This is a genomic window from Citrobacter sp. MGH 55 (genome assembly GCF_016906145.1).
GTDB lineage: Bacteria > Pseudomonadota > Gammaproteobacteria > Enterobacterales > Enterobacteriaceae > Citrobacter_A > Citrobacter_A amalonaticus.
On sequence record NZ_CP070239.1, the window covers coordinates 3,863,791 to 3,906,390 of the forward strand.

Here is a 42,600-nt window from a genome sequence, read left to right on the forward strand (position 1 = left end):
CACATGACCAAATGCGACGGCTGTCATGACCGGGTGGCGGAAGGCAAGAAACCAATCTGTGTCGAGTCTTGTCCGCTGCGTGCGCTGGATTTCGGTCCTGTCGACGAACTGCGTCAGAAACACGGCGATCTGGCGGCGGTTGCTCCGCTGCCTGGCGCGCACTTTACGAAGCCAAGTATTGTGATCAAACCGAATGCCAACAGCCGCCCGACCGGGGATACCACCGGTTATCTGGCGAATCCGAAGGAGGTGTAAAATGGGAAATGGATGGCATGAATGGCCGCTGGTGCTGTTTACCGTACTCGGCCAGTGCGTCGTAGGCGCGCTGATTGTTAGTGGACTTGGCTGGTTGGCAATGAAAGACGATGCCGCCGCCCGGCAACGTCTGGTTCGCAGCATGTTTTTCCTCTGGCTGGTGATGGGGCTGGGATTCCTGGCGTCAATCATGCACCTGGGGTCGCCGATGCGGGCATTTAACTCCCTCAATCGCATTGGCGCATCCGGGTTGAGTAATGAAATTGCCGCTGGCTCCGTCTTTTTCGCCGTAGGTGGAATCTGGTGGCTGGTCGCCGTTCTGGGTAAAATGCCGCTCGCGCTGGGGAAATTCTGGCTGCTGGTCAGCATGGTACTGGGGATCGTCTTCGTCTGGGCGATGACCCGCGTTTACCTGATTGATACCGTGCCGACCTGGTATACTGGCTATACGACGCTGGCGTTCTTCTTGACGGTGTTGCTCAGCGGCCCGCTGTTCGCAGCATTGCTGCTGCGGGCGTCCCGCGTCACCTTTAATGGTACCCTGTTTGCCAGTATCAGCGTGCTGGCCTTGCTGGTCAGCGTGGCGGTCATCGTCCTGCAGGGCATGTCGCTGGCAACCATTCACAGTTCGGTTCAGCAGGCTTCCGCGCTGGTGCCGGATTACGCCTCTCTGCAGGTATGGCACGTGGTGCTGGTCGCTGCCGGACTGGGCTGCTGGATCTGCCCGCTGGTACGCCGTAAAGAGCCGCATGTCGCCGGGTTGCTGTTGGGGCTGCTCCTCGTACTTGGCGGCGAAATCATTGGCCGCGGCCTGTTTTATGGCCTGCACATGACCGTCGGTATGGCGGTGGCAGGTTAACAAATCCGTGCGGGGAAACCCGCACTTTTCAGGATGTTTCAGATGACTGATTTTACTCAACGTGATGATTTTGCGATGACGGCACGCGTGCTGGGGGCGCTGTTTTACTATGCCCCCGACAGCGCCGAAGCCGCGCCTCTGGTGTCAGCGTTAACCGCTGATGACTGGCAGACACAATGGCCGCTGGCAGCGGAAACCCTGTCCCCGCTGGCAACGGACTTTACACGCGTCAGCGATGAGTCACTTCCCGAGGCATTCCAGCGCCTGTTCGTGGGACCCTACGCGTTACCGTCGCCGCCCTGGGGATCGGTCTGGCTAGATCGTGAAAATGTCCTGTTTGGCGAATCGACGCTGGCCCTGCGTCAGTGGATGCGCGACAACGGTATTCACGTCGAGACAGAGCAGAACGAACCCGAAGATCATTTCGGCTCGTTATTGCTGATGGCGGCATGGCTGGCGGAAAGTGGCCGACACAGCGAATGCGAACAACTGCTGGCTTGGCATCTGTTCCCCTGGTCATTCCGCTTTCTCGACGTGTTCATTGAGAACGCCGGACATCCTTTTTATCAGGCGCTTGGTGAACTGGCCCGCCATACTCTGGCACAGTGGCAGTCTCAGTTATTGATGCCGATCGCGGAAAAAACGCTGTTCCGCTAACGTTTATAAGGCAGGTTTTTCCTGCCTTTTCTGATACCTGCATTATTTTTAATTGTTACAGCGTCACTTTTTATCAGCGTTTTTAAGACAATTCTTTACATACCCTGCTTATCCTTTACGGCATAAGGCCAAATCGCGTTTGGCGATTAATCGTCTGCGTATCTAATTCACCTTCCCGCTGGAATCCTTCCCACCCTGTTGCTATAGCTCAAAACACCCTGCCAAACCATGGCATAACAACATGCGACGATTTTTCGCCGCCATAACGCATGCAAACAGGGAGACACACTGCAATGCACACATCCACGTTAACCCGCGTGCTGGGCTTTAGTATTGCCATCATTCTGCTACTGGCGCTGCTGGTATGGGGAATTGGCATCGATACCCTCAAATCGCGTCAGGTTGATTTGCTTTATCTCGGTCAACAGCACCTGATTTTGGTCCTTACCTCGATGTTTTTTGCCCTGCTGGTCGGTATTCCAAGCGGTATTTTGCTTAGTCGCCCCGCCGCCCGCGGTATTGCCGAATATGTCATGCAGATCTTCAATATTGGCAATACACTGCCCCCGCTGGCCGTTCTCGCGCTGGCGATGGTGATTATCGGCATTGGTGACATGCCTGCCATCGTTGCGCTGTTTCTGGCGTCGTTGCTCCCGATTGTGCGTAACACCTGGGCAGGATTGAGTTCTGTACCGTCGTCGCTGATTGAAGCGGCAAAAGGCATCGGTATGACGAAATGGCAACGGTTGCGTCAGGTAGAAATCCCCAACGCCTGGCCGGTAATACTTTCCGGGATTCGCATTGCCACGGCGATCAACGTCGGTACTGCCCCGCTGGCGTTTCTGATTGGCGCCAGCAGCTACGGCGAATTGATTTTCCCTGGCATCTATCTTAACGACTTCCCGACATTGATTCTGGGAGCCACCGCCACCGCGCTATTCGCCCTGATCCTCGACAGTCTGCTCGCCTGGCTTGGGCGCGTCCTGAGCCCCCATACGGCCTGATGGCAATGATAAGAACAAGGAGCGCTAAATGAATCTCAAGAAAAAATGGCTGGGATGGTTCGCCGCCGCGCTGTTCATCAGCACCCAGGCTCAGGCGGCCCCGATTATTCTTGCCACCAAAAGTTTTACCGAGCAGCACATTCTCTCGGCAATGACCGTTCAGTATCTGCAAAAAAAGGGATTTCAGGTTCAGCCGCAGACCAATATCGCCACAGTGATTTCGCGTAATGCAATGATCAATAAACAGATTGATATGACATGGGAATACACCGGCACTTCACTGATTATTTTCAACCACATCAATAAGCGAATGAACCCGCAGGAGTCATACGACACGGTAAAACGCCTTGATGCCAAACTGGGACTGGTATGGCTGAAACCGGCAGATATGAACAACACCTACGCCTTCGCCATGCAGCGCAAACGTGCCGAAGCGGAGAACATCAACACCATGTCGGAGATGGTGGCGAAAATTGAACACATTCGCCAGACCGATCCCGATAACAACTGGCTGCTGGGTCTCGACCTGGAATTTGCCGGACGTAGCGACGGAATGAAGCCGTTGCAGCAGGCCTATCAGATGGATCTCGACCGGCCGCAAATCCGCCAGATGGACCCCGGACTGGTTTACAACGCCGTACGTGATGGCTTTGTTGACGCTGGTCTCATCTACACCACTGACGGCCGTGTGAAAGGGTTTGATCTCAAAGTACTGGAGGATGATAAGGGCTTCTTCCCAAGTTACGCTGTCACGCCGGTGGTGCGTAAAGAGACGCTGGAAGCCCATCCGGGACTTGCTGAGGCGCTCAATACCCTCTCGGCCCAGTTGAACAATGACGTGATCAGTTCGCTGAATGCGAAGGTCGATATCGATCACCAGTCACCTCAGCAGGTTGCTCGTGAATTCCTGCAACAAAAGAACCTGCTGTAAGGAGCGCATATGGATACGATTCACTACATGATGGATAACGCGGGTTATCTGGCGATGCTCACCTATCAGCATCTGTGGCTAGTGGCGCTGGCGGTTGGGTTGGCGATTGTGATTGGCGTGCCGCTGGGGATCCTGATTGTCCGCCACAAATGGCTGGCAACGCCGGTGTTAAGCGTCGCGACGCTGCTGCTGACGATTCCCTCTATCGCCCTATTCGGGTTGATGATCCCCCTGTTTTCGCTGATTGGTCACGGAATTGGCGCACTGCCCGCCATTACCGCCGTGTTTCTTTACTCGCTGCTGCCTATCGTGCGTAACACCCATACCGCGCTGGACAACCTCCCGCCGGGCTTACGCGAAGCGGGTCGCGGTATCGGCATGACCTTCTTGCAGCGCCTGCGTTGGGTGGAGATCCCGATGGCATTACCGGTGATTTTCGGCGGTATCCGCACCGCCGTGGTCATGAATATCGGCGTCATGGCAATTGCCGCGGTGATCGGCGCAGGCGGCCTGGGATTACTGTTACTGAACGGCATCGGCGGCAGCGACATTCGCATGCTGATTGCCGGTGCATTGATGATTTGTTTTTTAGCGATTGTGCTCGACTGGCTGTTACACCGCCTGCAAGTCGTTCTGACACCTAAGGGGATACGATAATGATAAAACTGGAAAACCTCACCAAACAATTTTCACAGAAAAAGGGTCAGCCGCTGAAGGCCGTCGATAACGTTAATCTGAACGTGCCGGAGGGAGAAATGTGTGTTCTGCTGGGGCCGTCGGGCTGCGGTAAGACCACCACCCTGAAGATGATTAACCGCCTGATTACCCCGAGCAGTGGCAACATCCTGATAAACGGTGAAAATACCAATGAGATGGATACCGTGACCCTGCGCCGTAATATTGGCTATGTGATCCAACAGATTGGCCTGTTTCCCAATATGACGATTGAAGAGAACATCACGGTCGTCCCCCGCATGCTGGGCTGGGACAAAGCCCGCTGTAAAAGCCGCGCCGAAGAATTAATGGAAATGGTGGCGATGGATGCCAAAAAGTTTCTGCATCGCTATCCGAAAGAAATGTCCGGCGGTCAGCAACAGCGTATTGGCGTGATTCGCGCCCTGGCGGCGGATCCGCCGGTCCTGCTGATGGACGAGCCGTTTGGCGCCGTCGACCCCATCAACCGCGAAGTGATCCAGAATCAGTTCCTTGAGATGCAACGTGCGCTGAAAAAAACCGTGATGCTGGTGAGTCATGATATCGATGAGGCGCTGAAACTTGGCGATCGCATTGCCGTGTTCCGTCAGGGACGGATTGTCCAGTGCGCCAGCCCCGATGAACTGCTGGCCAAACCGGCCAACGATTTTGTCGGTTCATTCGTCGGTCAGGACCGCACGCTTAAGCGTCTGCTGCTGGTTTCGGCGGGCGATGTGACCGATCAACAACCGACGCTGACTGCTCAGCCGTCCACGTCGCTGAAGGAAGCCTTTGGCATTATGGATGACAACGATATTCGCGCCATTACGGTGGTGGATGGCGAAGGAAAACCACTGGGCTTTGTGAAACGTCGCGAGGCGCGCCAGGCAAGCGGCACCTGCGCAGATATCCTTCATCCCTTCCGCATTACCGGTAAAGCCGAAGATAACCTGCGGATTGTGCTCTCCAAACTGTATGAAAGTAATACCAGTTGGATGCCGATCGTTGACGAGGAAGGACGCTACAACGGTGAGATCTCACAGGATTACATCGCCGATTATCTCAGCTCAGGACGCACCCGCCGGGCGTTGAACATTCACGAAGAGTGAGGGGTTGTGAAATGACCGGGGAGTATCGTCTGCTCCCCGGTTTATTGAAGGCCTGGGTGTTTGCGTCTGTCCTGTCGGGAACGTTACGCCATGATTCTGTCAACCGACAGCACGCTACCCAGCATTGACAGGCGAATGTACTGTCCGAGTTCACGCTGCTCGGCACGCGGTAAATAAGGCAGTTCGCCAATCAGCGGTGCTGGCAGTTTTTTGCTCAGTACATCGATAATCTCTGCGTAATGTGCCAGACCCGGATTAATACGGTTAGCGACCCAACCGATCAGCGGTAAACCGTCATTGGCGATCGCCTGAGCCGTCAGCAGCGCATGGTTAATACAGCCTTCCTGAATACCGACCACCATCAACACCGGTAACTGCTCCTGCACCACCCATTCGGACAGTGGACGCAGATCGTTCATCAGGCTGCGCCAGCCACCCGTGCCTTCAACCACGACATGATCAACCTTTTCGCTCAGGCTAGCCAGCCCGTTAGAAAGCAATGTGTAATTGATTGGGCCACTGTGGGCCACGCTACTTTCATCTTCGCTCAGGGCGATGGGGTTAACCGCCTCATAGGGTAATTCCAGCGTCGACACACTTTGCAGCACCAGCGCATCCCGGTTGCGTAACCCTTCGGGCGTCTCTTTGCTGCTCTTCGCAACCGGTTTATATCCCGCAACGCTTTTCCCTCCCGACGCTAACGCTTGTAGCAATGCGCGGGAAACAACCGTCTTCCCAACAGAAGTGTCTGTACCTGTAATAAAGAAACGCTTCAGCATCACCAACTCCACCGTTATGCTTCGAAAATATAAGCCAGGAAAATAATACAGTGGAGAAAGTCTAAGGTATGCCCGGTGGAATCAGCTTGAGTTAGCGCAATTTTTGGTAGAACAGTTAAAAAATGTTAACCCTGTAATAGACGAATCAACAAAGAACCATTATACATCGCGTCTTTTACCAGCGCGGCTCCCGCCATTGTCCCCTGATTAGAAAACTGTGTGCTCTCAACGACCATATTTTTACTGTAGGCCGGTAGCGCCTGCTGGCGGATGCTGTCCGCAATCGCCGGAAACAACACGTCTGCGGCTTTACTGAGCGGCGATCCAATCAGTATTTTTTGCGGATTGAACAGATTGACCATAATGGCAAGGATACGGCCAACGTGGGTCCCCACGCCGCTGATAATGTCTTTTGCCAGCAAATCACCCTGCAACGCCGCCTGACACAGCGAATCGACCGTCAACGGCTGGCCGTGAAGCGAAGAGCTCATGGATTGCGCCAGTCGCAGTTGCGCCAGCTCCAGCACACTTTCCACGCTGGCGATGGTTTCCAGACAGCCGTGGTTGCCGCAGTAGCAGCGTTTTCCGTAAGGATCGACCTGAGTGTGGCCAATCTCCACCAGGCTGCTGCTACCCGCATGCAGTAAATGACCGTCGGTAATCACCCCGGCGCCAACGTTATGATCGATGACCACCTGAATGACATCGCGCGCACCGCGGGACGCGCCAAACAGCGCCTCTGCCATCGTCCAGGCGCTGATATCATGCTGAATGTAGACCGGCACGCCGGTGTGCTGCGCCAGCGTATCACCGAGCGGCATCTCTTTCACATCGGCATAAAACGGCATACGATGCACGATCCCATTCTCGGTATCGATAATGCCGGGTAAGGTAATGGCAATGGAAGTCAGACGTTCGAGCTTCTGCTGATGACGAATAAAAAACTGATCGACCAGCGTGACAATACGCGCCAGCAACGGCGTTTCATCGTTGAGCGGCAGTTCAAGACAGTCTTCCACGACCAGCTTGCTGCTGAGATCGCGCAGGGCGAGAAAGATTTCTCCACGACTGATGCGAAGGGACAGATAGTGCCAGGCTTCGGTTTCCACCACCAGCCCCACTGCCGGGCGTCCGCGACTCCCCGCTTCTTTAATTTCCAGTTCCTGGACCAGATGCGCTTCCAGCATTTCACGCACAATCTTCGTGATACTGGCGGGTGCCAGTTGCGCAAGACGCGAAAGATCAATACGCGATACCGGTCCCAGCTGATCAATCAGCCGATAAACGGCGCCCGCATTGGTCTGCTTTATTTGATCGATGTGCCCAGGCTGACTATCAGCAACCACCTCTGACTCCCTTTATTTTCGCGCTCCGAAATAATCTGTAGGCTATGGTGAAGCACTTCAATACACAACGTCAACTTTTTACTTAGCCGTGTGATTAACTGCACATTTTCAGCCGTTATTAAATTAATTTAAGCGTTCCTGACGGCCTGAATTAATTGCTGACGAAAGCGTAGCGCCGCCTGGCTTGGTTCATGATGCGCTGACCAGACCAGCCACATTTCCGAAACCGCATCGTCTTCCGCAATCGGTACCCAACACATCTCATTGAGCTGCACTTTTTTAAACGAGGCCGGAAGGATCGACACCCCTAATCCGGCAGCGACCAGCCCAATGATCGTCATTGCTTCACCGACCTCCTGGGTAATCACCGGCGTCAAATGGTAACGGCGCATCATGCCGAGAATATCGTCATAAAGACCCGTTCCGACGTGCGGGTCAAAGAAGACAAACGGCTCTTTCGCCAGTTCGGCCAGCGTCACCACCGGCTTTTGCGAAAGCGGGAAAACCCTGGGGATCATCGCCATCAGCGGTTCATGCAAAATCACCTCATGATGCAAGCTCTCTGGCAACGGGGTATTGCGCATCAGGCCCAGATCCAGCGCCCCTTCGCTCAGCGGCGCCAGCTGTTCGCGGGTATTCATCTCGCGGGTCTGCAAATGCATATCCGGGTATTTCTGGCGGAACAGCGACAGGGTATCCGACACCGCGCGGATAAACGGTGCCGACGAGGTAAAACCGATGCGCAGCTCTCCGGCTTCCCCCTGATGCAGACGCTCCGCACGGGCGGCGGCATCATTGACCAAACCAAGGATCTGCCGACTGTCGGCGAGAAATTGCTTGCCAGCGGCGGTCAGGGCGACACTACGGTTAGTTCTCGCGAGCAGGCGAGCCCCGACCTGCTGCTCAAGCATCTGTATTTGCTGGCTCAGCGGTGGCTGCGAAATGTTCAGTCGGGTTGCGGCGCGCCCAAAATGCAGTTCTTCCGCCACGGCAACAAAGTAACGAAGGTGACGCAGTTCAATATTCATATTTTAAACGTATTATTTGAGACTATTAATATATTAGACAGAATAATGAGATTTTCCTACTCTACTCAACAAGGTTATGCCCGTCCCCTCAAAACACGGGTTTGTTGCGCAAGGATTTCCAGTGAGTCGTACTACTACTGTCAATGACGCGACGGCGAGCGATATTGACGACCAACGCATTTCTCAGCCGGTTCAGTTTATTCAACGCGGTACTTCTGCCTTTATGCGCGTCACGCTGGCGCTCTTTTCTGCCGGACTGGCGACTTTCGCCCTGCTGTACTGCGTCCAGCCTATTCTGCCGGTGTTGTCCCATGAGTTTGGCGTATCTCCCGCCAGCAGCAGTATTTCACTGTCGATCTCCACCGGAATGTTAGCCGTTGGTCTGCTGTTTACCGGTCCGCTTTCTGATGCCATCGGGCGCAAGCCGGTGATGGTGACCGCGTTGCTGCTCGCCTCCTGCTGTACGTTGCTCTCGACAATGATGACCAGCTGGCATGGCATTCTGGTGATGCGCGCGCTGATCGGCCTTTCACTCAGCGGCGTGGCGGCGGTCGGGATGACCTATCTGAGTGAGGAGATTCACCCCAGTTTTGTCGCGTTTTCAATGGGGTTGTACATCAGCGGCAACTCGATTGGCGGGATGAGCGGACGTCTGATTAGCGGCGTGTTTACCGATTTCTTTAGCTGGCGTATTGCGCTGGCTGCTATTGGCTGCTTTGCGCTGGCATCAGCCCTGATGTTCTGGAAAATACTGCCAGAATCACGCCACTTCCGGCCCACGTCGCTGCGCCCCAAAACGCTGTTTATTAATTTCCGGATCCACTGGCGCGACCAGGGACTGCCGCTGCTGTTTGCCGAAGGTTTTCTGTTGATGGGGTCGTTCGTCACCCTGTTTAACTACATCGGCTATCGTCTGATGCTTTCACCGTGGGAACTCAGTCAGGCTGTGGTCGGTTTGCTTTCCGTCGCCTATCTGACCGGAACCTGGAGTTCACCGAAAGCTGGTTCGATGACGGTACGTTACGGGCGCGGTCCGGTGATGCTCTTTTCCACCGTCGTGATGCTGTTCGGTTTGTTAATGACGTTGTTCAGTTCGCTGTGGCTGATTTTCGCCGGAATGCTGCTCTTTTCAGCCGGATTCTTTGGCGCGCATTCGGTGGCCAGTAGCTGGATTGGGCCGCGTGCGCGTCGCGCCAAAGGCCAGGCCTCTTCGCTGTATCTGTTCAGCTATTATCTGGGGTCCAGTATCGCCGGTACGCTCGGCGGTGTGTTCTGGCATAACTATGGCTGGAACGGCGTCGGGGGATTTATCGCGATTATGCTGGTACTGGCTATTCTGGTCGGCACACGACTGCATCACCGTCTTCACGTCTAGTCTGAAAGAAAAGCCCGGGCTCACCGGGCTTCTCGCCTCTCAACCAACAGTGGTTACCACATTCCTAAGATTGATGAAAAGCCCATCAATTCTCTGACGGCATCCAGTGCCAGAAGAGCAAAGACAACCCAGTGGAGTGGATTCATTTTGCTGTGTGTGTTTATTGTTATTGAACGGGTACGATGTTCCCGTTGGCTACTATAAAAAAGGCTATCGATAAACATAACTACCCATTATGGTGGGGGAACTCAACCCGCCTGTTACGTCGAAGAGGTTACATGGACAACAAAAACTATCAACAACTTACCCGCACCTTCCTGCGTCTCTCTCGCTTCTCGCACCTCTCCGCCATCGCCAGTTGGGATATGTTCGCCATGATGCCACCCGGCGGCAGTGCGGCGCGGGGTGAAGCGCTGGCGGAACTGAGCGTTCTGGAACATCAAATCCTGACCGAACCGAAAGTGGCGCAATGGCTTGCCGCTGCCGCCCAGGAGGATCTCAATGATGTGGAACAGGCCAATCTGCGGGAAATGACGCGTCTGCATACCCAGGCCGCGTTGTTACCGGAGTCGTTGGTGGAGGCCAAATCTCTCGCCGGCAGTCGCTGTGAGCACGCCTGGCGCAGTCAGCGTCCTGCCAACGACTGGCAGGGATTCTCTGCGAATTTAAAAGAAGTCGTGAAACTGAGCCGCGAAGAGGCCAGACTGCGCGCCGACGTGAAAGGTTGTTCTCCCTATGACGCGCTGCTGGACATTTACGAGCCGGACATGACCAGCGCGCAGCTGGACGGCCTGTTTGCCGATCTCAAATCGTGGCTGCCGGATCTGCTTAACCGCGTGGTTGCCCGCCAGTCGCCGCAGTCGCTGATTGCCCCTGTTGGCCCCTTCCCAACTGCCGTTCAGCGCGAACTGGGACTGGAGACAATGTCTGTACTCGGTTTCGATTTTAACGCCGGTCGCCTCGACATCAGCACACATCCATTCTGCGGCGGCGTGCCGGAAGATGTGCGCATCACGACGCGCTATGACGAAAACGAATTACTCAGCGCCCTGTTTGGCGTGATCCACGAAACCGGCCACGCCCGCTATGAGCAAAACCTGCCGCGTAACTGGCTGGGTCAGCCCGTCGCCCTTGCCCGTTCCACCGCGATCCACGAATCCCAGAGTCTGTTTTTTGAAATGCAGGTAGGACGCAGCAATGCGTTTTTAAGGCGGCTGCTACCTGCCGTGAAGCGTTATTTTGGCGATCAGGCTGCCTTTGAAGAGCAAAACTTCATCGCCTGGAACCAGCGAGTGAAACCCGGTTTTATCCGCGTGGATGCGGATGAAGTCAGCTACCCGGCGCACGTCATTCTGCGCTATGAGATTGAGCGCGCATTGATCAATGGCGATATTGAGGTGGACGACATTCCGGCGCTGTGGGACGAAAAAATGCAGACCTGGCTGGGCCTGTCAACAAAAGGGAACTATCGCGACGGCTGCATGCAGGACATTCACTGGACTGACGGCGGGTTTGGTTACTTCCCTTCTTACACGCTGGGCGCGATGTATGCCGCACAGTTGTTCAGCGCCGCGAATCGTGCATTGCCGGATCTCAGTCAGCAGATTGCGGGCGGCGATTTCAGCGCCTTGTTTGACTGGCTGCAACAGAACATCTGGCAGCACGGCAGTCGCTTTACCACGGCGCAGCTGATTACTCAGGCTACCGGAGAAGCATTGAGCAGCCGTCATTTCCGCGCCCATCTTGAATCTCGCTATCTGTAAATCCCCTCGCCGGGCCGCTGCGCCCGGCGTTGTACATATCGTTACACGCCGAAACCAATGACTCACGGAAGTGCACAGCATCCAGCGATATAGTGATTTCAACGGCCCCGCAGTGGGGTTGAATGAAAAACCAAATCGAGGGTATGAGAATGAAAAAAGTATTAGCTCTGGTTGTTGCCGCTGCTATGGGTCTGTCTTCTGCGGCGTTTGCGGCTGACACTACATCAACTGCACCGGCTGCAGCGCCTGCTGCAAAAGCGGCGCCGGCCAAAACCACACATCATAAAAAACATCACAAAGCGACTACCGAGAAAGCGCCAGAACAAAAAGCGCAGGCCGCGAAAAAACACGTGAAAAAAGCCAAAGCCACGACTGAGCAAAAGGCCCCTGAACAGAAAGCTCAAGCCGCTAAAAAGCACACCAAAAAACACAGCCAGAAACCGGCCGCTAAGCCTGCCGCTCAACCGGCTGCTTAAATCCTGTCTGTGTAAACTGGCGCGAACCCTTGCGCCATTCTTCAACGGCGCTGAACGCTTTCCCGGTTTAGCGCCGTCTTTTTCGGAGGGTAACATGGTGCGCCGTTATCGCTTTGAGTTCATCCTTATCACGCTTATTTTATGTGCGCTCATAGCCGCCCGCTTTTATCTTTCCTGATCGTAGTACTCTGATTTTTCTCTCACTTTTACGCCGTTACGTCTATAGTAATTACTGAGGGTTCTCTTTTAATAATCATAATTACCCACACAGAGTGTGATATGCGTAAAACCGTTACTGTATTACTGGGTTCGTTGTGCTTTTCATCGGGTATTGCGCATGCGGATAAGCCTGACGCGGATACCGGGACCAGTGAAATCAAAACGTTATTTTTTGGTCAGGACGATCGCGCGCCGGTAAGCGATCCTACTCAATCGCCGTGGGATGCCATCGGACAACTGGAAACCGCCAGCGGTAACCTCTGCACCGCGACGCTCATCTCCCCGCATCTGGCGCTCACTGCCGGACATTGCTTGTTAACGCCGCCAAAAGGGAAACCGGATAAAGCCGTCGTCCTGCGTTTTGTCTCGAAAAAAGGTCTCTGGCGTTATGAAATTCACGGTATTGAAGGCCGGGTGGATCCCGGTCTGGGAAAACGTCTGAAGCCCGATGGCGACGGCTGGATTGTGCCACCAGCAGCCGCGTCATGGGACTTTGGCCTGATCGTTCTGCGCTATCCCCCTTCCGGCATCACGCCGTTACCGTTGTTTGAGGGCGATAAAGCGGCACTAACCGCCGCACTCAAAGAGGCCGGACGCAAGGTCACGCAGTCGGGGTATCCGGAAGATCATCTGGATACGCTCTATTCTCATCAGGATTGTATCGTCACCGGCTGGGCGCAAAGTTCGGTGTTATCTCACCAGTGCGACACGCTGCCGGGCGACAGCGGTTCACCGCTGATGCTGAAAACCGAGGCGGGCTGGCAGTTAATCGGCGTTCAGAGTTCCGCCCCGGCGGCGAAAGATCGCTGGCGCGCAGATAACCGGGCGATCTCGGTGACGGGATTTCGGGAAAAACTGGATGCGCTGGCCGGGGAACAATAAGGCGCATTGTACTGCCCGCGAATCGCGGGCAGCGATACATCAGGCCAGTTTAATCATCACCATGCCAGCCAGCAGCAGCACAACGCCGATCCAGCCTTTATGATTCAGACGTTGCCCGAACAGTATCCATCCGGCAGCCAGCGTCGCGGCGATACCAAATCCCCCCCACAGCGCGTAGGCAACGGACAGGTCAATGCCCTTTACCGCCTGTGAAAGCGCACTGAAGGCGGCGAGTACCGCGACCAGCGAGAGAATGCCGTACAATTTCCGACGAAAGCCGTCAGAGAATTTTAAAAAGACGTTGGCGATAATTTCCAGCACGATCGCCATCCCTAACCAGGCGGCGTGAACCCATTCAAACTGTTGCATGGGTCACCTCTTTCGTTGACTGACGCGCCTTGCGGGTACCGGATTTGATCAACACGATCCCCACTACCAGCGTCACCAGACCGGCAATTTTCATGACCGACAGCGGCTCATCAAATAACAACACGCTAAACAGCGTAATAAATAAAATACCGATCCCTTCCCACAATGCGTAAGCCACACCGAGGGCGATTTTTTTAACGGCAAAAGAGAGGAAAATATACGAGGCGGCGATCATCACCAGCATTAAAATAAACCCGCTGTTGTCATCGCTTACGCTTGCCCATTTCATCGACAATGTGCCGGTAATTTCAGCGGCAATCGCCAGACCTAATAAAATCCAGTAAAACATGGTGCTTCTCCTGCTTGAGAATATAATCCTGTGGGCTTGCACAACGCTGCAAACCAGAAAATAAAATCAGTTAGCCAGACGCGTAGCGTCAGCTCGAACAGAAGAAGGGACTAAAGCGCGTTGCGCCAGTGCTGCTCACCTGCAAGCAGGAAAGAGGAGGAAGTGCGAAGAAGAATTTGTGTAGAAAAAAACGTCCTGAACATATTGTCCATAATATTACAATTATCCGCAGTGTTGCTTCTCGTCATCGCGGATGATAATTGTCCTCGGTAGTTGAACACGCCTGATTTGTATCATAGGCCAGGAATTAACTCAAAACCTTTTCACTTCTTTACCCGAATCGTTTGATTTTTCACAGGACGATTCGATCACAATCACATTATTATACGCGGCAAGCAAAAAAATACAGGACGCTCCATGGCAAAACCAATCATCACGCTGAACGGTCTTAAGATCGTCATTATGCTGGGAATGCTGGTGATCATTCTTACCGGTATCCGCTTTGCGGCAGATATTATTGTGCCATTTATTCTGGCGTTATTTATTGCCGTCGTCCTTAGCCCGCTGGTACAGCGGATGGTGAAACTGCGCGTTCCACGCGTGCTGGCGATATCCTTGCTGGTGATCATCATCGTCATGGCGATGGTGTTACTGCTGGCTTACCTCGGAACGTCCCTCAACGAACTGGCGCGCACCCTGCCCCAGTATCGTTCCTCACTGGTCATTCCGCTGAAAAACCTCGAGCCCTGGCTGGTCCGCTTAGGCATCGGCGTCTCCGTGGATGAGATGGTGAAGTATATTGATCCCAACGCGGCGATGACCCTGATCACCAATTTGCTGGCGCAATTAACCAATGCCATGTCATCGATATTTTTACTCCTGCTGACGGTGGTCTTTATGCTGCTGGAAGTGCCGCAACTCCCCACTAAATTCCAGCAGATTATGGTCCGTCCGGTCGAGGGGATGGCCGCCATTCAGCGCGCCATTGATAGCGTATCGCACTATCTGGTGCTGAAAACGGCAATCAGTCTGGTCACCGGACTGGTGGTCTGGGGCATGCTGTCGGCACTGGACGTTCGATTCGCCTTTATCTGGGGGCTGTTGGCCTTTGCACTCAACTACATCCCAAACATTGGTTCAGTGCTGGCGGCGATCCCGCCCATCATTCAGGTGTTGGCGTTTGGTGGCCTGTACGATGCGCTGGTGGTGCTGGCAGGCTATCTGATCATCAACCTGGTGTTCGGCAACATCCTTGAACCACGCATCATGGGACGCGGTCTGGGGCTCTCTACGCTGGTGGTGTTTCTGTCGTTGATCTTCTGGGGTTGGCTGCTGGGTCCGGTGGGGATGCTGCTTTCGGTACCGCTGACCATTATCGTCAAGATTGCGCTGGAACAATCCGTTGGTGGGCAAAGTATTGCCATTCTGTTAGGCGATGCAAATAAAATGTGACCGACGTAAAAACGGCCTCCGCAGAGGCCGTTTCAACAGAACAACGGATTACAGCGCTTTCAGAATCGCATCCACGCTGGCTTTGGCATCGCCAAACAGCATATGGGTGTTCTCTTTGAAGAACAGCGGGTTCTGCACACCGGCGTAGCCGGTATTCATCGAACGTTTGAAGACAATTACGTTCTGCGCTTTCCACACTTCCAGCACCGGCATCCCAGCGATAGGACTGTTTGGATCGTCCTGCGCCGCCGGGTTCACGGTATCATTCGCGCCAATAACCAACACGGTGTCGGTATCGGCGAAATCATCGTTGATCTCGTCCATTTCCAGCACGATGTCGTAAGGCACTTTCGCTTCCGCCAGCAGTACGTTCATGTGACCAGGCAGACGACCTGCCACCGGGTGGATGCCGAAACGTACCTTGATACCGCGCGCGCGCAGCTTCTCGGTAATTTCCGCGACCGGATACTGTGCCTGCGCCACCGCCATGCCGTAGCCCGGGGTGATGATCACCGTATGCGAGTTTTTCAGCATATCCGCAGTCTCTTCTGCGCTGATCTCACGGTGTTCGCCCACTTCTTCATCACCACTGGACGCCGTACCATCGGTACCAAAGCCCCCTGCAATCACGCTGATGAACGAGCGGTTCATCGCCTTACACATGATGTAAGACAGAATCGCACCGGAAGAACCCACCAGCGCACCGGTCACGATCAGCAGATCGTTGCTCAGCATGAAGCCCGCCGCCGCCGCCGCCCAACCCGAATAGGAGTTCAGCATGGAGACCACGACCGGCATATCCGCCCCGCCAATGGACGCCACCAGGTGCCAGCCAAACGCCAGCGCAATAATGGTCATCACCAGCAGTGCCAGGACCTGCAAGCCAACGCTTTCGGTACGGACAAAAACCACCAGCAGCAGGAAAGAGACCACCAGCGCCGCGAGGTTCATTTTGTGACGGTTCGGCAGCATCAGCGGTTTAGAAGAGATCTTGCCGCGCAGCTTACCAAATGCCACCACTGAACCGGTAAAGGTCACCGCACCGATAAAGATGCCAAGGAACACTTCGGTCAGGTGAATATTAACCAGAATCGGCTCAAGGCCCGCTTCGTGATACAGATAGCTGTTGAAGCCGACCAGTACCGCAGCCAGGCCGACGAAGCTGTGCAGAATCGCCACCAGTTCCGGCATTTCGGTCATTTCAACTTTCTTCGCCAGACGAATACCAATCGCGCCGCCGATGATCATTGCCACCAGGATCCAGGCAACGTTGCCGGTGTCCGGGCCAAAAATCGTGGCAATCAGCGCAATCGCCATCCCGGCGATACCGAAGTTGTTACCCTGCTGAGACGTTTCATGTTTTGAAAGTCCCGCCAGACTGAAAATAAACAGGATCGCGGCAACAATGTATGCAGCTGTAACTAATCCTCCAGACATGTGTTACCCCTTAGTTTTTCCGGAACATTTTCAGCATGCGCTGAGTCACGGTGAAGCCACCGAAAATATTGATGCTGGCAATCAGGACCGCGATGAAGCTCAGGAAGCTAACCCAGCCGCCCTGGCCAATCTGCAATAGCGCGCCAACCACGATGATCCCCGAAATGGCATTGGTCACGGACATCAGCGGCGTATGCAGAGCATGAGAGACGTTCCAGACCACGTAGTAGCCCACCACGCAAGACAGTGCGAACACCGTAAAGTGACCGAGGAACTCTTTCGGCGCGACGTCTGCCAGCCAGCCGAACAGAATGATCACCAGCGCCATCAGCGCGTATTTACGCCACGGCGATGCCGGTTTTTCCGGCTCTTTTGCAACCGGTGCGGCTTTCGCAGCGGCCTGCGGTTGAGCAGATACCTGAATCGGCGGCGCCGGCCAGGTAATTTCGCCTTCACGCACGACCGTGACGCCACGCACGACCACGTCGTCGAAATCAACGGTGATATTGCCGTCTTTCTCTTTGCACAGCAGTTTAAGCAGATTAACAAGGTTGGTGCCGTACAGCTGTGAAGACTGTGTCGGCAGACGCCCTGGCAAGTCGGTATAACCGATCACCTTAACGCCGTTGGCCGTGGTTGTGACCTGATTGGCGACGGTGTATTCGCAGTTCCCGCCGTTTTGCGCCGCCAGATCGACAATCACGCTGCCCGCTTTCATGGAATCAACCATTTCGCGGGTGATCAGTTTCGGTGCTGGTTTACCCGGAATCAGCGCGGTGGTGACAATAATGTCGACCTCTTTTGCCTGCGCAGCAAACAGCGCCATTTCCGCTTTGATAAACGCTTCAGACATCACTTTGGCGTAACCGTCACCGCTTCCCGCTTCCTCTTTGAAATCCAGTTCGAGGAATTCAGCGCCCATACTCTGGACCTGTTCTTTCACTTCCGGACGGGTGTCAAAGGCACGCACAATCGCGCCCAGGCTGTTCGCAGCGCCGATGGCAGCCAGACCAGCAACACCGGCCCCGATCACCATCACTTTGGCTGGAGGGACTTTACCCGCAGCGGTGATCTGCCCGGTAAAGAAGCGGCCAAACTCGTGCGCGGCTTCCACAATCGCCCGATAACCGGCAATGTTTGCCATCGAGCTTAATGCATCCAGCGACTGCGCACGTGAAATACGCGGTACAGAATCCATTGCCATCACCGTCACATTACGCTCGGCGAGCTTTTGCATTAACTCTGGATTCTGCGCAGGCCAGATAAAGCTGACCAGCGTGGTGCCCGGATTGAGTAACGGAATTTCTGCCTCTTCCGGTGCGTTAACCTTCAGAATGATCTCTGATTGCCAGACAGCGCTGCTATCGACAATTTCCGCGCCCGCTTCTACAAAAGCTTTATCGTCAAAACTCGCCAGTCCACCCGCGCCGCTCTCAACCGCGACGGTGAAACCCAACTTCAGCAGTTGCTCAACCGTTTTCGGCGTCGCTGCTACGCGGGTTTCATTGGTAAACCGTTCTTTTGGTATGCCAATTCGCATAATGTTCCCTTCCATCGGTATTTTTGATGATGGTTTGTCAGTTAACGTGGAATTGCGCAGGCAATTTCACGCAGGAGGTATAGGTTACCCCGGAAAAATAAAACAGTAACAAACTCTCTATAACGTACTGAAAATAGCGCTTGTGATCTAGCGCCAAAAAACAGTATTTGTCGGGTTATCAGCAAAACAGGAACGATTCAGCCTTCTGACCGGGATAATGACCTTCAATTCGTGGTGAAAGGCCCATAAATCGCTCATACGATGCGGCAAAACATGATTAAGCGCCACGGCAGATCAACTAATTAACATTAAATTAACTTATAAAATTCAGTACGTTCATCAGTTTTTACTGTGAAATGAACATTTTTTCGACATATCATAATTTGTTATCGACCTTGTGACCTCATCTGCTGTGTCGATTGAAAAATCACGCAGACAGTCACCGGGTTTAAATGCAATAATCAGCCACGTTTCTAGTCAATAACAATACCAGTACCTGGTTTGCGCAAGGCGAAGGATTATTTTTATGAAGCTTAAGAACACACTCCTGGCGTCCGCACTTCTTTCTGCGACGGCTTTTTCCGTAAACGCAGCAACAGAATTGACGCCGGAGCAAGCGGCAGCACTGAAACCTTACGACCGTGTCACGGTCACAGGCCGTTTTAATGCGATTGGCGATGCGGTGAAGGCCGTTAACCGCCGCGCAGATAAAGAAGGCGCCGCCTCATTTTATGTTGTCGATACATCTGATTTTGGTAACAGCGGTAACTGGCGTGTTGTTGCAGACTTCTACAAAGCCGACGCCGAGAAAGCGGAAGCCAGCAAGAACCGCGTGATCAATGGCGTGGTTGAATTGCCAAAATCAGAAGCCGTCATGCTGGAACCGTATGATACCGTTACGGTACAGGGTTTCTACCGCAGCCAGCCGGAAGTGAATGATGCCATCACCAAAGCGGCAAAAGAAAAAGACGCTTACGCCTTCTACATCGTGCGTCAGATCGATGCGAACCAGGGCGGCAACCAGCGCATTACAGCGTTTATCTATAAAAAAGATGCGAAGAAACGCGTGGTGCAGAGCCCTGACGCGATCCCGGCGGATTCCGATGCCGGTCGCGCAGCGTTAGCTGCCGGTGGCGAAGCGGCGAAAAACGTCGAAATTCCAGGTGTTGCGACTACCGCGTCGCCGAGTTCTGAAGTTGGACGTTTCTTCGAAACGCAATCCACGAAAGGTGGACGTTACACTGTCACTCTTCCGGATGGCACCAAAGTTGAAGAGCTGAACAAAGCCACGGCGGCCATGATGGTGCCGTTCGACAGCATCAAGTTCACCGGCAACTACAGCAGCATGACTGAAGTCTCTTATCAGGTTGCCAAGCGTGCAGCGAAGCAAGGGGCTAAGTATTACCACATTACCCGCCAGTGGCAGGAACGTGGTAACAACATGACCATCAGCGCCGATCTGTATAAATAAGGCTCTCCGGTCATAAAATAAGGCGGCTTTATGCCGCCTTTCGCTTTATCAGGCACAAATTTTCCTCTGATCATTGCATGCAGTCTCTTCTCTCCGTAAAATCCCGCGCCTTAGTGGCTTTCACCATTTTTATGCGCTTTGCCACAATAATTATTCTCCATCGATCGTTTGTACCACGGGATAACCATGGAAAAGAAACTGGGACTGAGCGCTCTCACCGCGCTGGTTTTAAGCTCAATGCTTGGCGCAGGTGTTTTCAGTCTGCCGCAGAATATGGCCGCTGTCGCCAGTCCGTCGGCGTTACTTATTGGCTGGGCGATTACCGGGGCCGGGATATTGCTGCTGGCGTTTGCCATGCTAATCCTGACCCGTATCCGTCCCGAACTGGATGGCGGCATCTTCACCTATGCCCGCGAAGGTTTCGGTGAGCTGATCGGGTTCTGCTCGGCCTGGGGCTACTGGCTGTGCGCGGTGATTGCCAACGTCTCCTATCTGGTCATTGTCTTCTCTGCTCTCAGTTTCTTCACCGATACGCCGGAGTGGCGTCTGTTTGGCGACGGCAATACCTGGCAGGCAATCGTCGGCGCGTCGGTTCTGCTGTGGGTGGTGCATTTTCTGGTGCTGCGCGGCGTACAAACGGCGGCCAGCATCAACCTGGTGGCAACGCTGGCGAAATTGCTGCCGCTCGGTCTGTTTATCCTGCTGGCCTTTATGGCGTTTAAGCTTGAGGTTTTCAGCCTCGACTTTACCGGCCTCGCGCTGGGTGTCCCGGTCTGGGAACAGGTTAAGAACACGATGCTCATCACGCTGTGGGTATTCATCGGTGTGGAAGGCGCGGTCGTCGTCTCGGCGAGGGCGCGTAACAAACATGATGTCGGTCGCGCCACGCTGTTAGCGGTGCTCTCTGCGCTTGCCGTTTATCTGCTGGTCACTCTGCTCTCGCTTGGCGTAGTTGCCCGCCCGGAACTGGCGGAGATCCGTAACCCGTCAATGGCAGGTCTGATGGTCAAAATGATGGGGCCGTGGGGTGAGATTATCATTGCGGCGGGTCTGATTGTCTCCGTTTGCGGGGCCTATCTGAGCTGGACGATTATGGCGGCGGAAGTCCCGTTCCTTGCCTCAACGCATAAAGCCTTCCCGCGGATTTTCGCCCGTCAAAATGCGCAAGGCGCGCCATCGGCTTCACTGTGGCTCACCAACCTCTGCGTTCAGGTCTGTCTGGTGCTGATCTGGCTAACCGGTTCGGATTACAACACGCTGCTGACCATCGCCTCAGAGATGATTCTGGTCCCCTATTTCCTCGTCGGCGCCTTCCTGTTGAAAATCGCCACCCGTCCGCTTCATCAGGCGGTAGGTGTCGGTGCATGCATTTATGGCTTATGGTTATTGTATGCTTCCGGGCCGATGCACCTGCTGCTCTCCGTGGTGCTTTATGCTCCGGGTCTGCTGGTGTTCCTGTATGCTCGTAAGACGCATACGCATGATAACGTTTTGAACCGACAGGAAATGGTTCTGATTGGTCTGTTGCTGGTTGCCGCCGTGCCGGCGACCTGGCTGCTGGTGGGGTAAACGCATCCCATCGTTTGACGCTAATAGCCTGATTCGCAGGCCCATAAGGAGTTTTTCGATGGGAACCCAACACCCTCTGCCCATTTTAGTGACCGGTGGTGGCCGCCGTATCGGCCTCGCCATTGCCTGGCACTTTATCAACCAGAAACAGCCGGTGATCGTCAGTTACCGGACGCATTATCCGGCGATTGACGGGCTGACCAAAGCGGGCGCCCTGTGCATTCAGGCTGATTTCTCCACCAATGAAGGCATTCTTACCTTCGCCGATACGGTAAAAGAACGCGCCAGCGGTCTGCGCGCCATCGTCCACAATGCCAGCGCATGGATGGCAGAGAAGCCGGGAACACCGCTCTCTGATGTCCTGGCCTGTATGATGCAAATCCACGTCAATACCCCCTATCTGCTTAACCATGCGCTCGAAGGCATGCTACGCGGGCATGGTCACGCCGCCGCCGACATCATTCATTTTACCGACTACGTTGTGGAGAAAGGCAGTGACAAGCATATCGCTTATGCCGCCAGTAAAGCGGCGCTGGATAATATGACCCGTTCATTTGCCCGCAAGCTCGCGCCAGAGGTGAAGGTCAACGCCATTGCCCCTTCGCTGATCCTGTTTAACGAGGGTGATGACGCCGAGTACCGCCAGCAGGCGCTAAACAAATCACTGATGAAAACGGCTCCGGGGGAAAAGGAGGTGATCGATTTAATCGATTATCTGCTGACCAGTTGTTTTGTGACGGGTCGTAGCTTCGCCGTAGACGGTGGCCGTCATCTGCGTTAGTGCAGTTTGACCCAGCAAAAGATCAGCAGCCAGGCGCTCAGGCACCAGCAGATCACTGCCCCGCCCAGCGCCACTGGCAGCTTCAGAAAACCGGTGAAATACCACAGCGAAACGAGATAGACAAAATAGGGAATAATCGACCACATGCTGAAGACAATGGTCGTTCTTAGCGCGTCAATGCCCCGCTCGCTGGCCACGATATAATGGGCAATCAGCGCGAATGTCGGGAACAGCGGGATGAGTCCTGCAATGTAATAATTCTTCGTTTTTGCCAGCAACCCAATCAACACCACCACCAGCGCACCCAGCGCGGCTTTAATCACGAGTCCCATTACCTTGCCTTTACACATCAATAACATCAGCAACCAGCATAACGGAAGCATCACCGTTTAGGAAAGATTAATGGAAGGTAACGCCCCGGCGGTGTATGTTGACGTTTTTGATCGGCAATCAAGACGATGAACACGATTGTATTTGTTGAAGACGATCCTGAGGTCGGCGCGCTCATTGCGGCCTATCTGGCTAAACACGATTTCGATGTGATTGTCGAGCCGCGTGGCGATCTGGCTGAAGCGCGGATCCTCCAGGTTCAGCCGGACCTGGTATTGCTGGATATTATGCTCCCCGGTAAAGACGGCATGACTCTCTGTCGTGACCTGCAAGGACAATGGCAGGGCCCGATCGTCCTCCTCACTTCGCTGGACAGCGACATGAACCACATCCTGGCGCTGGAAATGGGCGCCTGCGATTACATTCTGAAGACCACGCCGCCGGCGGTCTTGCTGGCCCGTCTGCGGCTGCATCTGCGACAGAACGATCAGTCAGGCCATAGCAAAGGGATTCAGCCTGCCGCCGTCACGCCGCATAAAACGCTGCGCTTTGGTTCCCTGACTATCGACCCCATCAACCGTGTCGTTTTGCTCAGTGGTGAACAGGTTATACTTTCCACCGCGGATTTCGAGCTGCTATGGGAACTCGCCACGCACGCCGGTCAGATTATGGACCGCGATGCACTGCTGAAAAATCTGCGCGGTGTAAGCTACGACGGCATGGATCGCAGCGTCGATGTCGCCATTTCGCGTCTGCGTAAGAAACTGCTCGATAATGCGGCTGAGCCCTATCGTATTAAAACGGTACGCAATAAAGGCTATCTGTTTGCCCCGCACGCCTGGGATGATGTGCCATCACGGCATTCGGGGATGTAAATGAAGAAACTGTTCGTGCAGTTTTATCTCCTGCTGTTTGTCTGCTTTCTGGTGATGACCCTGCTGGTCGGGCTGGTGTATAAATTCACCGCAGAGCGGGCTGGCAGGCAGTCGCTCGATGACCTGATGAAAAGCTCGCTGTATCTGATGCGCAGCGAGCTACGCGAGATCCCGCCGCGGGACTGGGGTAAAACGCTCAAAGAGATGGACCTCAACCTCTCTTTTGACCTGCGCGTTGAGCCACTGACAAAATTCACGCTGGATGATCAGAGTATGCAGCGTCTGCGTGAAGGCGACATCATTGCACTCGACGATCAGTACACCTTCATTCAGCGCATTCCGCGCAGTCATTACGTGTTGGCCGTGGGTCCCGTACCCTATCTCTATTTTCTCCATCAGATGCGCCTGCTGGATATCGCGCTGATGGCGTTTATCGCCATCTCACTGGCCTTTCCGGTGTTTATCTGGATGCGTCCACACTGGCAGGAAATGCTGCGACTGGAAGCCGCCGCCCAGCGGTTCGGTAAAGGTCATCTCAGTGAACGACTGCATTTTGACAGCGGCTCCAGTTTTGAACGGCTGGGCATTGCTTTTAATCAGATGGCGGACAATATCAATGCGTTGATTGCCAGTAAAAAACAGCTGATCGACGGGATTGCCCATGAATTGCGCACCCCGCTGGTTCGCCTGCGCTACCGACTGGAGATGAGTGAAAATCTCACGGAACAAGAATCTCTGGCGCTCAATCGCGATATCGGACAGCTCGAAGCCTTAATTGAGGAGCTGTTAACCTACGCCCGCCTCGACAGGCCGCAGAATGAACTGCATCTCAGCGAGCCGGATCTCCCGGCCTGGCTCACAGCGCATATTGATGATGTGCAAAGCGTGAATCCTGATCGGACATTGCAGGTTCCGCATCTCGCCCGGGGCAACTACGGTGCGCTGGATATGCGACTGATGGAGCGCGTGCTGGATAATCTGCTGAACAACGCGCTGCGCTACTGCCAGTCCACGGTGCAGATAAGCCTGCAGCTCAGCGATCGTTTCGCCACGCTGACTGTCGACGATGACGGACCGGGCATAGCCCCGGAAGCCAGGGAGACTGTTTTTGAGCCTTTTGTCCGTCTGGATCCGAGTCGGGACCGCGCCACCGGCGGGTGCGGTCTGGGTCTGGCGATTGTCTATTCCATCGCCCAGGCGATGGGTGGCACGGTGAGCTGCGGGGAAAGTGAACTGGGTGGTGCTCGCTTCAGCTTTTGTTGGCCGATCTGGCACACACTTCCGGAATTAACCGCTGGCTGACGCTATTCGCACGGTAGTCGCAGGCGAGATAACGTGCTATACATTGAGTATGTTGTAACTAATGAGGTGCGCAATGGCCCGTTACGATCTTGTCGACAGACTGAACACCACATTTCGCCAGATGGAGCAGACGCTGGCTGAACTAACGCAAGCGCTCGGAGAACATCATCTGATGATTGCCCGTGTCTTTTCGCTGCCGGAGGTGACCAAAGAGGCCGAGCACGCCCCGCTGGATACCATTGCGGTAAAGCAGCATCTGGGTAAGGAGGCCGAAGCGCTGGCGCTGGCGCACTATCGCCACTTGTTTATTCAGCAGCAGTCCGAAACCCGTAGCAGTAAAGCGGCGGTGCGTCTGCCGGGCGTGCTGTGCTATCAGGTGTGTAGTGCCAGCCAGGCGGCGCTGGAAAATCAGGTACAGCGCATCAATCAGTTGAAAACCACTTTTGAGCATATTGTCACCGTGGAGTCCGGTTTGCCGTCTGCGGCGCGCTTTGAATGGGTCCATCGCCATCTGCCGGGGCTGATTACGCTCAATGCCTATCGGACGCTGACGGTGATAAACGATCCGGCGACGTTGCGTTTTGGCTGGGCGAATAAACATATCATCAAGAATTTGCAACGCGATGAGGTACTGGCGCAACTGGAAAAGAGTCTGAATACGCCGCGCAGCGTACATCCCTGGACCCGCGAGGAGTGGCAGGCAAAACTGGAGCGTGAATATCAGGATATCGCCGCCCTGCCACAACAGGCAAAACTCAAAATTAAGCGTCCGGTCAAAGTCCAGCCCATTGCCCGGGTCTGGTACAAAGGCGAGCAAAAGCAGGTACAGCATGCCTGCCCTACGCCGCTTATCGCGTTGATCAATATGGAAAACGGCGCAGGTATGCCGGATATTGGCGAGCTACTGAACTACGATGCCGAAAACATACAGCATCGCTTTAAACCGCAGGCACAGCCGCTGCGTCTGATAATTCCGCGGCTGCACCTCTATGTGGCGGATTAACGACCTGGTTTCATACTGCCGACCATCTGCTCTGGCCGCACCCAGTTGTCAAACTCCACTTCGGTGAGATAGCCCAGCGCCAGAGCCGCAGCTTTCAGCGTCAGCCCCTCTTTATGTGCTTTCTTGGCGATTTCCGCCGCGTTGTCGTAGCCGATATGGGTATTCAACGCGGTGACAAGCATCAGTGATTCATTGAGCAACTGATTAATCCGCTCACGATTGGGTTCGATACCGACCGCACAATGTTCGTTGAAACTTTCCATACCGTCCGCCAGCAGACGCACCGATTGCAGGAAGTTGTGGATCACCATCGGACGGAAGACGTTCAGTTCGAAGTTACCTGATGCGCCGCCGATGTTAATCGCCACATCGTTCCCCATCACCTGACAACACAGCATCGTCAGCGCCTCACACTGGGTCGGGTTAACCTTGCCCGGCATGATCGAGCTGCCCGGTTCATTTTCCGGGATGGCGATTTCGCCAATGCCACAGCGTGGCCCGGACGCCAGCCAACGCACATCGTTGGCGATTTTCATAAGCGACGCCGCCAGCCCTTTCAGCGCGCCGTGAGCATGAACCAGCGCATCACAGGTCGCCAGCGCTTCGAACTTGTTCGGCGCGGTGACAAAGGGAGCCTGGGTGATGGCCGCCAGTTCATCGGCGACGCGACGGGCATATTCCGGATGCGTATTCAGCCCGGTGCCGACCGCTGTGCCGCCCAACGCCAGTTCCGCCACGTGCGGCAGACTGTTTTCAATGTGCCGCAGGTTATGTTCTAACATCGCCACCCAGCCAGAAATCTCCTGTCCCAGCGTCAGCGGCGTGGCGTCCTGGAGATGAGTACGGCCAATTTTGACAATATCGGCGAAAGCGTCTGATTTCTCGTTCAGCGTCTTCAACAACACCTGCAACTGCGGAATCAAATGATTGCGCAACGCCAGCAGCGCAGCCACATGCATTGCCGTCGGGAAGACGTCGTTCGAACTCTGGCTCTTGTTGACGTCATCATTTGGATGGACTTTGCGCTCCATGCCGCGAACGCCGCCCAACAACTCACTGGCCCGGTTTGCCAGCACTTCGTTCATATTCATGTTGCTTTGCGTACCCGACCCGGTCTGCCAGATAGCCAGAGGGAATTCCTCCGCGTGTTTATCTGCCAGCACCTCATCCGCGGCCTGCATAATGGCGGCAGCTTTGTCGGCGGCCAGCAATCCTAAATCGTCGTTAACCTTTGCCGCTGCGCGCTTGGTGAGCGCCAGCGCGTGGATCAGCGAGACGGGCATTTTCTCGGTGGAGATCCGAAAATGCTCAAGTGAACGTTGGGTTTGTGCCCCCCACAGTTTATCTGCCGGGACATCAATCGCGCCCATCGAATCTTTCTCGCTGCGTACCGTTACCATGACCTGCTCCTTAGATAATGAATTGATTAGGTTATGTTCGACATTGCCCACATGCTTGCGGTCTTATGAGTATCAACGATGACAGCACCACCGTTTGGTGGTTTGTGCGATAAAAAAAACCGCCCCGAAGGGCGGCTGACGTTACTTAACGCAGCGTGCGCACTGCGACGTCTGAATCTGCTGGAAGAAGTCGTTTCCTTTATCGTCAACGAGAATAAAGGCCGGGAAATCTTCGACTTCGATTTTCCAGATCGCTTCCATTCCCAGTTCCGGATACTCCACGCACTCCAGGCTCTTGATGCTGCCCTGCGCCAGTACGGCCGCCGGACCACCAATGCTGCCGAGGTAGAATCCGCCGTGTTTTTGACAGGCGTCAGTCACCTGCTGACTGCGGTTACCCTTCGCCAGCATGATCATACTCCCGCCCTGCGACTGAAGCTGATCAACATACGAATCCATACGCCCGGCGGTGGTCGGACCGAGTGAACCGGAGGCATAGCCTTCTGGCGTCTTCGCCGGACCGGCGTAGTAAATCGGGTGATCTTTTACATACTGCGGCAGCCCTTCGCCATTATCCATCCGCTCTTTTAATTTAGCGTGCGCGATATCACGAGCAACAATGATCGTGCCGTTCAGGGAAAGACGGGTCGACACCGGGTATTGCGACAGCTGTTCGAGGATCGCTTTCATTGGACGATTCAGGTCAACGCGAACCGCTTCCCCTTCGCCCGCTTTACGCAGTTCTTCAGGAATGTATTTACCCGGATTGTGCTCCAGCTTCTCGATCCAGATGCCTTTACGGTTGATCTTCGCTTTGATGTTGCGATCTGCCGAGCAGGAGACGCCCATCCCGACCGGACAGGATGCGCCGTGGCGCGGCAAACGGATCACGCGAATATCGTGGGCAAAGTATTTGCCGCCAAACTGCGCGCCTAAACCAAGGTTTTGCGCCTCCGTCAGCAGTTCATTTTCCAGCTCGACGTCACGGAACGCCTGACCATGTTCATTCCCTTCAGTCGGCAGTTCGTCATAGTATTTCGCCGACGCCAGCTTCACGGTTTTCAGGTTCGCCTCTGCCGACGTCCCACCGATCACAAAGGCGATGTGGTATGGCGGACATGCTGCGGTTCCCAGCGTCCGCATCTTCTCAACCAGGTAGTTTTTCAGTTTGCCCGGTGTGAGCAGCGCTTTGGTTTCCTGATAGAGATAAGTCTTGTTTGCGGAGCCGCCGCCCTTCGCGATGCAAAGGAATTTGTATTCATCGCCATCGACGCTGTAGAGGTCAATCTGCGCCGGCAGGTTGGTGCCGGTGTTCACCTCTTTATACATATCCAGCGCGGCGTTTTGCGAGTAGCGCAGGTTATCTTCGATGTAGGTGTTGTATACCCCACGCGCCAGCGCCGCCTCATCACCACCACCGGTCCAGACGCGCTGGCCTTTTTTGCCGACAATAATCGCCGTGCCGGTATCCTGGCAGGTTGGCAAAATACCCTTCGCCGCGATGTCAGAGTTACGCAGGAACTGCAGCGCCACATATTTGTCGTTTTCGCTGGCGTCCGGGTCGCGCAGAATATCAGCAACCTGTTGTTGGTGTGCGGGGCGCAGCATAAATGAGGCATCATGGAAGGCCTGGCGCGCGAGCAGTGTTAACGCTTCCGGATCGACTTTAAGGATCTCTTGTCCTTCAAATTCGGCGACGGAGACGTATTCACTGGTCAGCAGGGTGTATTCGGTATCATCCTTTTTAAGGGGAAAAGGATCCTGATAATGAAAGGGTTTGTTTGACATTGTTCTCTCACTTACTGCTCGGTCTGATTTTCTTAGGCTTCAGGGCAGATGTTCCATTGCCCTCGTTAAAAGCGAGTTACACTATCCTACACAATTTTTTAACAAAAACTGAGACAAGTACGACTTTTTGCGCCCACAGGTTACTTCCCGCAGGTTTCTTGCTTTAATAGTCGAATTAAGTTCCCACTGATTTCCAACTTGCAACAGGGCATTGAACATGCAAAAACTCATCAACTCCGTGCAGAACTACGCCTGGGGAAGTAAAACGGCGCTGACGGAACTCTATGGTCTGGCGAATCCGCAGCAGTTACCTATGGCAGAGCTGTGGATGGGTGCCCACCCGAAAAGCAGTTCGAAAATTGAAGATGCCGGCGGTCAGGTCGTCTCGCTGCGTGATGTGATTGACGGCAATCAATCCGCGCTGCTGGGTGATGCCGTGGCAGAGCGATTCGGCGAATTGCCGTTCCTGTTCAAAGTGCTTTGCGCCGCGCAGCCGCTGTCCATCCAGGTGCATCCGAACAAGCGCAATTCTGAAATTGGCTTCGCTAAAGAGAACGCCGCCGGTATCCCGATGGATGCCGCAGAGCGCAACTACAAAGATCCCAATCACAAGCCGGAGCTGGTCTTCGCGCTGACCCCGTTCCTTGCCATGAACGCGTTTCGCGAGTTCTCTGAAATCGTTTCGCTGCTGCAACCGGTGGCTGGCGCACACACTGCCATCGCTCATTTTCTCGAACAGCCCAACGCCGAGCGGCTGAGCCAGTTGTTTGCCGCTCTGTTAAGTATGCAGGGTGAGGAGAAATCCCGTGCGCTGGCGATTCTGAAAGCGGCGCTGGAAACCCAGCAAGGCGAGCCGTGGCAGACCATCCGTCTTATCGCGGAGTTTTACCCGGACGACAGCGGCCTCTTCTCACCTCTGCTACTGAACGTGGTGAAGCTCAATCCGGGTGAAGCGATGTTCCTGTTCGCCGAAACGCCACATGCCTATCTGCAAGGTGTGGCGCTGGAAGTGATGGCCAACTCCGATAACGTGCTGCGCGCGGGTCTGACGCCGAAATACATCGACATTCCGGAACTGGTTGCCAATGTGAAGTTTGAAGCAAAACCGGCGAACCAGTTGTTGACCACGCCGGTGAAACATGGCGCGGAACTTGATTTCCCGATCCCGGTTAATGATTTCGCGTTCTCCCTGCACGACCTGTCTGCGCAAGAAACCGCGATTGACCAGCAAAGCGCCGCGATACTCTTCTGCGTTGAGGGCGAAGCTATCCTACGCAAAGGCGAGCAGCGCCTGGTGCTGAAACCGGGAGAATCGGCATTTATCAGCGCCGAAGAGTCGCCGGTGAGCGTCAGCGGCGTGGGCCGTGTGGCGCGGGTTTACAACAAACTCTAGCAACTTACTGAATTTTGTAGTTACTCTTGCTAAGCTTGTAATCGGCTTATGACTTTGCCAGGCGGTCTCTACCGCCTGGTTTCATTTTATGGATAAACAATATGAAAAAATCGCTGGTAGCTGCAGGTGTGATTGTCGCACTCGGCGTCGTCTGGACGGGCGGTGCGTGGTACACAGGTAAAAAGCTGGAAACCCATCTTGCTGAGATGGTCGACCAGGCCAATGCGCAGATTAAACTCACCGCGCCGGAAGCAAACGTGGAACTCGCTTATCAGAACTATCAGCGTGGCATCTTCAGCAGCCAGTTACAGTTGGTGCTCAAGCCGGTGGCCGGAAAAGAAAATCCCTGGCTGAAAGCTGGCCAAAGCGTGGTGCTTGACGAATCCGTCGATCACGGCCCCTTCCCGTTCGCGCAACTGAAAACCTTTAATCTTCTGCCGTCGATGGCCTCGGTGAAGACGACCCTGGTCAACAATAACGTCAGCAAACCGCTCTTTGAGATGGCGAAAGGTGAAACGCCTTTTGAGATCAATTCGCGAATCAGCTACAGCGGCGATACCCGTTCCGCAATGTCGCTGAAACCGCTGAACTACGAAAAAGGGGCGGAGAAAGTCGCCTTCAGCGGCGGCGAATTTATTTTCAATGCCGATAAAGAAGGCAACGTGGTTTCCCTTTCCGGTGAAGCAAAGAGCGGTCTGGTCGATGCGGTGAACGAGTACGATCAAAAGGTCCAGCTCTCCTTTAACGACCTGAAAACAGAAGGTTCCAGCACGCTTGCCAGCTTTGGTGAGCGCGTCGGCGATCAGAAAATCACGATTGGGAAAATGACCCTCGCCGTTGAAGGCAAAGAGATGGCGCTGCTGGAAGGCATGGAGATCAGTGGGAAGACCGATCTCGTGGATGACGGTAAAACCATCAACAGCCAACTGGATTACACCCTGAACAGCCTCAAGGTTCAGAATCAGGATCTGGGAAGCGGCAAGCTGACGCTGAAAGTCGGTCAGATTGACGGCGCGGCATGGCATCAGTTTAGCCAGCAGTATAATGCCCAGACCCAGGCGCTGTTATCGCAGCCGGACGTGGCGGACAACCCGGAACTGTATCAGCAGAAAGTGACCGAAGCTTTCTTTGGTGCCCTGCCGCTGTTGATGAAAGGCGAACCGGTCATTACCATTGCGCCATTGAGCTGGAAAAATGCCAAAGGTGAAACGGCGTTGAATTTATCCCTGTTCCTGAAGGATCCGGCCACCGCGCAAGGTGAACCGCAAACGCTGGCCGACGAAGTCGACCGTTCGCTGAAATCGCTCGACGGTAAGCTGTCAATTCCGGTGGATATGGCCGTTGAGTTTATGACTCAGGTCGCCCGTCTGGAAGGTTATCAGCAGGATGAAGCCGCTAAACTTGCCAACCAGCAAGTGAAAGGCCTGGCCGCGATGGGACAGATGTTCCGCATTACCACCCTTGAGGACAACACCATTGGCACCAGCCTGCAGTACGCGAATGGTCAGGTGACCTTAAACGGGAAGAAGATGCCGCTGGAGGAGTTTGTCGGAATGTTCGGCATGGTGCTGCCCCAGCCGTAATCACCAGAACCCCTCTGCGGAGGGGTTTATTCTTGCACCACCAGTCGCGCAGATAGCGTCTGGCTGCGGGTGTGACTATCCTCACGCGCAATGCGTTGCAGGATGCGTTCCGCCAGACTGTAGCCCATTTCCCGCGCCGGCATTGTCGCCCAGACAATTGGCAGATCGTCCAGCGCGTTTTCCGCCACATCGGCAAAGGCGCCTAATGAAACCTGCTGCTCAAAGTAGCGATCAACCCCCACTTCACCGCTCTGCCGTCCCGCCCGCATCAGGCCAAACCATGCGCCCATCGCAATCGTTTCGTTGTAGCACACCACGGCGCTGATGGTCGGATTGCGTCGTAGTAACGCGCCGATGGCCTCGGCGGCCTGCTTCTGGCTGGATGCGCATTCCATGACCCAGTCGCTGTGAAACGGTAAACCGTATTTCAACAGTGTCGCACAATAGCCGCCGACGCGTTCCGCACGCGTTAATGATGAACTCTGCCCACCCAACCATGCGATGCGCTGATGACCGTGACGAATCAGATGCTCCGTCAACAGTTGCGCGGCCTGCATATTGTCCGGACGCACGGTATCCACGTCGTCCAGATAACTGGCTCGCGAGGCGAAAACCACCGGAATGCCCTTTTCTTCCGCCATCAGGCGCAGGTCATCGCTGCTGCCCGCCGCCCCGGCGATCACCACGCCGTCAACGCCCTGATTCAAGAGCATGGCAAAACGCTGCGCCAGTTGTTCACCATCCTGACCACCATGCAACAAAAACGCCATCCGGCCCTGTGCTTCCAGTGCTTCCGTTAATCCCGCAGTCAGTTCAGCATAAAACGGAGCCGACAGATCGCGGACAATCAATCCAATCACTCCGCTCTGGCCCCCCCGTAACACCGAAGCCTGACGGTTACGCACAAAACCGAGTTGTTCTATCGCCGCATTCACCCGTTCGCCGGTGGCGGTTGAAATACGACCTTTGCCGCTGAGTACCAGTGAAACCGTGCTGACGGAGACGCCCGCCGCCAGTGCAACATCGTGGATAGTGATTTTTTTGGCTATGGCCATAAAAACGCCAGACTCCCTGATAATGTGACAGATAAAACGTTTTATCTATTACCCCTATTTATACGCGTTAATATCGTCTGATAATGTGATTTTCACCGCACTAAAAAGTGATAAAACGTTTTATCTTCTTGATCAAATTTTCTCATTACCGATGGATTTGCACAAGGAGTCGTTAGATGACGGCGAAAACAACACCAAAGATTACGCTGTGGGAATTTTTCCAGCAGTTAGGAAAAACGTTTATGCTGCCCGTGGCGCTGCTTTCGTTTTGCGGGATTATGCTGGGGATTGGCAGTTCGCTAAGCAGCCACGATGTGATCACCCTGCTTCCGGCACTGGGTAATCCGGTGCTACAGGCCATCTTTACCTGGATGAGCAAAGTTGGCTCCTTTGCCTTCAGTTTCCTGCCGGTGATGTTCTGTATTGCGATCCCGCTTGGGCTGGCGCGCGAAAACAAAGGCGTGGCAGCGTTTGCCGGTTTTGTCGGTTACGCGGTAATGAACCTCGCCGTTAACTTCTGGCTGACAGCAAAGGGTATTCTGCCGACCACCGATGCGGCGGTCCTGAAAGCCAACAACATCCAGAATATCCTCGGTATTCAGTCAATTGACACCGGGATCCTCGGTGCGGTAATCGCCGGTATTATCGTGTGGATGCTGCACGAGCGTTTTCATAACATTCGTTTGCCGGATGCGCTGGCCTTCTTCGGCGGCACCCGCTTTGTCCCAATCGTCTCCTCAGTGGTGATGGGACTGGTTGGTCTGGTGATCCCGTTAGTGTGGCCGGTTTTCGCGATGGGGATCAGCGGTCTGGGTCATATGATTAACAGTGCGGGCGACTTTGGTCCGATGCTGTTTGGTACGGGCGAACGCCTGCTGTTGCCGTTTGGTTTGCATCACATTCTGGTGGCGTTAATTCGTTTTACCGACGCCGGGGGCACCCAGGAAGTGTGCGGTCATACGGTGAGTGGCGCGCTGACCATTTTCCAGGCGCAACTGAGTTGCCCGACCACGCAGGGCTTCTCAGAAAGCGCCACCCGCTTCCTGTCACAGGGTAAAATGCCGGCATTTCTCGGCGGATTGCCGGGTGCGGCGTTAGCGATGTACCACTGCGCGCGTCCTGAGAATCGTCACAAGATCAAAGGGCTGCTGATCTCGGGTCTGATTGCCTGCGTCGTTGGCGGCACCACGGAACCACTGGAATTCCTGTTCCTGTTTGTCGCTCCGGTACTGTATGTTATTCACGCATTGCTAACCGGTCTGGGCTTTACCATGATGTCGGTTCTGGGTGTGACTATCGGTAATACTGACGGCAATATCATCGACTTTGTGGTGTTTGGGATCCTCCACGGACTGTCCACCAAATGGTATCTGGTACCGGTCGTCGCGGCAGTCTGGTTCGTGGTGTACTATGCTATCTTCCGCTTCGCGATCACTCGCTTTAACCTCAAAACACCGGGTCGTGACAGTGAGATTGCCAGCTCGATCGAAAAAGCCGTTGCCGGTACGCCGGGAAAATCAGGTTATAACGTACCTGCTATTCTGGCTGCGCTGGGCGGTGCGGATAACATCGTTAGTCTGGATAACTGCATTACCCGACTGCGTCTTTCTGTTAAGGATATGTCGCAGGTTGATGTGCAGGCGCTGAAGGACAATCGTGCCATTGGTGTCGTGCAGTTGAATCAACATAACCTGCAGGTGGTGATTGGCCCGCAGGTCCAGTCGGTTAAAGATGAAATGGCCGGTCTGATGAACACCGTTCAGGCATAAGGACACGCACATGTTTGATTTTTCACAGGTTGTTGACCGTCACGGTACATGGTGCACGCAATGGGATTACGTGGCCGATCGCTTCGGCACTGCCGACCTGCTGCCGTTTACTATCTCTGATATGGATTTCGCGACGGCTCCCTGCATCCTGGAGGCGCTGAATCAGCGCCTCGCTCACGGTGTGCTGGGCTACAGTCGCTGGAAGAATGAGGCGTTTCTCGGCGCGATTGCCCACTGGTTTGCCCGGCGCCACAATACGCGTATCGATACCGGATCGCTGGTGTATGGCCCTTCCGTGATCTATATGGTGTCACAGCTCATCCGCCAGTGGTCTTCTGTCGGTGACGGCGTGGTGCTCCATACCCCAGCCTATGACGCGTTCTATAAGGCTATCGAAGGCAATCAGCGCCATGTTGTTCCGGTGGCACTGGAACAGCGCAATGGCCACTGGCATTGCGATATAGAGAAACTGGATGCGGCGCTGGCGCGCCCGGAAAGTAAAATTTTGCTGCTGTGCAGTCCGCATAACCCGACCGGTAAAGTCTGGACGCGCGAGGAACTGGAAGCGATGGCGGAACGCTGCCAGCGTCACGGCGTGCGGGTCATATCTGATGAAATTCATATGGATATGGTCTGGGGCGAACAGCCGCACATCCCCTGGAGCAATGTGGCGCGTGACAATTGGGCGCTGTTTACCTCTGGCTCCAAAAGCTTCAATATTCCGGCGTTGACCGGCGCTTACGGGATGATTGAAGACGCTGAAAGTCGTGATACGTATCTCAACGCGTTGAAAGGTCGCGACGGTCTGTCCTCTCCCGCCGTGCTGGCACTGACTGCTCATATCGCGGCCTATGAACAGGGTGAGCCGTGGCTGGACGCACTACGGGCGTATCTCCGGGACAACCTACGCTACATTGCGGATACGCTGAACGACGCTTTTCCTGAACTTAACTGGCCGGTACCGCAGTCGACCTATCTCGCGTGGATCGATCTGCGGGTATTAAACGTTGATGATAATGCATTGCAGAATGCGCTGATTCAACAGGAAAAAATCGCCATCATGCCCGGCTTTACTTACGGTGATGAAGGACGCGGTTTTGTACGACTGAATGCCGGTTGTCCACGTTCAAAACTCGAAAAAGGCGTGAACGGATTAATTAACGCGATCCGATCAATACGCTGACCCCGGTTGCGCAATGGAATTAATCATTGCGCAACATAGCTTTTCCCCTGCTTTTGTTTTTATAATAGCGCGCACTTTTATATACGAATAATGAGTGCGACCATGATTGATAATTCCCTGCCGTTAACTGACATTCATCGCCACCTTGATGGTAACATCCGGGCACAAACCATTCTGGATCTTGGCCGCCAGTTCAATTTGCCCCTCCCCGCGCAAACCCTTGAAACGCTGATCCCTCATGTACAGGTCACGGCCACTGAACCGGATCTGGTTAGCTTTCTGTCGAAACTGGACTGGGGCGTGAAAGTCTTAGCGTCCCTCGACGCCTGTCGCCGCGTCGCGTTTGAAAATATCGAAGACGCCGCGCGCAATGGCCTGCACTATGTAGAACTGCGTTTTTCTCCGGGCTACATGGCAATGACACATCAGCTGCCGGTTGCTGGCGTGGTGGAAGCGGTCATCGCTGGCGTACATGAAGGCTGTAAAACCTTTGGCGTGCAGGCGCAACTGATCGGCATCATGAGCCGGACCTTCGGCGAGGCCTCGTGTCTACAGGAGCTGGAAGCACTGCTGGCGCACCGCGATCGGATCACCGCGCTTGACCTTGCCGGTGATGAACTGGGCTTCCCTGGCAGCCTGTTCCTGTCCCACTTCAACCGCGCGCGTGACGCAGGCTGGCACATTACGGTGCACGCCGGAGAAGCTGCCGGTCCGGAAAGCATCTGGCAGGCCATTCGCGAACTGGGTGCGGAACGCATCGGCCACGGCGTGAAAGCGGTTGAGGATCCGGCGCTGATGGATTTCCTCGCGGAACAACGGATTGGCATCGAATCCTGTCTGACGTCGAATATTCAGACCAGCACCGTGGCATCATTGTCCGCGCATCCGCTGAAAACGTTCCTCGAGCATGGCGTCCTCGCCAGCCTGAATACTGACGATCCGGCGGTCCAGGGAGTGGATATCATTCACGAATATACCGTTGCGGCACCGGCAGCAGGACTGAGCCGTGAGCAGATTCGTCAGGCACAGATTAACGGACTGGAAATCGCCTTCCTGAGTGCGGCGGAAAAACAGGCGCTGCGAGAAAAAGTGGCGGCGGCATAACGAAAAGAGGCCCGACGTGATTCATCGGGCCTTTCAGACATCAGGCAAGGCATAACGTCGAACGATGTTTCGCCGACTCAATTCCCAGTTCAATCAGTTCCATAATCTGGATAGCCTGGCTCGCCGGTACAGGGTTCTCTCCGTGACCATTCAACGCATCGCGGATCCCGGCATAGTACGCCGGATAGTTCCCCGGCACAGTCAGCCAGGTCTCTTCCACCCGTGTTTCGCCTTCAACGCGTGTGACGATGCCATCACGCATATCGTAGCCCCAGTCTTCTTGCGGCAGGCGCTCGCCATTTTTCAGACGCTCTTCCTGCGGATCCAGACCGTACTTCACATAGCTGCCGCGCGAACCATGCACGATGTAACGCGCCGATTCCGCTGCCGCCAGCATCGTACCGTGTAAGATCACCCGACGCTGCGGGTAGGAAAGCGTGGCATGGAAGTAGTCCGTTGACTGTGCCCCCGGGCGCAACTGGGCCAAATCTACCGTCATGCTGACAGGCAGACCGAACAGATTGATCGCCTGATCAAGAAGATGCGGTGCCAGATCGTACCAGATACCGCTTCCCGGTCCCCCTTGCTCACGCCAGCGATCCCGTACCTGCGGACGAAAGCGGTCGAAATGCGATTCAAAATAGGCGACCTCACCCAAAACGCCTTCCGCCAGCATCGCTTTCAGGGTCAAAAAGTCACTGTCCCAACGACGGTTGTGGAAAACAGAGAGCACCCGTCCCAGACTGCGTGCCAGCGTATCCAGTTCGCGCGCTTGTGACAGTGTCACGGTGAAAGGTTTATCAACCACCACATGTTTACCCGCTTCCAGCGCCGCTTTGGCCAGCGGGAAATGGGTATCGTTTGGTGTGGGTATGACGATCAGATCAATATTAGGGTCGTTAAACAGATGCTTCGGCTCAGAGACAACGGCCACGGAAGGCCAGTCCGCCTTCACTTTCGCTGCATCGCTACTGGAAACGACGGCCAGTTCCAGTCCCGGCGTGCCATCAATTAGGGGGGCATGGAACGTTTTACTGGCGTATCCGTAGCCAATCAGTCCTACACGGATGTTGTCACTCATATATATGCCTCTCGTTTCAGTCTGTGACTATTTCACACTATCCATGAACCACTCACAATAGTTTAATAACCCTGAGGCTATAAAGGTCGTTATTTAACTTAAGTCAAATAAATGTCACTTTCGGGCAGTTTGTCGGTATAAAGTCGCTGAAATCGTTCCCGAAACACTTGCCGGGATAATTATTGCTAAGTAACATCTGCTGCCGGTATTTAAGGATAAATCAAGCAAATGTCGTCAGTCATCAATCGTCTTATTGAATTAACAGGTTGGGTGGTTCTTGCGGTTTCCGTGGTCCTCCTTGGCGTTGCCAATCATATCGATAATTATCAGCCTCCCGAACCGACTGCCGCTGTTCAGCAGAAATAGCGCACCAGGCGGCGTATGTCGCCTGGAAAGTCGGTTTTCCCGAATTATTTGCAGAAAAAGCCGAAAAATTATCTGAAAAAGCGAATTGTGCGGCCTCCCATGCCGGCGCTTATTGCCAGTGATGGCGAAGCGCGTTACCCTTCGTTCTGGTGTCGTCTGGCACTGCAAACACCATTTAAGAAAATACTTTTTCGGCCTTTACCTGCCGGTTCCTTTCACCGGGACAGGTTTATTTTACCTTCACCACTCGTGGCTTTATTTTTWTATATAGGGATCCCTGTTTATGACTGTTCAGGATTATTTATTAAAATTTCGCAAAATTAGCTCGCTCGAAAGCCTGGAAAAACTGTTTGACCACCTGCACTACACCCTGACCGACGATCATGACATTATCAATATGTATCGCGCGGCCGATCATCGCCGCGCAGAACTGGTCTCCGGCGGTCGCCTTTTTGATGTTGGTCAGGTACCGAAATCCGTCTGGCACTACGTGCAATAAGAAAGTAGCGCTTGCCGGTAAAAGCTTTATAATAATTGCCCCAAAAACAACGGTACGTCTGGCAATTCCGGAGATTTTATGACCACAACACCGGCACAGCGCATTGGCGGTTGGTTACTGGGCCCGCTGGCCTGGCTTTTAGTCGCCTTGCTGAGTGCGTCGCTGGCCTTGTTCCTGTATGCTACGGCGCTCGCCTCGCCTAAAACGTTGGCGATGCTGACGGAGCAAAGTACCGGCAACCTGCTGTTGTGGGGCGTCTCTTTTCTTACCGCGATTGCCATGTGGTATTACACCCTGTGGTTGACGATTGCGTTCTTTAAGCGCAGACGCAGTGTGCCGAAGCACTATATTATCTGGCTGCTGGTCTCCGTTTTACTGGCGGTCAAGGCTTTTGCCTTTTCACCGGTGCCCGACGCCTTAGCTGTGCGTCAGTTACTCTTCCCGTTGCTGGCGGCAGCACTGTTAGTGCCCTATTTCAAGCGTTCCTCGCGTGTGAAAACGACCTTTGTGAACCCGTAATAACCTTACAGTTAACCTGTTGTCGCCTGCTGTAGATTGTCAGATAATAGGCGGCTTTTTTATTTCAGGCCGAAAAATGACTGATTACCTGCTGCTGTTTGTCGGAACTGTACTGGTCAATAACTTTGTACTGGTTAAGTTTCTGGGGCTTTGTCCTTTTATGGGCGTTTCCAAAAAGCTGGAAACCGCGATGGGGATGGGGCTTGCGACCACGTTTGTGATGACGCTGGCCTCAATCTGCGCCTGGCTGATTGACACCTGGATCCTGATCCCGCTCAATCTCATTTATCTGCGCACGCTGGCCTTTATTCTGGTTATCGCGGTCGTGGTGCAATTTACTGAAATGGTGGTGCGCAAAACCAGCCCGGCGCTCTATCGCCTGCTGGGGATTTTCTTACCGCTGATCACCACCAACTGCGCGGTTCTCGGTGTCGCGCTGCTGAATATCAATCTCGGCCATAACTTTTTACAGTCGGCGCTGTACGGTTTTTCCGCCGCCGTCGGCTTCTCGCTGGTGATGGTGCTGTTTGCGGCGATTCGCGAGCGTCTCGCCGTTGCAGATGTCCCGGCACCGTTTCGCGGTAACGCCATTGCGCTGATTACCGCCGGATTAATGTCTCTGGCCTTTATGGGCTTTAGTGGTTTGGTGAAGTTGTAATGAATGCTATCTGGATTGCCGTTGCCGCCGTGAGCCTGCTGGGCCTGGTGTTCGGCGCTATCCTGGGTTACGCCTCCCGTCGTTACGCGGTGGAGGATGATCCTGTCGTTGAAAAAATCGATGAGATTCTGCCGCAGAGCCAGTGTGGGCAATGCGGCTATCCCGGCTGTCGCCCCTATGCGGAAGCGATTGGCAGTCAGGGTGAAAAAATTAACCGCTGTGCGCCTGGCGGCGAAGCGGTGATGTTAAAAATCGCTGAACTGCTGAACGTGGATCCCCAGCCGATTGATGGCGATGAACAGGATGTGGCGCCGGTCCGCATGCTGGCGATGATTGATGAAGCCAACTGTATCGGCTGCACCAAGTGTATTCAGGCCTGCCCGGTGGACGCCATTATTGGCGCAACGCGTGCCATGCACACGGTGATGAGTGATTTATGCACGGGCTGCAATCTGTGCGTGGATCCCTGCCCGACTCACTGCATTGAACTGCGTCCGGTCGCCGAAACACCTGACAGCTGGAAGTGGGATTTGAACACGATCCCCGTGCGTAATATCCCCGTGGAACAACATGCTTAAGTTATTCTCTGCTTTCAGAAAAGATAAGATCTGGGATTTCAACGGCGGTATCCATCCGCCGGAAATGAAAACCCAGTCAAACGGCACGCCGCTGCGTCAGGTTCCCCTCGCGCAGCGCTTTGTTATGCCGCTCAAACAACATATCGGTGCCGAAGGTGAACTGTGCGTCGCCGAAGGGCAACACGTATTGCGCGGACAAGCGCTGACCCGTGGATGGGGAAGAATGCTCCCGGTTCATGCGCCCACTTCCGGGACGGTGATCGCCATTGCGCCCCACTCAACGGCGCATCCTTCGGCATTAGCTGAACTTAGCGTGATCATCGACGCCGACGGCGAAGACCGCTGGATTGAACGCGAAGGTTGGCAGGATTACCGTTCGCAGAGCCGCGAAGCCCTAATCGAACGTATTCACCAGTTCGGCGTCGCTGGACTGGGCGGTGCCGGCTTTCCAACCGGCAATAAATTAAAGGGTGGCGGCGACAAAATTGAAACGCTGATCATCAACGCGGCGGAATGTGAACCCTATATCACTGCCGACGATCGGCTGATGCAGGATTGTGCGGCGCAGGTTGTCGAGGGTATCCGCATCCTGGCGCATATTCTGCAACCTCGTGAAGTCCTCATCGGTATCGAAGATAACAAACCGCAGGCCATCTCAATGCTGCGTGCGGTGCTGGCCGACGCGCGGGATATCTCACTGCGTGTCATCCCGACGAAATATCCGTCGGGCGGTGCAAAACAGCTGACCCAAATCCTGACCGGGAAGCAGGTTCCGCACGGCGGTCGTTCTTCCGACATCGGCGTACTGATGCAAAACGTCGGTACGGCGTATGCGGTAAAACGCGCGATCGTCGATGGAGAACCGATTACTGAACGGGTTGTGACCCTCACCGGTGAAGCGGTCAGTCGTCCAGGCAACGTCTGGGCGAGGCTGGGTACACCAGTGAAACATCTGTTAAATGATGCCGGTTTCTGTCCTTCTGCCGATCAGATGGTGATTATGGGCGGCCCGCTGATGGGCTTCACCCTACCGTGGCTCGATGTGCCGGTCGTAAAGATCACCAACTGTTTGCTGGCGCCGTCAGCGACAGAGATGGGTAAACCACAGGAAGAGAAAGGCTGCATTCGCTGTAGCGCCTGCGCCGACGCCTGCCCGGCAGATCTTCTGCCCCAGCAGCTTTACTGGTTCAGTAAAGGGCAACAGCATGACAAAGCCACGGCGCATAACATTGCCGACTGCATTGAATGCGGCGCCTGTGCCTGGGTTTGCCCGAGCAATATTCCGTTGGTGCAATATTTCCGTCAGGAGAAAGCCGAGCTTTACGCAATAAGTCAGGAAGAGAAACGCGCGGCAGAGGCTAAAGCGCGCTTTGAAGCGCGTCAGGCTCGCCTGGAACGAGAGAAAGCGGCGCGTCTGGAACGTCACAAGAAAGCCGCCGTGCAGCCTGCGGCAAAAGATCAGGATGCCATTGCCGCCGCCCTGGCTCGCGTCAAAGAAAAACAGGCGCAAGCGACTCAACCGGTCATGATCAAAGCCGGTGAAAAACCGGACAATAGTGCGGTGATAGCCGCTCGCGAAGCGCGCAAAGCGCTGGCACGAGCAAAACAGGCCGGGAACGTCACCGCAGTGGATGCCGATCCGCGCAAAGCCGCCGTTGAGGCCGCGATCGCCCGTGCGAAGGCGCGCAAGCAGGAACAGCAGACCAGCGGCGAACCTGCCGCACCGGCTGAACCGGTGGATCCGCGCAAAGCCGCCGTTGAGGCCGCTAT

General features: G+C 54.6%; 43 protein-coding genes and 1 pseudogene (1 of these 44 only partly in view). 31 read left to right on the top strand and 13 right to left on the bottom strand.

Annotated features, from left to right (window positions below):
- The 8 genes and pseudogenes from JTI98_RS15865 to JTI98_RS21260 form a co-directional block, all read left to right on the top strand.
- Nucleotides 1-255, top strand: the final stretch of a protein-coding gene (locus JTI98_RS15865; RefSeq protein WP_216081514.1) for a DMSO/selenate family reductase complex B subunit. Its footprint begins 363 nt before the window's first position; the window shows 255 of its 618 coding nt (coding positions 364-618); the start codon falls outside the window, past its left edge; it ends in the stop codon at nt 253-255.
- 1 nt (nt 256) lies between these two features.
- Nucleotides 257-1,114, top strand: a complete 858-nt coding sequence (locus JTI98_RS15870; protein WP_044328678.1) for a dimethyl sulfoxide reductase anchor subunit family protein — start codon at nt 257-259, stop codon at nt 1,112-1,114.
- A gap of 42 nt (nt 1,115-1,156) precedes the next feature.
- On the top strand, nt 1,157-1,771 hold the full coding sequence (dmsD, locus tag JTI98_RS15875) for a Tat proofreading chaperone DmsD (RefSeq protein ID WP_044254600.1): 615 nt from the start codon (nt 1,157-1,159) through the stop codon (nt 1,769-1,771).
- Nucleotides 1,772-2,064: 293 nt separating this feature from the next.
- The gene (gene osmY, locus JTI98_RS15880; RefSeq protein WP_216081515.1) at nt 2,065-2,775 is read left to right on the top strand and encodes an osmoprotectant ABC transporter permease OsmY; all 711 of its coding nucleotides are present in this window, start codon (nt 2,065-2,067) and stop codon (nt 2,773-2,775) included.
- Nucleotides 2,776-2,803: 28 nt separating this feature from the next.
- Nucleotides 2,804-3,706: an osmoprotectant ABC transporter substrate-binding protein OsmX gene (osmX, locus tag JTI98_RS15885; protein WP_216081516.1), complete on the top strand. Its 903-nt coding sequence runs from the start codon at nt 2,804-2,806 to the stop codon at nt 3,704-3,706.
- Between the two features lie 9 nt (nt 3,707-3,715).
- The gene (osmW, locus tag JTI98_RS15890) at nt 3,716-4,363 is read left to right on the top strand and encodes an osmoprotectant ABC transporter permease OsmW (RefSeq protein WP_044327580.1); all 648 of its coding nucleotides are present in this window, start codon (nt 3,716-3,718) and stop codon (nt 4,361-4,363) included.
- Nucleotides 4,363-5,508, top strand: a complete 1,146-nt coding sequence (gene osmV / locus JTI98_RS15895; protein WP_043000755.1) for an osmoprotectant ABC transporter ATP-binding protein OsmV — start codon at nt 4,363-4,365, stop codon at nt 5,506-5,508. The genes osmW and osmV overlap by 1 nt, the downstream gene beginning before the upstream one ends.
- 5 nt (nt 5,509-5,513) lie before the next feature.
- Nucleotides 5,514-5,636 (top strand): annotated as a pseudogene (locus JTI98_RS21260) (hypothetical protein); the annotation flags it as partial.
- On the opposite strand, the gene bioD reads toward JTI98_RS21260, so the two are convergent.
- From bioD to JTI98_RS15910, 3 genes are all read right to left on the bottom strand, one after another.
- Complete coding sequence (bioD, locus tag JTI98_RS15900; RefSeq protein ID WP_043000756.1) at nt 5,592-6,287, bottom strand: dethiobiotin synthase; 696 nt, start codon at nt 6,285-6,287, stop codon at nt 5,592-5,594. The pseudogene JTI98_RS21260 and the gene bioD overlap by 45 nt on opposite strands.
- 125 nt (nt 6,288-6,412) lie before the next feature.
- Nucleotides 6,413-7,633 (bottom strand): sugar metabolism global transcriptional regulator Mlc, encoded by a 1,221-nt coding sequence (gene mlc, locus JTI98_RS15905; RefSeq protein ID WP_043000757.1) that lies wholly within the window; start codon nt 7,631-7,633, stop codon nt 6,413-6,415.
- A gap of 128 nt (nt 7,634-7,761) precedes the next feature.
- Entirely contained in the window at nt 7,762-8,661 is a 900-nt protein-coding gene (locus JTI98_RS15910) for a LysR family transcriptional regulator (protein ID WP_058588036.1), read from the bottom strand.
- Between the two features lie 121 nt (nt 8,662-8,782).
- Here JTI98_RS15910 and JTI98_RS15915 point away from each other — a divergent pair, with 121 nt between their 5' ends.
- Nucleotides 8,783-10,036, top strand: coding sequence for an MFS transporter (locus tag JTI98_RS15915; RefSeq protein ID WP_043000759.1), 1,254 nt, complete (start codon nt 8,783-8,785; stop codon nt 10,034-10,036).
- Between the two features lie 53 nt (nt 10,037-10,089).
- On the opposite strand, the gene JTI98_RS21475 is transcribed toward JTI98_RS15915, so the two are convergent.
- Nucleotides 10,090-10,260: a KPN_01571 family protein gene (locus JTI98_RS21475; protein ID WP_216081517.1), complete on the bottom strand. Its 171-nt coding sequence runs from the start codon at nt 10,258-10,260 to the stop codon at nt 10,090-10,092.
- A gap of 54 nt (nt 10,261-10,314) precedes the next feature.
- On the opposite strand from JTI98_RS21475, the gene JTI98_RS15925 reads away from it, so the two are divergent.
- From JTI98_RS15925 to JTI98_RS15940, 4 genes are all read left to right on the top strand, one after another.
- A complete protein-coding gene (locus tag JTI98_RS15925; protein WP_058588035.1) occupies nt 10,315-11,799 on the top strand; it encodes a carboxypeptidase M32 in 1,485 nt (494 codons plus the stop codon).
- Nucleotides 11,800-11,948: 149 nt separating this feature from the next.
- Nucleotides 11,949-12,275: an acid resistance repetitive basic protein Asr gene (gene asr / locus JTI98_RS15930; protein ID WP_043000761.1), complete on the top strand. Its 327-nt coding sequence runs from the start codon at nt 11,949-11,951 to the stop codon at nt 12,273-12,275.
- A 94-nt stretch (nt 12,276-12,369) separates the two neighbouring features.
- Nucleotides 12,370-12,453 (top strand): hypothetical protein, encoded by an 84-nt coding sequence (locus tag JTI98_RS15935; protein WP_099434124.1) that lies wholly within the window; start codon nt 12,370-12,372, stop codon nt 12,451-12,453.
- A 101-nt stretch (nt 12,454-12,554) separates the two neighbouring features.
- Complete coding sequence (locus JTI98_RS15940) at nt 12,555-13,376, top strand: serine protease (RefSeq protein ID WP_044254610.1); 822 nt, start codon at nt 12,555-12,557, stop codon at nt 13,374-13,376.
- Nucleotides 13,377-13,415: 39 nt separating this feature from the next.
- Here JTI98_RS15940 and mdtI read toward each other — a convergent pair whose 3' ends face one another.
- Together mdtI and mdtJ are read right to left on the bottom strand one after the other, a co-directional pair.
- On the bottom strand, nt 13,416-13,745 hold the full coding sequence (gene mdtI, locus JTI98_RS15945; protein ID WP_043000763.1) for a multidrug/spermidine efflux SMR transporter subunit MdtI: 330 nt from the start codon (nt 13,743-13,745) through the stop codon (nt 13,416-13,418).
- Nucleotides 13,732-14,094, bottom strand: coding sequence for a multidrug/spermidine efflux SMR transporter subunit MdtJ (mdtJ, locus tag JTI98_RS15950; RefSeq protein WP_058588034.1), 363 nt, complete (start codon nt 14,092-14,094; stop codon nt 13,732-13,734). The genes mdtI and mdtJ overlap by 14 nt, the downstream gene beginning before the upstream one ends.
- 417 nt (nt 14,095-14,511) lie before the next feature.
- On the opposite strand from mdtJ, the gene JTI98_RS15955 reads away from it, so the two are divergent.
- The gene (locus JTI98_RS15955; RefSeq protein WP_044328206.1) at nt 14,512-15,546 is read left to right on the top strand and encodes an AI-2E family transporter; all 1,035 of its coding nucleotides are present in this window, start codon (nt 14,512-14,514) and stop codon (nt 15,544-15,546) included.
- 48 nt (nt 15,547-15,594) lie between these two features.
- Here the strand turns inward: JTI98_RS15955 and pntB are convergent, their stop codons facing one another.
- Together pntB and pntA are read right to left on the bottom strand one after the other, a co-directional pair.
- Nucleotides 15,595-16,983 (bottom strand): Re/Si-specific NAD(P)(+) transhydrogenase subunit beta, encoded by a 1,389-nt coding sequence (gene pntB, locus JTI98_RS15960; protein WP_043000766.1) that lies wholly within the window; start codon nt 16,981-16,983, stop codon nt 15,595-15,597.
- A gap of 10 nt (nt 16,984-16,993) precedes the next feature.
- Nucleotides 16,994-18,523 (bottom strand): Re/Si-specific NAD(P)(+) transhydrogenase subunit alpha, encoded by a 1,530-nt coding sequence (gene pntA / locus JTI98_RS15965; protein ID WP_058588033.1) that lies wholly within the window; start codon nt 18,521-18,523, stop codon nt 16,994-16,996.
- 526 nt (nt 18,524-19,049) lie between these two features.
- Between pntA and ydgH the strand changes: the two genes are divergently transcribed.
- The 3 genes from ydgH (at nt 19,050) to folM (ending at nt 22,344) form a co-directional block, all read left to right on the top strand.
- A complete protein-coding gene (gene ydgH, locus JTI98_RS15970) occupies nt 19,050-19,994 on the top strand; it encodes a DUF1471 family protein YdgH (protein WP_043000768.1) in 945 nt (314 codons plus the stop codon).
- A 186-nt stretch (nt 19,995-20,180) separates the two neighbouring features.
- Nucleotides 20,181-21,563, top strand: a complete 1,383-nt coding sequence (locus tag JTI98_RS15975) for an amino acid permease (RefSeq protein WP_216081518.1) — start codon at nt 20,181-20,183, stop codon at nt 21,561-21,563.
- A 58-nt stretch (nt 21,564-21,621) separates the two neighbouring features.
- Entirely contained in the window at nt 21,622-22,344 is a 723-nt protein-coding gene (folM, locus tag JTI98_RS15980; protein WP_058588031.1) for a dihydromonapterin reductase, read from the top strand.
- On the opposite strand, the gene JTI98_RS15985 is transcribed toward folM, so the two are convergent.
- Nucleotides 22,341-22,676 carry a GlpM family protein gene (locus JTI98_RS15985; RefSeq protein WP_042319174.1) on the bottom strand — a complete coding sequence of 112 codons (336 nt, stop codon included), beginning with the start codon at nt 22,674-22,676 and terminating at the stop codon, nt 22,341-22,343. The two genes, folM and JTI98_RS15985, sit on opposite strands and share 4 nt — an antisense overlap.
- A 126-nt stretch (nt 22,677-22,802) precedes the next feature.
- On the opposite strand from JTI98_RS15985, the gene rstA reads away from it, so the two are divergent.
- The 3 genes from rstA to tus all read left to right on the top strand — a co-directional run bounded on the left by rstA (nt 22,803) and on the right by tus (nt 25,854).
- Nucleotides 22,803-23,549, top strand: a complete 747-nt coding sequence (gene rstA / locus JTI98_RS15990) for a two-component system response regulator RstA (RefSeq protein WP_058588030.1) — start codon at nt 22,803-22,805, stop codon at nt 23,547-23,549.
- Nucleotides 23,550-24,851, top strand: a complete 1,302-nt coding sequence (rstB, locus tag JTI98_RS15995; RefSeq protein WP_044254624.1) for a two-component system sensor histidine kinase RstB — start codon at nt 23,550-23,552, stop codon at nt 24,849-24,851.
- A gap of 73 nt (nt 24,852-24,924) precedes the next feature.
- Entirely contained in the window at nt 24,925-25,854 is a 930-nt protein-coding gene (gene tus, locus JTI98_RS16000; protein ID WP_216081519.1) for a DNA replication terminus site-binding protein, read from the top strand.
- Here the strand turns inward: tus and fumC are convergent.
- Complete coding sequence (fumC, locus tag JTI98_RS16005; RefSeq protein ID WP_044328202.1) at nt 25,851-27,254, bottom strand: class II fumarate hydratase; 1,404 nt, start codon at nt 27,252-27,254, stop codon at nt 25,851-25,853. The two genes, tus and fumC, sit on opposite strands and share 4 nt — an antisense overlap.
- 141 nt (nt 27,255-27,395) lie before the next feature.
- Nucleotides 27,396-29,042, bottom strand: coding sequence for a class I fumarate hydratase (gene fumB, locus JTI98_RS16010; protein WP_044254633.1), 1,647 nt, complete (start codon nt 29,040-29,042; stop codon nt 27,396-27,398).
- Nucleotides 29,043-29,259: 217 nt separating this feature from the next.
- On the opposite strand from fumB, the gene manA reads away from it, so the two are divergent.
- Both manA and JTI98_RS16020 read left to right on the top strand, forming a co-directional pair.
- Complete coding sequence (manA, locus tag JTI98_RS16015) at nt 29,260-30,435, top strand: mannose-6-phosphate isomerase (RefSeq protein WP_216081520.1); 1,176 nt, start codon at nt 29,260-29,262, stop codon at nt 30,433-30,435.
- Nucleotides 30,436-30,536: 101 nt separating this feature from the next.
- Entirely contained in the window at nt 30,537-32,018 is a 1,482-nt protein-coding gene (locus JTI98_RS16020) for a YdgA family protein (protein ID WP_216081521.1), read from the top strand.
- 26 nt (nt 32,019-32,044) lie between these two features.
- On the opposite strand, the gene JTI98_RS16025 is transcribed toward JTI98_RS16020, so the two are convergent.
- Nucleotides 32,045-33,073 carry a Mal regulon transcriptional regulator MalI gene (locus tag JTI98_RS16025; protein WP_216081522.1) on the bottom strand — a complete coding sequence of 343 codons (1,029 nt, stop codon included), beginning with the start codon at nt 33,071-33,073 and terminating at the stop codon, nt 32,045-32,047.
- Nucleotides 33,074-33,249: 176 nt separating this feature from the next.
- On the opposite strand from JTI98_RS16025, the gene malX reads away from it, so the two are divergent.
- From malX to add, 3 genes are all read left to right on the top strand, one after another.
- Nucleotides 33,250-34,842, top strand: coding sequence for a PTS maltose transporter subunit IICB (malX, locus tag JTI98_RS16030; RefSeq protein ID WP_044254641.1), 1,593 nt, complete (start codon nt 33,250-33,252; stop codon nt 34,840-34,842).
- 10 nt (nt 34,843-34,852) lie between these two features.
- Nucleotides 34,853-36,025 carry a MalY/PatB family protein gene (locus JTI98_RS16035; RefSeq protein ID WP_216081523.1) on the top strand — a complete coding sequence of 391 codons (1,173 nt, stop codon included), beginning with the start codon at nt 34,853-34,855 and terminating at the stop codon, nt 36,023-36,025.
- 102 nt (nt 36,026-36,127) lie between these two features.
- On the top strand, nt 36,128-37,129 hold the full coding sequence (add, locus tag JTI98_RS16040) for an adenosine deaminase (RefSeq protein ID WP_216081524.1): 1,002 nt from the start codon (nt 36,128-36,130) through the stop codon (nt 37,127-37,129).
- A 40-nt stretch (nt 37,130-37,169) separates the two neighbouring features.
- On the opposite strand, the gene JTI98_RS16045 is transcribed toward add, so the two are convergent.
- Complete coding sequence (locus JTI98_RS16045; RefSeq protein WP_044265354.1) at nt 37,170-38,210, bottom strand: oxidoreductase; 1,041 nt, start codon at nt 38,208-38,210, stop codon at nt 37,170-37,172.
- Between the two features lie 240 nt (nt 38,211-38,450).
- On the opposite strand from JTI98_RS16045, the gene blr reads away from it, so the two are divergent.
- From blr to rsxC, 6 genes are all read left to right on the top strand, one after another.
- Nucleotides 38,451-38,576: a division septum protein Blr gene (gene blr, locus JTI98_RS16050; protein WP_043001937.1), complete on the top strand. Its 126-nt coding sequence runs from the start codon at nt 38,451-38,453 to the stop codon at nt 38,574-38,576.
- 283 nt (nt 38,577-38,859) lie between these two features.
- On the top strand, nt 38,860-39,075 hold the full coding sequence (gene ydgT, locus JTI98_RS16055; protein ID WP_043000783.1) for a transcription modulator YdgT: 216 nt from the start codon (nt 38,860-38,862) through the stop codon (nt 39,073-39,075).
- A 78-nt stretch (nt 39,076-39,153) separates the two neighbouring features.
- Entirely contained in the window at nt 39,154-39,594 is a 441-nt protein-coding gene (locus JTI98_RS16060) for a DUF2569 domain-containing protein (protein ID WP_044328197.1), read from the top strand.
- A gap of 76 nt (nt 39,595-39,670) precedes the next feature.
- Complete coding sequence (gene rsxA, locus JTI98_RS16065) at nt 39,671-40,252, top strand: electron transport complex subunit RsxA (RefSeq protein ID WP_003029144.1); 582 nt, start codon at nt 39,671-39,673, stop codon at nt 40,250-40,252.
- Nucleotides 40,252-40,830 carry an electron transport complex subunit RsxB gene (gene rsxB, locus JTI98_RS16070; RefSeq protein ID WP_043000785.1) on the top strand — a complete coding sequence of 193 codons (579 nt, stop codon included), beginning with the start codon at nt 40,252-40,254 and terminating at the stop codon, nt 40,828-40,830. The genes rsxA and rsxB overlap by 1 nt, the downstream gene beginning before the upstream one ends.
- Nucleotides 40,823-42,600, top strand: a 1,778-nt coding sequence (gene rsxC, locus JTI98_RS16075) for an electron transport complex subunit RsxC (RefSeq protein ID WP_252869599.1), incomplete at its 3' end; no start/stop codon positions are given. The genes rsxB and rsxC, both read left to right, overlap by 8 nt.

Excerpts from the sequence above, each read along its gene's own strand:
- bioD (WP_043000756.1), bottom strand. The coding sequence starts at position 6,287 with ATGCTGAAGCGTTTCTTTATTACAGGTACAGACACTTCTGTTGGGAAG.
- ydgT (WP_043000783.1), top strand. The coding sequence starts at position 38,860 with ATGACTGTTCAGGATTATTTATTAAAATTTCGCAAAATTAGCTCGCTC.
- asr (WP_043000761.1), top strand. The coding sequence starts at position 11,949 with ATGAAAAAAGTATTAGCTCTGGTTGTTGCCGCTGCTATGGGTCTGTCT.
- manA (WP_216081520.1), top strand. The coding sequence starts at position 29,260 with ATGCAAAAACTCATCAACTCCGTGCAGAACTACGCCTGGGGAAGTAAA.
- pntA (WP_058588033.1), bottom strand. The coding sequence starts at position 18,523 with ATGCGAATTGGCATACCAAAAGAACGGTTTACCAATGAAACCCGCGTA.
- pntB (WP_043000766.1), bottom strand. The coding sequence starts at position 16,983 with ATGTCTGGAGGATTAGTTACAGCTGCATACATTGTTGCCGCGATCCTG.
- osmX (WP_216081516.1), top strand. The coding sequence starts at position 2,804 with ATGAATCTCAAGAAAAAATGGCTGGGATGGTTCGCCGCCGCGCTGTTC.
- folM (WP_058588031.1), top strand. The coding sequence starts at position 21,622 with ATGGGAACCCAACACCCTCTGCCCATTTTAGTGACCGGTGGTGGCCGC.
- add (WP_216081524.1), top strand. The coding sequence starts at position 36,128 with ATGATTGATAATTCCCTGCCGTTAACTGACATTCATCGCCACCTTGAT.
- JTI98_RS16045 (WP_044265354.1), bottom strand. The coding sequence starts at position 38,210 with ATGAGTGACAACATCCGTGTAGGACTGATTGGCTACGGATACGCCAGT.
- JTI98_RS15975 (WP_216081518.1), top strand. The coding sequence starts at position 20,181 with ATGGAAAAGAAACTGGGACTGAGCGCTCTCACCGCGCTGGTTTTAAGC.
- malX (WP_044254641.1), top strand. The coding sequence starts at position 33,250 with ATGACGGCGAAAACAACACCAAAGATTACGCTGTGGGAATTTTTCCAG.
- mdtI (WP_043000763.1), bottom strand. The coding sequence starts at position 13,745 with ATGCAACAGTTTGAATGGGTTCACGCCGCCTGGTTAGGGATGGCGATC.
- JTI98_RS15925 (WP_058588035.1), top strand. The coding sequence starts at position 10,315 with ATGGACAACAAAAACTATCAACAACTTACCCGCACCTTCCTGCGTCTC.
- JTI98_RS21475 (WP_216081517.1), bottom strand. The coding sequence starts at position 10,260 with ATGTTTATCGATAGCCTTTTTTATAGTAGCCAACGGGAACATCGTACC.
- JTI98_RS16060 (WP_044328197.1), top strand. The coding sequence starts at position 39,154 with ATGACCACAACACCGGCACAGCGCATTGGCGGTTGGTTACTGGGCCCG.
- rsxB (WP_043000785.1), top strand. The coding sequence starts at position 40,252 with ATGAATGCTATCTGGATTGCCGTTGCCGCCGTGAGCCTGCTGGGCCTG.
- JTI98_RS16025 (WP_216081522.1), bottom strand. The coding sequence starts at position 33,073 with ATGGCCATAGCCAAAAAAATCACTATCCACGATGTTGCACTGGCGGCG.
- ydgH (WP_043000768.1), top strand. The coding sequence starts at position 19,050 with ATGAAGCTTAAGAACACACTCCTGGCGTCCGCACTTCTTTCTGCGACG.
- osmV (WP_043000755.1), top strand. The coding sequence starts at position 4,363 with ATGATAAAACTGGAAAACCTCACCAAACAATTTTCACAGAAAAAGGGT.
- JTI98_RS15955 (WP_044328206.1), top strand. The coding sequence starts at position 14,512 with ATGGCAAAACCAATCATCACGCTGAACGGTCTTAAGATCGTCATTATG.
- mdtJ (WP_058588034.1), bottom strand. The coding sequence starts at position 14,094 with ATGTTTTACTGGATTTTATTAGGTCTGGCGATTGCCGCTGAAATTACC.
- rstA (WP_058588030.1), top strand. The coding sequence starts at position 22,803 with ATGAACACGATTGTATTTGTTGAAGACGATCCTGAGGTCGGCGCGCTC.
- fumC (WP_044328202.1), bottom strand. The coding sequence starts at position 27,254 with ATGGTAACGGTACGCAGCGAGAAAGATTCGATGGGCGCGATTGATGTC.
- rstB (WP_044254624.1), top strand. The coding sequence starts at position 23,550 with ATGAAGAAACTGTTCGTGCAGTTTTATCTCCTGCTGTTTGTCTGCTTT.
- osmW (WP_044327580.1), top strand. The coding sequence starts at position 3,716 with ATGGATACGATTCACTACATGATGGATAACGCGGGTTATCTGGCGATG.
- JTI98_RS15910 (WP_058588036.1), bottom strand. The coding sequence starts at position 8,661 with ATGAATATTGAACTGCGTCACCTTCGTTACTTTGTTGCCGTGGCGGAA.
- tus (WP_216081519.1), top strand. The coding sequence starts at position 24,925 with ATGGCCCGTTACGATCTTGTCGACAGACTGAACACCACATTTCGCCAG.
- JTI98_RS16020 (WP_216081521.1), top strand. The coding sequence starts at position 30,537 with ATGAAAAAATCGCTGGTAGCTGCAGGTGTGATTGTCGCACTCGGCGTC.
- JTI98_RS15940 (WP_044254610.1), top strand. The coding sequence starts at position 12,555 with ATGCGTAAAACCGTTACTGTATTACTGGGTTCGTTGTGCTTTTCATCG.
- osmY (WP_216081515.1), top strand. The coding sequence starts at position 2,065 with ATGCACACATCCACGTTAACCCGCGTGCTGGGCTTTAGTATTGCCATC.
- dmsD (WP_044254600.1), top strand. The coding sequence starts at position 1,157 with ATGACTGATTTTACTCAACGTGATGATTTTGCGATGACGGCACGCGTG.
- JTI98_RS15870 (WP_044328678.1), top strand. The coding sequence starts at position 257 with ATGGGAAATGGATGGCATGAATGGCCGCTGGTGCTGTTTACCGTACTC.
- JTI98_RS16035 (WP_216081523.1), top strand. The coding sequence starts at position 34,853 with ATGTTTGATTTTTCACAGGTTGTTGACCGTCACGGTACATGGTGCACG.
- rsxA (WP_003029144.1), top strand. The coding sequence starts at position 39,671 with ATGACTGATTACCTGCTGCTGTTTGTCGGAACTGTACTGGTCAATAAC.
- JTI98_RS15985 (WP_042319174.1), bottom strand. The coding sequence starts at position 22,676 with ATGGGACTCGTGATTAAAGCCGCGCTGGGTGCGCTGGTGGTGGTGTTG.
- JTI98_RS15935 (WP_099434124.1), top strand. The coding sequence starts at position 12,370 with ATGGTGCGCCGTTATCGCTTTGAGTTCATCCTTATCACGCTTATTTTA.
- fumB (WP_044254633.1), bottom strand. The coding sequence starts at position 29,042 with ATGTCAAACAAACCCTTTCATTATCAGGATCCTTTTCCCCTTAAAAAG.